General features: G+C 69.4%; 62 protein-coding genes and 1 tRNA gene (1 of these 63 running past the window's edge). 30 read left to right on the top strand and 33 right to left on the bottom strand.

All coding sequences use genetic code 11. From position 1 onward, the window contains the following. The 3 genes from BGO15_RS04845 to BGO15_RS04835 form a co-directional block, all read right to left on the bottom strand. On the bottom strand, window positions 1–199 hold the 5' portion of the coding sequence (locus BGO15_RS04845) for an MFS transporter (protein ID WP_082483141.1). 1,217 nt of this gene lie to the left of the window's left edge; only the first 199 of its 1,416 coding nucleotides appear in the window; its start codon is at window positions 197–199; the stop codon falls past the left edge of the window. Window positions 200–353: 154 nt separating this feature from the next. Next, window positions 354–1,289 carry a phosphotransferase family protein gene (locus tag BGO15_RS04840; RefSeq protein ID WP_156454727.1) on the bottom strand — a complete coding sequence of 312 codons (936 nt, stop codon included), beginning with the start codon at window positions 1,287–1,289 and terminating at the stop codon, window positions 354–356. A gap of 83 nt (window positions 1,290–1,372) precedes the next feature. After that, window positions 1,373–2,941, bottom strand: a complete 1,569-nt coding sequence (locus tag BGO15_RS04835; RefSeq protein ID WP_056519001.1) for a cation:proton antiporter — start codon at window positions 2,939–2,941, stop codon at window positions 1,373–1,375. A gap of 54 nt (window positions 2,942–2,995) precedes the next feature. Here BGO15_RS04835 and BGO15_RS04830 point away from each other — a divergent pair, with 54 nt between their 5' ends. The 3 genes from BGO15_RS04830 to BGO15_RS04820 all read left to right on the top strand — a co-directional run bounded on the left by BGO15_RS04830 (window position 2,996) and on the right by BGO15_RS04820 (window position 7,187). Then, the gene (locus BGO15_RS04830; RefSeq protein WP_056208174.1) at window positions 2,996–3,631 is read left to right on the top strand and encodes an NADPH-dependent F420 reductase; all 636 of its coding nucleotides are present in this window, start codon (window positions 2,996–2,998) and stop codon (window positions 3,629–3,631) included. A 52-nt stretch (window positions 3,632–3,683) separates the two neighbouring features. Further along, complete coding sequence (pgi, locus tag BGO15_RS04825; RefSeq protein WP_156454728.1) at window positions 3,684–5,366, top strand: glucose-6-phosphate isomerase; 1,683 nt, start codon at window positions 3,684–3,686, stop codon at window positions 5,364–5,366. A 252-nt stretch (window positions 5,367–5,618) separates the two neighbouring features. Then, window positions 5,619–7,187, top strand: a complete 1,569-nt coding sequence (locus tag BGO15_RS04820) for a DEAD/DEAH box helicase (RefSeq protein WP_082483139.1) — start codon at window positions 5,619–5,621, stop codon at window positions 7,185–7,187. A 76-nt stretch (window positions 7,188–7,263) separates the two neighbouring features. Here the strand turns inward: BGO15_RS04820 and BGO15_RS04815 are convergent, their stop codons facing one another. The 7 genes from BGO15_RS04815 to ald all read right to left on the bottom strand — a co-directional run bounded on the left by BGO15_RS04815 (window position 7,264) and on the right by ald (window position 12,958). After that, window positions 7,264–7,875, bottom strand: coding sequence for a signal peptidase I (locus tag BGO15_RS04815; RefSeq protein WP_056208121.1), 612 nt, complete (start codon window positions 7,873–7,875; stop codon window positions 7,264–7,266). Next, window positions 7,872–8,543 (bottom strand): hypothetical protein, encoded by a 672-nt coding sequence (locus BGO15_RS04810; protein ID WP_056208118.1) that lies wholly within the window; start codon window positions 8,541–8,543, stop codon window positions 7,872–7,874. Before BGO15_RS04810 ends, BGO15_RS04815 begins: the two co-directional genes overlap by 4 nt. Then, window positions 8,540–9,433 carry a hypothetical protein gene (locus tag BGO15_RS04805; RefSeq protein ID WP_056208114.1) on the bottom strand — a complete coding sequence of 298 codons (894 nt, stop codon included), beginning with the start codon at window positions 9,431–9,433 and terminating at the stop codon, window positions 8,540–8,542. Before BGO15_RS04805 ends, BGO15_RS04810 begins: the two co-directional genes overlap by 4 nt. Window positions 9,434–9,452: 19 nt before the next feature. Continuing rightward, window positions 9,453–10,010, bottom strand: a complete 558-nt coding sequence (locus BGO15_RS04800) for a hypothetical protein (RefSeq protein ID WP_056208111.1) — start codon at window positions 10,008–10,010, stop codon at window positions 9,453–9,455. Window positions 10,011–10,023: 13 nt separating this feature from the next. Beyond that, complete coding sequence (locus BGO15_RS04795) at window positions 10,024–10,584, bottom strand: alternate-type signal peptide domain-containing protein (protein WP_162237844.1); 561 nt, start codon at window positions 10,582–10,584, stop codon at window positions 10,024–10,026. Window positions 10,585–10,786: 202 nt separating this feature from the next. Continuing rightward, entirely contained in the window at window positions 10,787–11,827 is a 1,041-nt protein-coding gene (add, locus tag BGO15_RS04790; protein WP_056519005.1) for an adenosine deaminase, read from the bottom strand. A 45-nt stretch (window positions 11,828–11,872) separates the two neighbouring features. Continuing rightward, the gene (gene ald, locus BGO15_RS04785) at window positions 11,873–12,958 is read right to left on the bottom strand and encodes an alanine dehydrogenase (RefSeq protein WP_056519008.1); all 1,086 of its coding nucleotides are present in this window, start codon (window positions 12,956–12,958) and stop codon (window positions 11,873–11,875) included. Window positions 12,959–13,114: 156 nt separating this feature from the next. On the opposite strand from ald, the gene BGO15_RS04780 reads away from it, so the two are divergent. Continuing rightward, window positions 13,115–13,585, top strand: a complete 471-nt coding sequence (locus tag BGO15_RS04780) for an Lrp/AsnC family transcriptional regulator (protein WP_045247174.1) — start codon at window positions 13,115–13,117, stop codon at window positions 13,583–13,585. Window positions 13,586–13,607: 22 nt separating this feature from the next. Here the strand turns inward: BGO15_RS04780 and BGO15_RS04775 are convergent, their stop codons facing one another. Genes BGO15_RS04775 through dhaK form a run of 3 tightly spaced genes read right to left on the bottom strand, consistent with a single transcriptional unit; the run spans window position 13,608 to window position 15,962 of the window. Further along, window positions 13,608–14,336, bottom strand: coding sequence for an HPr family phosphocarrier protein (locus BGO15_RS04775; RefSeq protein WP_056519010.1), 729 nt, complete (start codon window positions 14,334–14,336; stop codon window positions 13,608–13,610). After that, entirely contained in the window at window positions 14,333–14,968 is a 636-nt protein-coding gene (gene dhaL / locus BGO15_RS04770) for a dihydroxyacetone kinase subunit DhaL (RefSeq protein ID WP_056208105.1), read from the bottom strand. Before dhaL ends, BGO15_RS04775 begins: the two co-directional genes overlap by 4 nt. Before the next feature lies 1 nt (window position 14,969). Beyond that, window positions 14,970–15,962, bottom strand: a complete 993-nt coding sequence (gene dhaK, locus BGO15_RS04765; protein WP_056208102.1) for a dihydroxyacetone kinase subunit DhaK — start codon at window positions 15,960–15,962, stop codon at window positions 14,970–14,972. A gap of 296 nt (window positions 15,963–16,258) precedes the next feature. Here dhaK and BGO15_RS04760 point away from each other — a divergent pair, with 296 nt between their 5' ends. From BGO15_RS04760 to BGO15_RS04750, 3 genes are all read left to right on the top strand, one after another. Further along, window positions 16,259–17,011, top strand: a complete 753-nt coding sequence (locus tag BGO15_RS04760) for an IclR family transcriptional regulator (protein ID WP_056519012.1) — start codon at window positions 16,259–16,261, stop codon at window positions 17,009–17,011. A gap of 367 nt (window positions 17,012–17,378) precedes the next feature. Then, window positions 17,379–19,196 carry an AMP-dependent synthetase/ligase gene (locus tag BGO15_RS04755; protein ID WP_056208099.1) on the top strand — a complete coding sequence of 606 codons (1,818 nt, stop codon included), beginning with the start codon at window positions 17,379–17,381 and terminating at the stop codon, window positions 19,194–19,196. Window positions 19,197–19,239: 43 nt separating this feature from the next. Next, a complete protein-coding gene (locus tag BGO15_RS04750; RefSeq protein ID WP_056208096.1) occupies window positions 19,240–20,136 on the top strand; it encodes a DUF1295 domain-containing protein in 897 nt (298 codons plus the stop codon). Between the two features lie 734 nt (window positions 20,137–20,870). Here BGO15_RS04750 and BGO15_RS04745 read toward each other — a convergent pair. Next, window positions 20,871–21,914: a nucleoside hydrolase gene (locus BGO15_RS04745; RefSeq protein WP_235557397.1), complete on the bottom strand. Its 1,044-nt coding sequence runs from the start codon at window positions 21,912–21,914 to the stop codon at window positions 20,871–20,873. 140 nt (window positions 21,915–22,054) lie between these two features. On the opposite strand from BGO15_RS04745, the gene BGO15_RS04740 reads away from it, so the two are divergent. After that, a complete protein-coding gene (locus BGO15_RS04740; protein ID WP_045247167.1) occupies window positions 22,055–22,513 on the top strand; it encodes a MarR family winged helix-turn-helix transcriptional regulator in 459 nt (152 codons plus the stop codon). A gap of 72 nt (window positions 22,514–22,585) precedes the next feature. On the opposite strand, the gene BGO15_RS04735 is transcribed toward BGO15_RS04740, so the two are convergent. After that, window positions 22,586–24,079, bottom strand: a complete 1,494-nt coding sequence (locus BGO15_RS04735) for an L-serine ammonia-lyase, iron-sulfur-dependent, subunit alpha (RefSeq protein ID WP_056519021.1) — start codon at window positions 24,077–24,079, stop codon at window positions 22,586–22,588. Window positions 24,080–24,176: 97 nt separating this feature from the next. Here BGO15_RS04735 and BGO15_RS04730 point away from each other — a divergent pair, with 97 nt between their 5' ends. After that, on the top strand, window positions 24,177–24,335 hold the full coding sequence (locus BGO15_RS04730; protein ID WP_171006184.1) for a hypothetical protein: 159 nt from the start codon (window positions 24,177–24,179) through the stop codon (window positions 24,333–24,335). A 40-nt stretch (window positions 24,336–24,375) separates the two neighbouring features. Next, window positions 24,376–25,536, top strand: a complete 1,161-nt coding sequence (locus BGO15_RS04725) for a geranylgeranyl reductase family protein (RefSeq protein WP_056519025.1) — start codon at window positions 24,376–24,378, stop codon at window positions 25,534–25,536. A gap of 32 nt (window positions 25,537–25,568) precedes the next feature. Here BGO15_RS04725 and BGO15_RS04720 read toward each other — a convergent pair whose 3' ends face one another. Beyond that, window positions 25,569–26,030 carry a winged helix-turn-helix transcriptional regulator gene (locus BGO15_RS04720; protein ID WP_235557398.1) on the bottom strand — a complete coding sequence of 154 codons (462 nt, stop codon included), beginning with the start codon at window positions 26,028–26,030 and terminating at the stop codon, window positions 25,569–25,571. Window positions 26,031–26,082: 52 nt separating this feature from the next. Between BGO15_RS04720 and BGO15_RS04715 the strand changes: the two genes are divergently transcribed. After that, complete coding sequence (locus tag BGO15_RS04715) at window positions 26,083–26,784, top strand: SDR family oxidoreductase (protein ID WP_056519027.1); 702 nt, start codon at window positions 26,083–26,085, stop codon at window positions 26,782–26,784. Window positions 26,785–26,787: 3 nt separating this feature from the next. Here BGO15_RS04715 and BGO15_RS04710 read toward each other — a convergent pair whose 3' ends face one another. Continuing rightward, complete coding sequence (locus BGO15_RS04710) at window positions 26,788–27,207, bottom strand: hypothetical protein (RefSeq protein WP_156454731.1); 420 nt, start codon at window positions 27,205–27,207, stop codon at window positions 26,788–26,790. Window positions 27,208–27,322: 115 nt separating this feature from the next. Here BGO15_RS04710 and nrdI point away from each other — a divergent pair, with 115 nt between their 5' ends. Continuing rightward, the gene (nrdI, locus tag BGO15_RS04705) at window positions 27,323–27,751 is read left to right on the top strand and encodes a class Ib ribonucleoside-diphosphate reductase assembly flavoprotein NrdI (protein WP_045247195.1); all 429 of its coding nucleotides are present in this window, start codon (window positions 27,323–27,325) and stop codon (window positions 27,749–27,751) included. Window positions 27,752–27,755: 4 nt separating this feature from the next. On the opposite strand, the gene BGO15_RS04700 is transcribed toward nrdI, so the two are convergent. The 3 genes from BGO15_RS04700 to BGO15_RS04690 all read right to left on the bottom strand — a co-directional run bounded on the left by BGO15_RS04700 (window position 27,756) and on the right by BGO15_RS04690 (window position 28,992). Next, window positions 27,756–28,292, bottom strand: a complete 537-nt coding sequence (locus BGO15_RS04700) for a TetR/AcrR family transcriptional regulator (protein WP_056208057.1) — start codon at window positions 28,290–28,292, stop codon at window positions 27,756–27,758. Between the two features lie 17 nt (window positions 28,293–28,309). Continuing rightward, on the bottom strand, window positions 28,310–28,744 hold the full coding sequence (locus tag BGO15_RS04695) for a tautomerase family protein (RefSeq protein WP_056208053.1): 435 nt from the start codon (window positions 28,742–28,744) through the stop codon (window positions 28,310–28,312). Between the two features lie 71 nt (window positions 28,745–28,815). Then, on the bottom strand, window positions 28,816–28,992 hold the full coding sequence (locus BGO15_RS04690; RefSeq protein WP_048809182.1) for a hypothetical protein: 177 nt from the start codon (window positions 28,990–28,992) through the stop codon (window positions 28,816–28,818). 80 nt (window positions 28,993–29,072) lie between these two features. Here BGO15_RS04690 and BGO15_RS04685 point away from each other — a divergent pair, with 80 nt between their 5' ends. Next, the gene (locus BGO15_RS04685; RefSeq protein ID WP_200930884.1) at window positions 29,073–29,213 is read left to right on the top strand and encodes a hypothetical protein; all 141 of its coding nucleotides are present in this window, start codon (window positions 29,073–29,075) and stop codon (window positions 29,211–29,213) included. Between the two features lie 63 nt (window positions 29,214–29,276). On the opposite strand, the gene BGO15_RS04680 is transcribed toward BGO15_RS04685, so the two are convergent. The 3 genes from BGO15_RS04680 to BGO15_RS04670 form a co-directional block, all read right to left on the bottom strand. Then, window positions 29,277–29,349: transfer RNA gene (locus BGO15_RS04680), tRNA-Arg, on the bottom strand. A 98-nt stretch (window positions 29,350–29,447) separates the two neighbouring features. After that, a complete protein-coding gene (locus BGO15_RS04675; protein WP_048809181.1) occupies window positions 29,448–30,134 on the bottom strand; it encodes a hypothetical protein in 687 nt (228 codons plus the stop codon). Between the two features lie 62 nt (window positions 30,135–30,196). Further along, window positions 30,197–30,637 carry a YdeI/OmpD-associated family protein gene (locus BGO15_RS04670; protein ID WP_327037318.1) on the bottom strand — a complete coding sequence of 147 codons (441 nt, stop codon included), beginning with the start codon at window positions 30,635–30,637 and terminating at the stop codon, window positions 30,197–30,199. 139 nt (window positions 30,638–30,776) lie between these two features. On the opposite strand from BGO15_RS04670, the gene BGO15_RS04665 reads away from it, so the two are divergent. Further along, window positions 30,777–30,974, top strand: a complete 198-nt coding sequence (locus tag BGO15_RS04665) for a hypothetical protein (RefSeq protein ID WP_045247156.1) — start codon at window positions 30,777–30,779, stop codon at window positions 30,972–30,974. Window positions 30,975–31,064: 90 nt separating this feature from the next. On the opposite strand, the gene BGO15_RS04660 is transcribed toward BGO15_RS04665, so the two are convergent. Further along, on the bottom strand, window positions 31,065–32,228 hold the full coding sequence (locus tag BGO15_RS04660; protein ID WP_056208049.1) for a cystathionine gamma-synthase: 1,164 nt from the start codon (window positions 32,226–32,228) through the stop codon (window positions 31,065–31,067). Then, window positions 32,225–33,196 carry a pyridoxal-phosphate dependent enzyme gene (locus BGO15_RS04655; RefSeq protein WP_235557399.1) on the bottom strand — a complete coding sequence of 324 codons (972 nt, stop codon included), beginning with the start codon at window positions 33,194–33,196 and terminating at the stop codon, window positions 32,225–32,227. Before BGO15_RS04655 ends, BGO15_RS04660 begins: the two co-directional genes overlap by 4 nt. Before the next feature lie 281 nt (window positions 33,197–33,477). Here BGO15_RS04655 and BGO15_RS04650 point away from each other — a divergent pair, with 281 nt between their 5' ends. The 3 genes from BGO15_RS04650 to BGO15_RS04640 all read left to right on the top strand — a co-directional run bounded on the left by BGO15_RS04650 (window position 33,478) and on the right by BGO15_RS04640 (window position 37,137). Continuing rightward, on the top strand, window positions 33,478–34,527 hold the full coding sequence (locus BGO15_RS04650; RefSeq protein WP_056208044.1) for an iron ABC transporter substrate-binding protein: 1,050 nt from the start codon (window positions 33,478–33,480) through the stop codon (window positions 34,525–34,527). Between the two features lie 109 nt (window positions 34,528–34,636). Beyond that, window positions 34,637–36,097 carry an ABC transporter permease gene (locus BGO15_RS04645; RefSeq protein WP_082483142.1) on the top strand — a complete coding sequence of 487 codons (1,461 nt, stop codon included), beginning with the start codon at window positions 34,637–34,639 and terminating at the stop codon, window positions 36,095–36,097. Beyond that, entirely contained in the window at window positions 36,094–37,137 is a 1,044-nt protein-coding gene (locus BGO15_RS04640; protein ID WP_056208039.1) for an ABC transporter ATP-binding protein, read from the top strand. Before BGO15_RS04645 ends, BGO15_RS04640 begins: the two co-directional genes overlap by 4 nt. A 42-nt stretch (window positions 37,138–37,179) precedes the next feature. Here the strand turns inward: BGO15_RS04640 and BGO15_RS04635 are convergent, their stop codons facing one another. Further along, the gene (locus tag BGO15_RS04635) at window positions 37,180–37,965 is read right to left on the bottom strand and encodes a COG4705 family protein (protein WP_045247150.1); all 786 of its coding nucleotides are present in this window, start codon (window positions 37,963–37,965) and stop codon (window positions 37,180–37,182) included. After that, window positions 37,962–38,558: a DedA family protein gene (locus BGO15_RS04630; protein ID WP_045247149.1), complete on the bottom strand. Its 597-nt coding sequence runs from the start codon at window positions 38,556–38,558 to the stop codon at window positions 37,962–37,964. Before BGO15_RS04630 ends, BGO15_RS04635 begins: the two co-directional genes overlap by 4 nt. A gap of 77 nt (window positions 38,559–38,635) precedes the next feature. On the opposite strand from BGO15_RS04630, the gene BGO15_RS04625 reads away from it, so the two are divergent. Further along, window positions 38,636–39,385, top strand: a complete 750-nt coding sequence (locus tag BGO15_RS04625) for an ABC transporter permease (RefSeq protein ID WP_235557401.1) — start codon at window positions 38,636–38,638, stop codon at window positions 39,383–39,385. A gap of 81 nt (window positions 39,386–39,466) precedes the next feature. Here BGO15_RS04625 and BGO15_RS04620 read toward each other — a convergent pair whose 3' ends face one another. Together BGO15_RS04620 and BGO15_RS04615 are read right to left on the bottom strand one after the other, a co-directional pair. Then, complete coding sequence (locus BGO15_RS04620) at window positions 39,467–39,907, bottom strand: Hsp20/alpha crystallin family protein (RefSeq protein WP_045247147.1); 441 nt, start codon at window positions 39,905–39,907, stop codon at window positions 39,467–39,469. 347 nt (window positions 39,908–40,254) lie between these two features. Further along, a complete protein-coding gene (locus tag BGO15_RS04615; protein ID WP_056208030.1) occupies window positions 40,255–40,860 on the bottom strand; it encodes a DUF1269 domain-containing protein in 606 nt (201 codons plus the stop codon). A 152-nt stretch (window positions 40,861–41,012) separates the two neighbouring features. On the opposite strand from BGO15_RS04615, the gene BGO15_RS04610 reads away from it, so the two are divergent. Further along, the gene (locus tag BGO15_RS04610; protein WP_056519031.1) at window positions 41,013–42,293 is read left to right on the top strand and encodes a PucR family transcriptional regulator; all 1,281 of its coding nucleotides are present in this window, start codon (window positions 41,013–41,015) and stop codon (window positions 42,291–42,293) included. Between the two features lie 549 nt (window positions 42,294–42,842). Further along, window positions 42,843–43,598 carry a DUF5131 family protein gene (locus BGO15_RS04605; protein ID WP_056519451.1) on the top strand — a complete coding sequence of 252 codons (756 nt, stop codon included), beginning with the start codon at window positions 42,843–42,845 and terminating at the stop codon, window positions 43,596–43,598. On the opposite strand, the gene tcmP is transcribed toward BGO15_RS04605, so the two are convergent. Beyond that, window positions 43,552–44,778 (bottom strand): three-Cys-motif partner protein TcmP, encoded by a 1,227-nt coding sequence (gene tcmP, locus BGO15_RS04600; RefSeq protein WP_273189460.1) that lies wholly within the window; start codon window positions 44,776–44,778, stop codon window positions 43,552–43,554. The two genes, BGO15_RS04605 and tcmP, sit on opposite strands and share 47 nt — an antisense overlap. 266 nt (window positions 44,779–45,044) lie before the next feature. Between tcmP and BGO15_RS04595 the strand changes: the two genes are divergently transcribed. Then, a complete protein-coding gene (locus BGO15_RS04595) occupies window positions 45,045–46,931 on the top strand; it encodes a DUF7380 domain-containing protein (protein ID WP_056519237.1) in 1,887 nt (628 codons plus the stop codon). 41 nt (window positions 46,932–46,972) lie between these two features. After that, complete coding sequence (locus BGO15_RS04590; protein ID WP_156454767.1) at window positions 46,973–47,662, top strand: hypothetical protein; 690 nt, start codon at window positions 46,973–46,975, stop codon at window positions 47,660–47,662. Between the two features lie 50 nt (window positions 47,663–47,712). On the opposite strand, the gene BGO15_RS04585 is transcribed toward BGO15_RS04590, so the two are convergent. Further along, entirely contained in the window at window positions 47,713–48,201 is a 489-nt protein-coding gene (locus BGO15_RS04585) for a hypothetical protein (RefSeq protein WP_156454768.1), read from the bottom strand. Window positions 48,202–48,227: 26 nt separating this feature from the next. Further along, entirely contained in the window at window positions 48,228–49,232 is a 1,005-nt protein-coding gene (locus BGO15_RS04580; protein ID WP_156454769.1) for a hypothetical protein, read from the bottom strand. Between the two features lie 1,034 nt (window positions 49,233–50,266). Between BGO15_RS04580 and BGO15_RS04575 the strand changes: the two genes are divergently transcribed. After that, window positions 50,267–51,061: a hypothetical protein gene (locus BGO15_RS04575; RefSeq protein ID WP_156454770.1), complete on the top strand. Its 795-nt coding sequence runs from the start codon at window positions 50,267–50,269 to the stop codon at window positions 51,059–51,061. Window positions 51,062–51,267: 206 nt separating this feature from the next. Here BGO15_RS04575 and BGO15_RS04570 read toward each other — a convergent pair whose 3' ends face one another. Next, window positions 51,268–51,498, bottom strand: a complete 231-nt coding sequence (locus BGO15_RS04570; protein ID WP_268768733.1) for a helix-turn-helix domain-containing protein — start codon at window positions 51,496–51,498, stop codon at window positions 51,268–51,270. Window positions 51,499–51,593: 95 nt separating this feature from the next. Between BGO15_RS04570 and BGO15_RS04565 the strand changes: the two genes are divergently transcribed. From BGO15_RS04565 to BGO15_RS04535, 7 genes are all read left to right on the top strand, one after another. Beyond that, window positions 51,594–51,827: a helix-turn-helix domain-containing protein gene (locus BGO15_RS04565; protein WP_056206606.1), complete on the top strand. Its 234-nt coding sequence runs from the start codon at window positions 51,594–51,596 to the stop codon at window positions 51,825–51,827. Beyond that, window positions 51,827–52,072 (top strand): hypothetical protein, encoded by a 246-nt coding sequence (locus tag BGO15_RS04560; RefSeq protein ID WP_056519241.1) that lies wholly within the window; start codon window positions 51,827–51,829, stop codon window positions 52,070–52,072. The genes BGO15_RS04565 and BGO15_RS04560 overlap by 1 nt, the downstream gene beginning before the upstream one ends. A 63-nt stretch (window positions 52,073–52,135) precedes the next feature. After that, window positions 52,136–52,495 (top strand): hypothetical protein, encoded by a 360-nt coding sequence (locus BGO15_RS04555; protein ID WP_156454772.1) that lies wholly within the window; start codon window positions 52,136–52,138, stop codon window positions 52,493–52,495. Further along, window positions 52,495–52,647 carry a hypothetical protein gene (locus BGO15_RS04550; protein WP_156454773.1) on the top strand — a complete coding sequence of 51 codons (153 nt, stop codon included), beginning with the start codon at window positions 52,495–52,497 and terminating at the stop codon, window positions 52,645–52,647. Before BGO15_RS04555 ends, BGO15_RS04550 begins: the two co-directional genes overlap by 1 nt. Continuing rightward, window positions 52,644–53,225, top strand: a complete 582-nt coding sequence (locus BGO15_RS04545) for a hypothetical protein (RefSeq protein ID WP_056519249.1) — start codon at window positions 52,644–52,646, stop codon at window positions 53,223–53,225. Before BGO15_RS04550 ends, BGO15_RS04545 begins: the two co-directional genes overlap by 4 nt. 97 nt (window positions 53,226–53,322) lie before the next feature. Further along, window positions 53,323–53,475 carry a hypothetical protein gene (locus BGO15_RS04540; protein WP_156454774.1) on the top strand — a complete coding sequence of 51 codons (153 nt, stop codon included), beginning with the start codon at window positions 53,323–53,325 and terminating at the stop codon, window positions 53,473–53,475. Beyond that, on the top strand, window positions 53,472–53,934 hold a 463-nt coding region (locus BGO15_RS04535; RefSeq protein ID WP_286747402.1), incomplete at its 3' end, for a DUF7666 domain-containing protein. The genes BGO15_RS04540 and BGO15_RS04535, both read left to right, overlap by 4 nt.

Raw genomic sequence — 53,934 nt, 5'->3', positions numbered from 1 at the left:
GGGCGACGAGCAGCATGTAGCTGCCGCCGATGATCGACGTCGCCAGCACGTTGCGGGTCTCGAGGTAGGCCCAGAACGTGAGCGCATACCAGAGGTAGCTGCTCGTGACGTTCGCGACGAGGGTGTTGAGCACGACCTGGTGAAAGCTGCGCAGCGCGCGACGAGCGTCGGGGCCGACAGGCGCGAGAGCGGTGCCCATGCGTTTCTCCGATCGTCGGGGGGATGCCTCGGGGAGACGTGCTGCGGCCCATCATGCCGCGCGCCTGCGACATCCGATACCCGGACGGGCCCTCCGCCCCGCGGGTGCCCGCCTCGACGCCGCCTGCACCGCCGTCGGGCGACGCGGACCGACATCAACCGCGCGCGACCTCGTCGACCACGCGTGCTCCCCGCTCGAGGAGGGGCGACGCCCAGGTCTCGAAGAGGGTTGCGCCGCCGAACCAGTCCCGCCCGTCGCGTCGCCCCGTCTCCCAGGTGCGCAGCAGGCTGAGGGCGAGGTAACCGCGCATACGGAGTGCCTCGTGGGCTCGGGCCGCCTGACGGGATCGATATGCGCGCAGGAACGACGTCGCGAGCGCGTCGTCGTTCGCGTACAGCGGCCACCAGATCGCCACGGCGATGTCCTCGTCGGGGTCGCCCGCGCGCCCGCCGCCGAGGTCGAGCACGCCCGTGAATCGGAGTCCGTCGGGTGCGCGGTCGGCGAGCAGATTGCCGAGGCCGAGGTCGCCGTGCACGTACGTCGGCACGATGTCGCCGATCGCGGCGGCGGCGGGCTCGACCGCCGCGTCGACGAAGGCGCGGTCGTCGGGTGCCAGGGAGGCGGCGAGGGCGTGCTGCCGCACGCGCGCGAGGAACGCCTCGGCGGCCGTCCGGTCGTCCGGTCGAAGGTCGTCGACGGCCGCATCCCATTCGCCTGCCGCGCTGAATCTGATGTCGTGGAGCTCCGCGACGGCACGACCGAACGCCGCGCCGACCCGATCGCCTCTCCCGGCACGACCGGGCCGGAGCGCCGCTCCGGGGAGCCTCGGCATCACGGCCGCGCCGAGGGTCTCGTCGACGACGAAGGGCCACGGCGAGGCGAGCGTGCGGGCACGCTCGTGCACGACCCGGGCGAAGTAGCGCTCACGGCGCAGGTCGTGCACGGCACCGACCCGCACCACGTGCTCGCCGCGGTCGGTGCGCACGAGCACGACCGCGTTCTGCGACCCGCCGAGCGGAACGACCCCGGTCACCACGCCGAGGTCGTGGTCGCGCGCGAGGCGGGCGACCAGATCGGCGGAGAGCGGCACGCGACCGACGGTAGTCGACGGCATCCGCAGACGACAGGGGTCTCGATGACCCGCCACCGACGCCGCCCCGCGCGCGCCGAGGACTAGGGCTCGGCCTCCTGTGCCCGCAGCGACGTCTCCTCCGCGTCGATGGCGCGCAGCGCCGCGAGCACCGCGACCTCCTGGAACCGGCGCTCGCGGCGCGCGACGAGAACCGCTTCGCGCTGCGCCTGGATCATCGCGCGGCGCAGACGATGCATGGACTGCAGCTGGGGCCACGCGGCATCCGCCCCGGCATCGAGCGTCTCGCCGAGGAACGCCGCGTCGGCGCGCAGCAGCTCGACCACGCGCGGCTCGTCGTCGGGGGTGACGGTCTCGTCCAGGCGACGCAGCCCCGCCTGCCGCGCCTCTGCCATCAGCAGCTTCACCTCGGTGTGCTCCTGCAGGTCGTTGCGCGCCGGCAGGTGCAGCGCCCGCACGATGCGGGGCAGCGCGAGACCCCCGATCAGGCTCGCGACGACCACGACGAACGCGAGGAACTGCAGGTACTCCCGCATCGGCGTCTGCTCGGGCAGCAGGAACACGGCGGCGAGCGTCACGACGCCGCGCACGCTGGCGGATGCCACGGCGATCCCGTTGCGCACGTCCCAACTGCGGTCGCGCAGCACCCGCGGACCGAACCGGTAGACGAACGTCGTGATCATCACCCACACGAAGCGGGAGAGGATGAGGGCCGCGAGGATCGCGGCCACGATGCCGACCGTCGGCCACAGGCCCGGTCCGGTGCGCACGGCGCCCTCGAGGATCCCGGCCAGGTTCAGGCCGATGAACAGGAACACCGCGTTCTCCAGCAGGAACTGGATGGTGCGCCACACGAGCTGCGCGGCGACGCGGGACTCGGCGCGGATGACCCCGGGCGAGCGGAAGCCCACGTACAGCCCGGTGATCACCACCGCGATCACCCCGGAGCCATGCAGCTCGTCCGCGATGAGGAACACCGCGAACGGCACCGCGAGCATGAGGGTGGTGTCGAGCACGGGCGAGCGCAGCGGCCGGCGCACCACGGTGAGCAGCGCGCCCGCGCCGACCCCGACCGCCACCCCTACGCCGACGGCGAGCACGAAGTCGAGCGCCACCGTGCCCGGGTTGACGACGCTCACGATCGCCGCGATCGCCGCGTTCAGCGCGACGAGCGCGGTCGCGTCGTTGAGCAGGCTCTCGCCCTCCAGGATCGTCACCACCCGTCGCGGCAGGCCCACTTTGCCCGCGATCGCCGTGACCGCGACCGCGTCGGTCGGGGCGACGACAGCGGCGAACGCGAAGGCGGCGGCGAGGCCCACGGCGGGCAGCACCGCCCACGTCGAGACTCCGACGACCACGACCGTGAAGGCGACGAGGCCGACCGAGAGCAGCAGGATGCTGTCGTTGCGGGCGCGGATGTCGATGAGCGAGGTCTTCAGCGCGGCCGCGAACAGCAGCGGCGGGAGGATGCCGAAGAGGATCAGATCGGGTTCGACGCTCACCCGCGGCACCCACGGCACGAACGACGCGATGCCGCCGACGACCACGAGCGCCACCGGTGCGGAGAAGCCGATGCGACCGACCAGGCCGGTGACGATGACCGTGACGAGCACGAACGCCACCACCCAGGCGATGGTGGCGACCGGATCCATGCGCCCAGTATGTCGCGCGGGAATACCGGCGCGGCGCGGAGCGCTGTGGCGAGCATGACGACAGTCGGAATCATCGGAGCAGGACACATCGGATCGACCCTCGCCCGCGGCCTCGTGGACCGCGGCTACGACGTGGTGATCGCCAACTCGCGCGGGCCCGAGACCCTCGCCGACCTCGTGGCCGACCTCGGCCCGACCGCCCGCGCCGCGACAGCCGAAGAGGCCGCGGCCGCCGGCGACTGGGCCATCGTGACGGTGCCGCTCAAGGCCCTCGACCAGGTGCCGGTCGCCCCGCTCGCGGGCAAGATCGTGGTCGACACGAACAACTACTACTTCGAACGCGACGGCCACATCGCCGCCCTCGACGAGAACCTCACCACCACGTCGCAGATGCTGCAGGAGCACCTTCCCACCTCGACCGTGGTGAAGGGCTTCAACCACATCATGTCGACGCAGATCCTCACCGACGGCACCCCGGCCGGAACCCCCGACCGGCGCGCCCTCGCGACCGCGAGCGACTCCGACGAGGCCGTCGCCTTCATCACGGCCCTCTACGACGAGTTCGGCTTCGACACCGTCAGCGCCGGCCCTCTCGCCGAGAGCTGGCGCGTCGAGCGCGACCGTCCGGCGTACGTCGTTCGGCAGAACGCCGACGAGCTCGTCGCGAACCTCGCGGCGGCCGAGCGCTGAGAACCGACCGACGGATGCCGCGGCCCGCGGCATCCGTCATCGGTAGAGTCTCATCGTGACCGCCCCCATCGACGCGACCACCACGCCCGCCTGGGCTGAGCTGGCCGCCGCACACTCCTCGTTCCACCCCGATCTGCGCGGCTGGTTCGCCGCGGACGCCGACCGCGCGGAGCGCCTCAGCTTCCCGCTGGCCGACCTGCATGTCGACCTGTCGAAGAACCTCATCACCGACGAGATCCTCGCCTCGCTCGTGCGCCTGGCCGAGCAGACCGGGGTCGCCGCGCGCTACGCCGAGATGCTGTCGGGCGCGCACATCAACACCACCGAGGACCGGGCGGTGCTGCACACGGCGCTGCGTCGCCCGGCGGGCGCGAGCCCCGCGCTGGTCGTCGACGGACAGCACATCGACACCGACGTGCACGAGGTGCTCGGCCGTATCCGCGCGTTCGCCGAGCGGGTGCGCTCGGGAGAGTTCGCGGGCGTCACCGGCAAGCGGGTCGCGACGGTCGTGAACATCGGCATCGGCGGATCCGACCTGGGTCCCGTCATGGTGTTCGAGGCCCTCAAGCCCTACGCCGACGCCGGCATCGAGGCCCGGTTCGTGTCGAACATCGACCCGACCGACATCGCCCAGAAGACCGCCGATCTCGACCCCGAGACCACGCTGTTCATCGTCGCGTCGAAGACCTTCACGACGCTGGAGACCCTGACCAACGCGCGTCTCGCGCGCGACTGGCTGTGGGCGAAGCTCGCCGAGCAGGGGGCGATCGGCAACGACGAGGCATCCCGCACGAACGCGGTCGCACACCACTTCATCGCGGTCTCGACGGCGCTCGACAAGGTGGCGGCCTTCGGCATCGACACCGACAACGCGTTCGGATTCTGGGACTGGGTGGGCGGCCGCTACTCGGTCGACTCGGCCATCGGCACGTCGCTCGCCATCTCGCTCGGCCCCGACGTGTTCGACGAGTTCCTCGCCGGCTTCCACGCGGTCGACACGCACGTCGCGACGACCCCGCTCGCCCAGAACGTGCCGGTGCTGCTCGGCCTGTTGAACGTCTGGTACGTCAACTTCCTGGGCGCCCAGTCCCACGCGGTGCTGCCCTATTCGCAGCTGCTGCACCGCTTCCCGGCGTACCTGCAGCAGCTCACGATGGAGTCCAACGGCAAGTCGGTGCGCTGGGACGGCACGCCCGTCACGACCGACACCGGCGAGGTGTTCTGGGGCGAGCCCGGCACGAACGGGCAGCACGCGTTCTACCAGCTCATCCACCAGGGCACCCGGGTGATCCCTGCGGACTTCATCGCGTTCGCGAACCCGGCCTTCCCGCTCGTCGACGGCGACCGCGACGTGCACGGGCTGTTCCTCGCGAACTTCCTCGCCCAGACCAAGGCGCTCGCGTTCGGGAAGACGGCCGCCGAGGTCGAGGCGGAGGGCACGACGGGCCCGCTGGTGGCCGCCCGCACGTTCTCGGGCAACCGCCCGACGACCTCGATCTTCGCCCCGGCGCTCACCCCGTCGGTGCTCGGCCAGCTGATCGCGCTCTACGAGCACATCACGTTCACGCAGGGCACGATCTGGGGCATCAACTCCTTCGACCAGTGGGGCGTCGAGCTCGGCAAGCAGCTCGCCCTGCAGATCGCGCCCGCGATCGAGGGCGACGAGGCGGCCTTCGCCGCGCAGGATGCCTCGACCCGGAGCCTGCTCGCGTACTACCGCGCGCACCGCTCCTGACGACCACGACGACGGGCGCCGACCGGGATCCCCCGGGTCGGCGCCCGTCGTCGTTCGCGCTCCCGCCCGGCAGACACCCACCGCACCCGTGATAACGTCGATGACGGCGCTTCGGCGCCTGCGTCGCTGACACGCTCCCCGACTTCCCCGTCGCGGTTCTTCTCGAGCGGCGACCCGAGGTGCGATCACGCACCCGCGCCCTCCCCGCGTGCACATGTCTTCGTGAGCGCGCCCTCATCCCGAAAGTCCCCCATGTCTTCGTTCCTGTCTCTCGGCGTGCCCGCGCCGCTCGTCTCCGTGCTCGAGGCCACCGGCCGCACCGAGCCCTTCCCCATCCAGCGCGACACGCTGCCCGACTCCCTCGCGGGTCGCGACGTGCTCGGCCGCGGCCGCACCGGCAGTGGCAAGACGCTCGCGTTCTCGCTGCCCCTCGTCGCCCGCCTCAGCGGGGCGAAGGCCGCAGCCCGCCGCCCCGGCCGTCCGCGCGGTCTCGTGCTCTGCCCCACCCGCGAGCTCGCCACCCAGATCGCGGCGACCATCACCCCGCTCGCGGAGGCGGCGGGTCTGCGCGTCACCACGATCTTCGGTGGCGTCAGCCAGCGCCCGCAGGAGCAGGCCATGCGTGCCGGCGTCGACATCGTCGTCGCCTGCCCGGGCCGACTCGAAGACCTCATGAAGCAGGGTGTCGTGACCCTCGACACCGTCGAGATCACTGTGCTCGACGAGGCCGACCACATGGCCGACCTCGGCTTCCTGCCGGGCGTCACCCGCATCCTCAAGGCGACGCCCGCCGGTGGACAGCGCCTGCTGTTCAGCGCCACCCTCGACCGCGGTGTCGACGGCCTCGTGCGCTCGTTCCTGCGCGACGAGGTGCGTCACTCGGTCGACGAGTCCAGCGTGCCCGCCGCCGCCATGACCCACCGCGTGCTGCTCGTCGCCGACGACCACAAGGCGAGCCTCGTCGAGACCCTCGCGTCCGGCGTGGGGCGCCGCATCCTCTTCACCCGCACCAAGCACCAGGCCAAGAAGCTTGCGCGCCAGCTGACAGCCAGGGGCATCCCGGCGGTCGACCTGCACGGCAACCTCGGCCAGGGCGCCCGCGAGCGCAACCTCGCAGCCTTCGGCGCCGACCCCGCAGCCGGAGGTGTTCGCGTGCTCGTCGCGACCGACGTCGCCGCCCGCGGCGTGCACGTCGATGAGGTCGAGCTGGTCGTGCACGTCGACCCGCCGCTCGAGCACAAGGCCTACCTGCACCGCTCGGGCCGCACCGCGCGCGCCGGCGCCGAGGGCACCGTTGTCACCGTCGTGCTCGCGTCGCAGAAGCGCGACGTGGCCGACATGCTGCGCAAGGCCGCCATCACCGCACCGTTCGAGAACGTGGATGCCGACACCCCCGCTGTGCGCGACCTCGTCGGCGAGATGGCTGCGCGCGTGGCACCGAGCGCCGCTCCGGCCGCCGCCGCGCAGAAGCCGAAGACCCAGCCGCAGAAGGCGAAGCCCCAGGGTGGGTCGCAGCCGGCCGCCGGTCAGGGCGGATCGCGCGGTCGCCGGTCGTCGGGCGGCACGTCCGGCGCCGGTCGCGCGTATGCCGCGACGCCGCGTTCCGGCGAGGGACGCCCGGCGCGCGGCGGCCAGGGGCAGGCACAGGGGCAGCGTTCCACGCAGGGACAGCGTGCGCAGGGCCACGGTGGGACCGGACAGGCCCGCCACGGCGGCGCGAACGGCGCCGCACATCCGCACGGCGGCCGGCCCGCGGCATCCGAGGGCACGGCCGCACGCCCTGCGGGCGCCCGCCGGCACCGTCGCGCCAGCCGCCCCTGACGCGACGCCGCACCGAGGTCTCGCGGCCCCGGGTCTGTCGCTCCGACCGACCGACCCGGGGCCGCGGCATCCCGTCTCAGTGCACTCGACGGGTGCCGCGATCGGCGGCGGCGCGGGCACGACGCCGATCACGATGGGCGGAGATCAGCGTCACGACGCCGTAGAGGAGGAGCGCGCCGACCACGATCGGGATCACCCACATGCGCCAGTCACCGACCAGGATGTTGTTGATCCATCCGATGTAGGGCACGGCGTACCAGAGCTTGCCCACGACCTGCGCGGCGAGCACCGGCTTCGCGTCGTCGACATTGTTCGCGTCGCCGCGGGTGAGGAACAGGGGGGCGCCGTCGCCCGACGCACCGATTCCCACGATGCGGTGGGTGACGACCGCGGGCTTGCCCGATTCGAGCTGATACGTGACGACGTCACCGGTACGCAGCGTCGACGGATCGACGGGCCGAACGACGACGAGGGTGCCGGGGGGATACAGCGGCACCATCGACCCGGTGAGCACCGTGTAGGCGCGTGATCCCGTCACGGCCGGCACGGCGATGACGACGATCGCGATCAACGCGACGATCACCAGCGGAGCCCAGGACAGTCCCGCCGCGATCATCCGCACCACGGAGACCCGCTCTCCGGATCGGTGGCGCACCGCGCGGCGGGTGGCGGGGAGGGTGTCGGTCATCTGTGGTGCTCCCTGCGTCTCACCGAGAGCACGGCGCCCGCGCCCAGTGCGCCGAGACCGGCGAGCAGCACGGTGCGCAGCGTGTCGCCGTCGAACCAGCCCGTGCGCGGCAGTGCCGACACCGACGGCGCGGGTGCGGACGCGACGGGGCAGGTCGAGGCCGGCGGTGCCGTCATCGCGTCGCTCGCGGTCGAGACGACCTCGAACGACACCGCCGTGTTCTGCGCGGTGCTCAATCCCGGTGAGACGGCGAGCGAGAGCGTCACCGGGATCACCTCGCCCGGTGCGAGTCGCGCCGACGCCAGTGCGAGACATCCGGTGACCTCACCGAGCTGCTGCGGGGCGTCCCCTCCTCCCGCGATGCTCGTCGCGAGCAGCAGGTCGCGCGAGCTCGAGGACACATCGGTGGCGAAGAGGGCGACGGATGCCGCGGTGCTCCGGTCGTTGCGCACCGAGAACGTGGCGTCGAAGGCGGATCCCGGCACAGGACGCCAGGACGCGGGCACGATGTCGAGCGGGCCGGATGTCCACGTGGAGCCGTCGGCGCTGAAGGAGAGCCCCGGTTCGCCTGCCGCCGTGGCGGCCCGCGCGACGGCAGGCGCGGCCGCCGGCGCGAGCGGGAGCGCTGCCGCGGTGAGCACGGCGAGCAGCGCGACGGAGCCGGTCATGTGCACTGCACCCCCAGGCCGAGCCCGAGCACCGACACATAGGTCAGATGAGCGATGCCGACGTACACCGTGGTACTCCCAGCGGTGTAGCTCACGGTGACGTAGTGGTCGCCCGCGCTTCCGCCGAGGAGGGCGTTGGTGATCGTGCGGGTGGCGGTTCCGGCGGGCACACCCGTCGCTGTCGAGGTGGCACCGGTGTCGAGCGTGAAGGTGTACGTACCCGAGACCGGCGCGGTGTATGTGACGGTGGCGGACTGTGCGGCGACGTTGAGGATGCCCGGGTTGGTCAGGCACGACATCCACCCCGTGCTCGTCGCGGTCAGCGGGGCCGACTGCGACGTGCTCCAGTTCTGCTGCGCGGGGGTGAGGGTCAGGGTGGCGGCGGCTGCGGGGCTCGGCGGGGCGGCCCCGCTGGCGGTGCTCGCGACGACACCGGCGACCACGATCTTCAGGCAGGCGTAGGTGGTGGCGCCCGGCGCCGGAAGGTTCGTCGAGAGGGTCGCGGATGCCGCGGCGAGCAGGTTCTGCGCGGCGACGCCGCTGTAGGTGGCATCCGTCGCGCAGGTCGAGGCGCTCGCGGCCGAGGTGATCTGCACGGTGGCGGTGGCCCCGCTGCCGAGGGAGTTCGTTCCGGGCGCCGTGGCGACGGCGACGCTCGCCCACGGCGTGGTGCCCGAGTTGGCCATGGTCACCGCGGCGTACTGGGAGCCGGTGCGCCCGAAGAACGACACCGCGGTCGCGCCGGGAGCGGTGACCGCGAAGGTGCGACTCGATGCCGCGACCGTCGTCTGCGCGCTGACGGACCAGTAGGCGAACGCGGCCGCCGGTGCGAGCACCGCGAACGCACAGGCCGCCGCGAGGGCGGCGATGGCGGCGGTTCTGCGGGTCATGGCGGTGCTCGATGTCCGGTCACGGCGATGTCTGGGAGCCGGTGAGGGTGAGGGTGGGCGACGCGCTGGCGGCGAAGGTTCCATTGGCGGCCGTCACCGGAAGCGACTGCCAGACGCAGAGGGTGGCACTCGCCCCTGACGCCAGCGTCGGCGCCGTCGTCGGTGAGGTGAGACCGCCGGCGAGACTCCACGTCCACAGCCCCGACGCCGGTGGGGTCGCCGCGCAGGTCGCGCTGGTCTGCGTGGCGAAACTCACCACGACGTTGCCGCCGAGATTCGACGACGACGCCCCGGCGAGGGCGACGGCGGCTCCGAGGCGCAGCCCGACGGCGCCGCCGTTGGTGACGGTCCTCACCGCGATGAGGTCGGCCGGGCCGCCCGGATACACCCCGGCAGGGGTCACGGGCGTTCCGGCGGTGATCGCGAGCGAGGGCGTTCCGGTCGTGACCGTGGCGGGGCTGACGCTCGTCGCGGACGAGAACGATCCGTAGGTGCCGGGCGCGACGACCACGGCGAGCACGACAGCCCCGAGGACCAGGGATGCCGCACTCACCGCGGTCGTGGTGCTCCCGCGCATGACCGTCGGCTGGTTACGGAGCGACCTGGGTGAGGGTCAGGCCGATCTGCGACAGCGAGATCGTCGAGTTCACGCCGACCTGATCGCCGGTCGATCCGAACGGCCAGGAGATCGTGGTCGTCACGCTGAGCGAGGTCGTGCCGTTCGGAATCGCGTACGACCCGGCCGACGGGGTGATCGTCGTGCCCGATTGGTCCTTGACCGTGTACGTCGGCGTCGCGCCGAGAAGGGTCTGCAGGCCCGAGCTCGACGACGTGAGGGCACCGCCCGTCAGTGCTGCCGAGACCTTCAGGTTCGTGCCGACCGCCGTCACCGGGAAGGTGGCCGCGTACTGCAGCGTGTCACCCGGAACGGCGAGGTAGCTCGCCGTGTCGACGCTCGTGAAACTGGACCCGAGGTACTTCTCCACCGACCAACCCGACGACGATGCCGTGCCGATCGTCAGCTGACCGGTCGTGACCTGCGCCGGCGTGACCGTCGCCTGCGAGCTCCAGTACGCGAGCGATCCTCCGCCTCCGAAGAGCAGGACGACACCCGACGCGATCGCCAACGTGCCTTTTGTTGCCTTGTTCATGTTGTCTCCCCAATGAGATCGCCAGGGAGACTCCACCGTCCCCCTGTGCCGCACCCCGAGCGATTCCCCCTCGCTCTCCCCAGGTGCGTGGCGGCACTCTACGCCGCCGCCTCCGGGGTCACGCCAGGCCATTGCCTCACGTCCTCGTGCGCCGTATGCTCTATCGTCCTCGTCGGCGCCGACGACGAGCGGATGCCGCGGCTCAGCCCGCGAGCGCCGCGTCGAGCGTGAGGAACTGTGCGCGGAACTCCGCCCGCAGACGTGCCTTCTGGGCGTCGTCGCACCACGCGGCATCCACCCCGTTCAGGGCGATGCGCTTGGCGGTCTCGGCCGAGACACCCATCTCGAGCAGGCCCTCGGTGTACTCGCGTCCGAGGTCGGTGCGGAAGAACATGGCGTCGTCGGTGGAGACGGTCACGGTCAGGCCCGCCTCGATCATGCCGCGGATGCGGTGCGAGGGGTCGAGGTGCCAGCCGGTGCAGATGGTGGTGGAGATCGGGGTGGTCGTGAAGGCGACCCCGCGCGCGAGGGCGAGCTCGACGAGCGCCGGGTCGTCCATGATGCGGTAGCCGTGGTCGAGGCGGTCGCAGTCGAGCACCTCGAGCGCGTCGCGCACCGCCGACGGCAGCGCCCGATCGGTCTCGGCGACGTGGGCGGTGCGGTGCAGGCCGTGGGCGGCGGCGAGCGCGTAAGCGTCGGCGAAGCGCGCCGGGTCCTCGGTGTCCTCGGGGGTGAGGTCGTCCTGGCCGATGCCGACGACCTCGGGGCGCGGGTGCGCGAGCACCTGCCGCACCATCTCGACGGCGCTCTCGGGCGACTCGCGGCGGTTGATCGCGGCGATCACCCGGAAGCCGACGCCGTAGTCGGTCTCGGCGCGACGCAGTCCGTCGATGATCGGGTCGATCACGTCGGGGTAGGCGAGGCCGCGCGACGCGAAGTACTGCGGGTTGACGAAGTACTCGCGGTAGCGCAGATTGCCGTCGGCGACCGCCGAACGCACTCCCTCGTAGGCGACGCGGGCGAAGTCGTCGGGCGCGCGCAGCACGTCGTGCGCGGCCCGGAACGCCACCAGGAAGTCGCGCAGGTCGTCGAAGTCGAACAGCGTCGCGGGGTCGGTCGAGCGCAACGCGACGCCGTACCGGTCGGCGAGCTCGATGAACAGCGGCGCGTTCATCGTCGACGCGAAGTGGCAGTGCAGCTCGGTCTTGGGCAGCAGCCGCAGATAGTCCGGATACCCGATCACGAGCGCGAGCGTACGTGGCCCGTGTGTCGGGCGGATGTCGCTCGATTACAGGCCGAGGGCTGCCTTCACCCCCGCGTTGACGACCTCGCCGCCGACGACGTTGAGACCCTTCGCGAGGGCCGGGTCGGCAGCGGATGCCGCGTCCCATCCCTTGTCGGCGATCGCGATGACGTAGGGCAGCGTGGCGTTCGCAAGAGCGCGGGTCGAGGTGTGCGGCACGGCGCCCGGCATGTTGGCGACGCAGTAGTACACGGAGTCGTGCACGGGGAACGTCGGGTCGTCGTGGGTCGTCGGACGGGAGCCTTCGAAGCATCCGCCCTGGTCGATGGCGATGTCCACGAGCACGGAGCCGGGCTTCATGGCGGCGACCATGTCGTCGGTGACGAGCTTCGGGGCGGCGGCCCCGGGGATGAGCACCGAGCCGATCACGAGATCGGCATCGCGCAGCTGCTCGGCGATCTCGTACCGGGTCGACGCGCGCGTCTGCACCTGGGTACCGAAGCGGGCCTCGATGCGGCGCAGGGCCGGCAGGGAGATGTCGATGACGGTGACCTGGGCACCGAGGCCGAGGGCGTTGGCAGCCGCGTGCTCGCCGGCGACACCGCCGCCGATCACGACGACCTTCGCCCGCGGGGTGCCCGGCACGCCGCCCATGAGCTGGCCGCGGCCTCCGGAGGCGCGCATGAGGGCGTGGGCGCCGACGACGATCGAGAGGCGCCCAGCGACCTCGCTCATCGGGGCGAGGAGAGGGAGCGCACGGTCGGGGGTCTGCACGGTCTCGTAGGCGACGGCGGTCGTGCCGGCCGCGATGAGCGCCTCGGTGAGGGGACGGTCGGCGGCGAGGTGCAGGTAGGTGAAGAGGGTGAGGTCGGGGCGCAGCAGCGGGTACTCCGCGGCGATCGGCTCCTTGACCTTCACGAGCAGGTCTGCACCCGACCAGGTCTCCTCGGCGGTGGCGGCGATGACCGCGCCGGCGGCGCGGTACTCGTCATCGGAGAACCCGCTGCCGATGCCGGCTCCGGACTGCACGACGACCTCGTGGCCGCGGTGATGCAGAGCGTCGACGCCGGCGGGCGTGAGCCCCACCCGGTTCTCGTTGTTCTTGATCTCGGTCGGCACGGCGACGCGCATGTCGGGCTCCTCGGTTCCTCCGGCGGGTTGAGGGAAATATGGCAGACGGTTCGCTCTCTTGTGTTACATGCAGAATCTTCTGCGTCAGATTCGTCATATCGCCGTAGAGTTCTCTGGAAAACCCGCTCTTGTCCCCCAACTGTCGAAGGATCTTCGATGCCCGATGAGCTCGACCCGATCGATGAGCAGATCATCGAGACCCTCAGTCGCGACGCGCGGGCGACCAACGCGGCCCTCGCCGATCAGCTGGGCGTTGCCCCGTCGACCGCCCACGCCCGCACCCGCTCCCTCGTCGAACGAGGGGTACTGACGGGCTTCCACGCCGCCGTCGACCAGACCGCGCTCGGGCGCGGCCTCCAAGCGATCATCGGCGTGACCCTGCGGCCCGGGCAGCGTCAGGAGAACATCCGCGGGTTCGCCCAGGAGATCAGCCGGCACCCCGACGTCATCCAGCTCTTCTTCCTCGGCGGGGTCGACGACTTCCTCGTGCACATCGCCGTCGACACATCGTCGTCGGTACGACGCTTCGTCGTCGATCAACTCTCGGCACGACCGAGCGTCGCCTCGACCCGCACGAGCCTGATCTTCGAGTACCACCGCAACGCCGTCGCCGCCGACTTCTCCTGATCCCGGCGACGCAGCCGACGCGTCAGGCCGCTTCGCCGAACCCGTCGGCGGCGAGGTCGTGCACGGCGGTGACCGCGGCGACCGCATCTGCCCCGTCCCCCGCGATGCGCAGCACATCGCCCTTCCCCGCGGCGAGCGACAGCAGTCCGATGAGGCTCGACGCAGACACCGGCCCTTTGCCCGAGGTCGCGTTGGTCACGGTGACCGCGGCGTCGAACCGGCCGACGGTCTTCACGACGGATGCCGCGGGCCGGGAGTGCAGCCCCACCTCGTTCACGAGGGTCACCTCGGCGACGGCCACCGCGGGGGCGACCTCGACGGGCGCCGCGGCGGGTGCGGCATCCGCCCCCGTCTCGGAGACGTCGTCCTGCCGCTTCGCATCGAGCGCTCGGCGCGCTTCGGACGTCACCTCGTCGAGGGTGCCGCCGGTCACGGCCCGGACGATCCCGGCGGTCAACCCCTCGACGAAGGGCCCGTCGCTGATGCGCACGGGCACGGCGCTCTCCCGGAGATCCAGGGCGAGCGAGGAGCTCAGCACGGCCGAGCCCAGGTCGGTGACGATGAGCACCCCGTCGGTGTCGGCCAGCTCGTCGATCGCCTGCGCGATCGCGGCGGCGTCCGTGCCGAAGCCGCCCGCGGCGCCGGCCGCGACCCGCACCGGCGGCGCCTCGTCATGCACCATCTGCAGGGCGAGGTCGACCGCCGCGTCGGCGAGCGGGGCGGAGTGCGAGACGACGACGAACCCGATCACGCGGCCAGCACTCCCGCCAGGGTCTCGAGCAGGATGACCGACGACGACGCCCCCGGATCGAGATGCCCGGCACTGCGCTCCCCGAGGTACGAGGCACGACCCTTGCGCGCCACGAGCGGTTCGGTCGAGTCGCGTCCGGCCTCTCCGGCGCGGGCAGCGGATGCCGCGGCATCCGCTGCACTTTCACCCGCCGCCGCGGCGGCGAAGGCCGCGACAGCGGGGGTGAGCGCGTCGATCATGGTCTTGTCGCCGATCTCGGCGTGACCGCGCGAGACGATGCCGGCGACGCCGGCGGCGAGCGCTTCGGCGAACTGCGCGGCGGTGACCTCGGAGTCGGCGGGCAGCGCCTTGGCCGCCTCGAGGAAGAGGGTGCCGTAGAGCGAGCCACTCGCCCCACCGACGGTCGAGATGAGGGTCATCCCGACCGACTTCAGCAGGGCGGGAGCCGTGTCGGGCACGCCGGCGTCGAGCTTCGTGACCACGGCGGTGAAGCCGCGGGCCATGTTCGTGCCGTGGTCGGCGTCGCCGATGGCCGAGTCGAGCTCGGTGAGCCAGGCGGCCTTCTCGTGCAGGGCGGCAGAGGCGGCGCGCAGCCACGCCTCGAGCTGGGCGACGGTGATGACGTCTGCCATCTCAGCGCCCCCAGCGCAGGGCGGAGGTCACGACCGGGGCATCCCAGAGGCGCAGGATCTCGTCGTCGGCCTTCACCAGCGTGAGCGAGGCGCCGGCCATGTCGAGGCTCGTGACATAGTCGCCGACGAGCGTGCGCGCGACGGTGACGCGCTTCGCCTCGAGGGCCTTCGCGACCTCGCCGTAGGTGAGGTAGAGCTCGATGAGCGGCGTGCCGCCGAGGCCGGTGAGCAGGGCGATCACGGGCGATCCGGTGAAGTCGAGGTCGTCGGTGATGGCGGTGACGATCGTCTCGGCGATGTCGTGAGCGGATGCCAGCGGCACCCGCTTGCGGCCCGGCTCGCCGTGGATGCCGACACCGACCTCCATCTCGTCCTCGGGCAGCTCGAAGCTCGGCTTGCCGTTGGCCGGCACGGTGCAGCTCGTGAGCGCGACGCCCATCGAGCGCCCGTTCGCGGCGACCTTCTCGGCGATGCGCTTGACCTCTGCGAGGGGCAGGCCTTCGGCCGCGGCGGCGCCGGCGACCTTCTCGACGACGAGGGTCGTGCCCACGCCGCGGCGACCCGCGGTCCAGGTGGAGTCCTCGACGGCGACGTCGTCGGCCACGACGACCGACTCGACGATCACGCCCTCCTCACGGGCGAGGTCGGCGGCCATGTCGAAGTTGAGCACGTCGCCGGTGTAGTTCTTCACGATGAACAGCACGCCCGAACCGGAGTCGACCTTCGTCGCGGCGGCGAGCATCTGGTCGGGGGTGGGCGAGGTGAACACCTCGCCCGCGCACGCGGCGTCGAGCATGCCGTCGCCGACGAAGCCGCTGTGCAGGGGCTCGTGACCCGAGCCTCCGCCGGAGACGAGGGTGACGCGACCGGCGCGCGGTGCGGTGCCGAACACGACGCGGTTCTCGAAGTCGACGTCGAGTTCGGGGTGGGCTGCGGCGACCCCGTGCAGCGCGTCGGCGAGGACGTTGGCCGGGTCGTTGATGAGCTTCTTCATGCGCGGATCTCCTGCTCGTTTCAGGCCTCGGTCGTCGAGGCGTTGTCGATGCGCGCGACGGATCGGGATCGCCCGCCGGCGTCACAGCAGGGGGTGTCCGCGACGCGCATGCGCCGCGTGGTGATGTCGTCCATGACTCACGCTCCCCTGTGAACGATGTGTGGATCGACGGTGCAATTTTCGACATTGTCGAAACCACTTCGCTAATATCGAAGCATTGTCGCGTCGGACGCCGGTGTCAAGAGGCATCCCGACCGTGCGTCCCCTGAGGATGCTGAATGCGGAAGGAGAGCCCCATGATCCAGTCGATCGACCGTGCCGCGCGCATCCTCGGGCTCCTGCAGGGCGCGCGGCGACTGGGCGTCAGCGACCTCGGCGCCGCGCTCGGACTCCCCCCGTCCACCGTGCACGGGCTCGTGAAGTCGTTGCAGGCCCACGGGCTCGTCGCGCAGGAACCCGACGGCAACCGCTACATGCTCGGGCCTGCGCTGCTCAAGCTCTCGAGCGTCTACCTCGACACCCTCGATGTGCGCTCGCGCTCCATCCGGTGGATGCACGCTCTGTCGCAGCGCACCGGCTTCGCCACCCGGCTCGGGGTGCCGCTGCTCGGCGACGTGCTCGTCATCCATCACGACCGGCGCCCGGACGGCTCCGAGCAGATGCCCGAGACCGGCATCACGCTGCCCGTGCACGCGTCGGCGATCGGCAAGGTGCTGGCGGCCTACGACGACGACGTGCGCGGTGAACTGCTTGCACGCGAGCTCGCCGACCTCACCGACCACACAGTGACGGATGCCGCATCCCTCACGTCGGCGCTCGACGACATCCGAGCGGCGGCGCTCGCGTGGGAGATCGAGGAGGCCGTCGTCGGAGAGTGCTCGGTGGCGGTGCCGGTCGTCGACGACACCGGACGGGTGATCGCCGCCGTGGCGCTCGTCGTGCCCGCCGACGCGCAGCCGGTGCCCGATGCGGCCCTGCGCGAGCTGCGCGACGCCGCGCGCGGCATCTCCCGCGAGCTCGGCGCGGCGACCTGGCCGCCGCGGGCCTGAGCGCCTCCCACCCCGCCCGACCCCGGCTCCCGAGCCCCCTGGCCCCGCGCACAGTCGGAACTTCTCGCCGACACGGGGCGCCGCGGCATCCCGAACCGGCGCGGCGCCGAGAAGTTCCGACGCAGTGCGGGCATCGCGCCGTTCGCGGATTGCACCGCCCGAGCCCGCGCCAGCCCCTGCCGCAGCCGCAGTCCCTGCCGCAGCCGCAGCCCCAGCCGCAGCCCCTGCCCGACCCCAGAGCACATTCCGGCCCGAAGGGCAATCCACTTCGTCGACGGCTCCGAAACGCCAGTATGGGGTCACTTCTCCCTGCCCGCCTGCGGCCACGGAGTGACCCAGTGCCACGACGTTCCGACCGGAGGACACCATGCGGGAGCGCTCCACCGAACCCCTCGTCGACATCGACGGTTACCGCAACATCACCGACCTGCTGACCCGGCGCGCGGCGACGGCGCCCGATCACGCGGCGTTCGATGTGCCGACCGGTGATGCGGAGCATCCGTGGCGACACGTCTCGACGGCCGACTATCTGCACCAGGTGCAGTCGCTCGCGAAGGGCCTGATCGCCGTCGGCGTCGGCGCCGGCGAGACCGTCGCGATCATGGCGCCCACCCGCTACGAGTGGGCCGTCGCCGATCTCGCCGGGTGGTTCGCGGGCGCCGTGATCGTGCCGGTCTACGACACCTCGTCCCCCGACCAGGTCTCGGCGATCACCACCGATGCGCAGGTGCGGCTGGGCATCGCGGGCGGAGAGCGACAGCGCGGCATCCTCACCGACGCGTTCGCCGCGACGGGTCTCGGCGACCTCGGCGTCTGGACGATGGATGCCTCGCCCGCCGACCTCGACGCGCTCACCGCGCGCGGCGTCGCGATCGGCGATGACGTTCTCGAGGCGCGGCGCCGTCACGCCGACCTCGACTCCCCCGCGACGATCGTCTACACGTCGGGCACGAGCGGCGAACCGAAGGGCGCGATCCTCACGCACCGCAACTTCGTCGGCCAGGTCGCCAACATCGCCGCGGCGTACAGCGCCGTGGTGCACGACGGCGGCAACACGGTCATCTTCCTGCCACTCGCCCATGTGCTCGCCCGCGGCCTGCAGCTCATCTGCCTGTCGGGCGGGATGCGCATCGCGCACGTCGCCGACACGACCCAGGTCGTCGAGAGCCTCGGGGTGCTGCGCCCGACCTTCCTCGTGGTCGTCCCGCGGGTGCTCGAGAAGATCCGCGCGGCGGCCGGAGCGAAAGCGGATGCCGCTCACCTCGCCGCGGTCTGGCGCGGCGCCGTCGCGACCGCCGAGCAGTGGGGGGAGGCCGCCGAGTCGGGCGCGACGCCCGCGTTCGGGCTGCGGCTGCGCCGCCGGCTCTTCGACCGCCTCTTCTACGGGCGGCTGCGCGCGCTCATGGGCGGCCGGCTCGACTACATCCTCTCCGGCGGCGCCCCGCTCGCCGCCGACCTGTCGCTGTTCTTCCGCGGCCTCGGCGTGCCGGTGATCGAGGGCTACGGGCTGACCGAGACATCCGCGCCCCTGACCGGCAACCTGCCGGGGAACATCCGCTCGGGCACCGTGGGCTACCCGCTGCCCGGCTCGACCGTGCGCATCAGCGAGCGCGGCGAGATCCTCGCGCGGGGCGTCGGGGTGTTCGCGGGCTACCGCGACCCGCGGCACAACGCCGACGCGTTCGAGGACGGCTTCCTGCGCACCGGCGACCTCGGCCGGCTCGACGACGACGGCCGCCTCGTGCTCGAGGGCCGCCTCAAGGACGTCATCATCACCAGCACCGGCAAGACCGTCGTGCCGCAGGCGTGGGAGAACGCGGTCGAGGCACATCCCCTCGTCGCCCACGCGGTGACCGTCGGCGAGGGGCGTTCGTACCTGTCGGCCCTGCTCGTGCTCGACCCCGTCGAGACCCGCGCCTGGGCGCAGGAGAACGGTGTCTCGGTCGACGACACCGCGGGCGACGGGCTCTCCGTGATCGACGATCCCGCCCTCGTCGCGGCGCTGACTGCCGTGGTGGATGCCGCGAACTCCCGCGTCTCCCACAGTGAGAGCGTGCGGCGCTTCGCGCTCGTGCTCGCCGACCTCGACGACACGACCCTCGTCACCCCGACCCTGAAGATCAAGCGCACCGCGCTGCTCGACCGCGGCGCCGCCGTGATCGACGACCTCTACGCCCGCGCGTGAGCCGCGGCATCCCCTCGTTCCTTCGACCCGATCGGAGCACCCCATGTCCGTGACCCGCAAAGCCCTCCTCACGATCATCGTCGTGCTGGTGATCGGCGCGCTCGTCGCCGTCGCCGGAAGCCAGGGCGGGGCGACCGTCGGCGGGTTCCCGCTGTACGCGCTCGCCGTGATCGCCGCATTCGCGATCCAGGTGATCGTGTACATCCCATCGCAGCTCGCGCACACCGAGCACTTCTTCGACCTGACCGGGAGCCTCACGTTCGTCGTCGTCTCCGCGGGCCTCGTGGTGCTGCATCCGACCATCGACGCGCGCGGCTGGGTGCTCGCGGCGATGGTGACGGTGTGGGCGCTGCGGCTCGGCACGTTCCTGTTCATGCGCGTGCGGCGCACGGGGGGCGACGACCGGTTCGACACGATCAAGCAGAACCCGGTGCGGTTCCTGCAGGTGTGGGTGATCCAGGGCGCGTGGGTGAGCCTGACGGCATCGGCGGCGTGGATCGCCCTGTCGTCCGACCAGCCGGCGCCGCTGGGGTGGATCGCCTACGTCGGCATCGCGGTGTGGCTCGTCGGCCTCGTGATCGAGATCGTCGCGGATGCCCAGAAGAACGCCTTCAAGGCGGATGCCGCGAACCGCGGTCGCTTCATCAGCACGGGCCTGTGGTCTCGGTCGCGGCATCCGAACTACTTCGGCGAGATCGTGCTGTGGGTGGGCGTGTTCCTCGTCGCCGCCCCGGCGCTGTCGGGCTGGCAGTGGGTCGCCGTGCTCTCGCCCCTGTTCGTCACCCTGCTGCTCACCCGGGTCAGCGGCATCCCCCTGCTCGAGGCGAAGGCGGAGCGGAAGTGGGGCGACGATCCCGCCTACCGGGCGTACAAGGCCCGCACTCCCGTGCTGCTCCCGCGCCTCACCGCGCCGACGACGCGGGTCGCCGCGGCGGAGTGAGGGTCGCGGCGGCCGGGTGGTGACGGCGGCCGGGTGGTGACGGCGGCCGGGTGGGGCGGCCGGCGAGTGCCGGGGGCGGGTAAGGGTCACCGAGGCGGGTGAGGGGAACGGCCCGGGTCGGCCGGCGATCGACCCGCGGACTCGGCCGGGCACCACGTCGGAAGTCTTCCCTGACGCGCCGGCGACGGATGCCGCGGCGCGGCGTGCCGCCGAGAAGTTCCGACGTTGCGGGGCCGGGCGAGGCGCGTCGCGTCACCCCGATGTCATGCACGACTGGTGCGAAACCTATGAATCACAGAAAGGTAACGAGAAGGGCTTCCCTTCCGTTACCTCGCCGTTATAGAGTGCTCGCACGGTAGTTGTTTTGCTGTGGCAGCTACCGGCATGTGATTGCAGGACACTCTTGGTGCAAAAGGGACAAGGGCCGGTCGGGATCCCCGACCGGCCCTACTTTTTCGCCCGGATGCCCCCACCCGTCGCGCCCGCCAGGGATTGCTGATCGCGGCATCCGACCGCGCTATGTCTTTCCACAGAACAGCCGGAATCGGACGCACTCCGTTACCGCGTCGTTATACCGTGAGGACAGGTCGCCGTTGTGCTGTGGCGGCGGCCACATGTGATTGCAACACTCCTGGTGCAAGGGACACTGGGCCGGTCGAACCCCCATCGACCGGCCCTTTCCTTTTGCCCGGAAAGGGCCGGGGCCGCGCGTCTCGCGCCGGCCAGCTGACCGCTCAGCGCGACGCGAGGATCGCCGTCAGTGCGCGGAAGAACGCCTTTCCATGCACCCGCTCGATCGCCGTGGCATTCGGGGCATCCGATCGCCAGTCGAAGACGGTCGCCCCGCGGGTGAGCTCGCCACGCAGCTCGACGCCCACGCGGTAGGGGCGCTCGACCTCGACGAGCGAGGGGTCGAGCGCGACGAGCACCGAGAGTGAGTCCGGATGCGTCGACCCGCCGATGCCCGCCGCCGAATCGAAGGCGAACGTCGCCTTGTTGGCCTGCACGAAGAACGCCGACAGGCGGGTGCCGAGGGCCTCGATCTCTGCGATTCGGCCGGCGTCGAACACCGTGTCGCGGATGGCCGTCGGGTCCCACGGCACGAACCGCAGGCTCGGGAATCCGGCTCCGACGACGATCGCCGCCGCCTCCGGATCGACGTAGATGTTGTACTCGGCGGCCGGCGTGATGTTGCCACGGCCGTTGATCGAGCCGCCCATGACGACGATCTCGCGCACGCGGGAGGCGAACTCCTCGTCGCGACGCACAGCGAGCGCGATGTTGGTGAGCGGTCCGATCGCGACGATGACGAGCTCGCCCGCGTACGCCCGGGAGAGTCGTAGCAGCGCGTCGACGGCGTGCTCCGAATCGACCTCGGTCGTGCCGGTGCGCCGCTGACCTCCGACGCCGTCTTCGCCGTGCACGTCGGTTGCGCTCACCCAGTCGGCCACGAGTGGGCGGGCGGCGCCGACGTGTACCGGCACGTCGCCGTCGCGCCCGGCGAGCTCGAGCGTGAGCAGTGCGTTCTCGGTCTGCTGCGCGAACCCGACGTTGCCTGCCACGATCGTGACCGCCTTCAGGTCGGCACGCTCATGCAGCGCCGCGGCCAGCAGCGCGAAGCAGTCATCGGCCGCCGTGTCGGTGTCGACGACGAGCGGGATGCGCCCGGACCTCGGGCGCGGCCCACCAGACCGACGGGCGGACGGCTGCGCCGGGGCGCCGGGACGCGCGGGGAGCGAGCCGGAGATGAGAGCTTGGAACAGCGGCGAATCACTCACCGACGTGACCTCCTGCCGGGTGGGTTGCGGGCGTCCACGGCATGGGGGCGGAGCGGCGGCTGCGGCATCCGACCCACTCGATCAAGCCTAGATCGCCTCCCGGTGCGCCACCGACCACCTGGGGACCGTACGCTATGCCCATGACCGATCGCCGTCTCGCCATCGACGCCTGGGAGAGCCTCTTCCGCGCGCAGCACGAGATCTTCGGCGAGATCTCCGGCGACTTCGTCGACGCCCCGCTCGAGCAGGACGAATACGACGTCCTGCTGACGGTCGTGCGGGCCCCCGAGATGACCGCGCGGCTGCGCGACGTCACCCGCAACCTGCTCATCAGCCAGCCGAGCGTGTCGCGCCTGGTCGATCGCATGGTCACCCGCGGGCTCGTCACCAAGTGCCCGGACCCCGAGGACGGCCGCGGCTCGCTCGTGCGCGCGACGGCGCAGGGGGCGCGGGCGTTCCGCAGCCTCGGTGCGCAGCACGCGCGCACCATCGTCGACCGCATGTCGACCCTCGACGACGCCGAGCTGCAGGCGCTGCTCGCCCTCACGACGAAGCTGCGCGAGCCGGCCTGCCCGACCGAGCTCGGCGAGACCGCCTGACCGGCGGCCGCCTCCGTCTGCACGACGCGCGTCCGTCCGACCGGAGCCGCACCCGCCCGACCCGAGCCTGCGTCAGCACTCGATGACGTTGACGGCGAGTCCGCCCTCGCTCGTCTCCTTGTACTTCGTCGACATGTCGATGCCGGTCTGCCGCATCGTCTCGACCACCTGGTCGAGGGACACGAAATGCGAGCCGTCGCCGCGCAAAGCGAGGCGGGCGGCGGTGACGGCGGTGGATGCCGCGATCGCATTGCGTTCGATGCACGGGATCTGCACGAGACCCCCGACCGGGTCGCACGTGAGGCCCAGATGGTGCTCCATGGCGATCTCGGCGGCGTTCTCGATCTGCCGGTTGGTGCCGCCCATCACGGCGGTGAGCCCGCCCGCTGCCATGGCGCACGCCGAGCCGACCTCGGCCTGGCAGCCACCCTCGGCTCCCGAGATCGAGGCGTTGGCCTTGAAGAGCGACCCGAGTGCTGTGGCGGTGAGCAGAAAACGACGGATGCCGCGGCGACGGTTCGCCTCGGCGACCACCGCGTCGTCAGCCGCCTCGGGAAGAGCGTGCGCGGCCTCGCCGGTGAAGCCGAGCAGCGCACTGCCGACCAGCTCGCCGTACGGCGTGACGGCGTTCCCCTGCCCGAGCCCGGAATCGGCGAGGAAGCGCCACCAGTACATCGCGACGGCGGGGACGATGCCCGCGGCGCCGTTGGTCGGTGCCGTGACGACGCGCCCGCCGGCGGCGTTCTCCTCGTTGACGGCGAGCGCGAAGGCGCCCAGCCACTCCCCCGGCAGCTCCCGGTGGCCGTCGGCCTCGGCGGCCTCGAGTTGCGATCTGATCGCGTCGGCGCGCCGGGCGACCCGCAGCATCCCGGGCAGCGTGCCGGTCGCGTGAAGACCCGCGTCGACGCACGCCGACATGGCGTCCCAGATGCGGTCGAGCCCCGCCGCCACCTCGGCCTCGCCGCGCAGCGCCTCCTCGTTGCGGCGGGCGAGTTCGGCGATCGTGAGGCCGTGCTCGTCGCAGAGCGCGAGCAGGGTCGCCGCGTCGCCGTAGGAGAACGGGAGCGCCGCCGGGGAGACCGCGGCATCCTCGCCCTCGCGTCGGATGAAACCGCCTCCCACCGAGTAATACGTGTCTGCGGCGATCGTGACACCGGCATCGCCGGAGGCGACGAGCGTCATCGCGTTCGGGTGCCCGGGGAGCCGTGTGCGCGGCGCGAAGGCGATGTCGGATGCCGCGAACGGCACGGGGTGGTGCCCGGCGAGCCGCAGCGGCTCACCCTCGGGGTACCGGCTCCACGCGTCGCGCACATCGGCGGGATCGACCGTCTCGGGGGCGAACCCGCGCAGCCCCGCGATGACAGCGTCGGGCGTGCCGTGACCGATGCCCGTCGCGCCGAGCGACCCGTAGAGCGTCACCGTCACTCGGCGCACCGCGGCGAGCTGGCCCGTGGCATCCAGCCGCAGCACGAAGTCGCGGGCGGCCCGCATCGGACCGACGGTGTGGGAGCTCGAGGGACCGATCCCGATCGAGAACAGCTCGAACGCCGAGACATAGGCACCCATGCGTTCGACCCTACGCCGGGGGTGCGGATTCTACTCCTCGACCCGCCTCCGGCGAGGGCCCTGGCACGAGCTCACGGCTGCGACGCAGACTGTCGGCATGGTTGGTATCGCCGTTCTCATTCTCCTCATCGGCCTCGTGCTGCTGCTCCTCGGTGTGTTCGTGAAGGCGGTCGGCTTCCTGCTGTGGCTCGGCGTGGTGCTGATCGTCATCGCGATCATCGCCGCACTCATCCGCTTCATCCGACGGCAGGTCTGATCCGCATCGCGCACCGAATCGGGTGCGCGAGAATGCCGGAGTGACCGCGGCATCCGATGACATCGTCTGGGACGTCATCGTCGTCGGTGCCGGCCCCGCAGGCTCGTCGGCTGCCCGATGCGCGGCGGCCGGCGGCGCGAGCACCCTGCTCGTCGATCGGGCGACGTTCCCGCGCTACAAGACCTGCGGCGGCGGTCTGCTCGGGGTGAGTCGGCGTTTCCTGCCGCCCGAGGGAGTGGCCGCGATCGAGGCCGAGGTGGGCCGAGTCGTCTTCACGCACGACGGCGCGCGCCCGGTCGAGATCCGCCGCGACGAGCCGTTCCTCACGATGGCGCGGCGCGAGCGTCTCGACGCGGCGCTCGTCACCGCCGCGCAGCGCGCGGGGGCCGTGTTCCGCGAGGGCGTCGCCGTGCAGCGGGTGGGGGCGGCATCCGATGATCTCGTGGCGGTCGAGACGAGCGCGGGCGTGCTGCGGGCGCGGGTCGTGATCGGCGCGGACGGCGTCGGCGGACGGATCGCCCGCCACGTCGGAGTGACCCCCGCGCGCGTCGACCTCGGACTCGAGGACGAGCGGGAGCGCGGCCGGGCGCCGCGCGACACGGTGCGCATCGATTGGGGTCCGGGCGCGGGCAGCTACGGCTGGCTCTTCCCGAAGGGCGAGGTCGATGAGGTGGGTGTGATCGAGGCGCGCGGGCGACCCGAGCAGACACGCGCCTACCTGGCCGCGTGGCTGCGCGAGACCGAGACGACGGATGCCGCGCCCCGCCACTCGAGCGGGCATCTCACGCAGTGGCGCACGGCGTCCTCGCCGTTGCGCCGCGGGGGCGTGCTCGTCGCCGGTGATGCGGCGGGCCTGCTCGAACCGTGGACGCGGGAGGGCATCTCCTTCGCGCTGCGGTCGGGTACCTGGGCGGGCGAGGCGGCGGCGCGAGCGGCGGCGGGCGACCCGGCCGCATTGGACGGGTACGTCGCGCGGGTCGAACAGGAGCTGCAGCCCGAGATCCGCACCGGCGCGCAGTTGCTCGCGGTCTTCGAGCGGCATCCGCGTCTCGTGCACGCCGCCCTCGGCCGGTCGCGGCGAGCCCGGCGCGCATTCGTCGAGTTCTGCGCGGGTGAGACGCCGCTCTCCGCGTATGCGACGCGCTGGTGGTTCCGTCTGGCGGTGGGCCTCCTCGGGCGGGGCGGATCGGCGACGGTCTGACGCGAACCGGGACCCGCTGCGCTGCCGCGGGATCAGGTGACGAGCGCCCCCGGCCCCGGGACGACCGCGACCTGCTCGCGATCGACCGCACGCCCGTGTGCATCGACGAAGGCGATGCGGACGTCACCTCCATCGCGGGCGTCGACGTAGCGCGTGGCGGGTCCCCACGGCGACGCGACATGGACGTCTCCCCACTGGCTGAGCGCGCCGAGCACCGGCAGCAGGGCGGCGCCGGCGGCGGTGAGTGTGTACTCGTCGCGCTGCCGCGCGCCCTCGTCGCGGTACGCGCGGCGCTCGATCACTCCGAGATCGACGAGCTTCGACAGCCGATCGGAGAGCACATCGGGTGCCACCTCGAGCCGCGAACGGATGTCGGCGAACCGGGTCACACCGAGGGCGATGTCGCGCACGACGAGCAGCGCCCACTTCTCGCCGAGCACGACGAGGGTGCGGGCGATCGAGCAGCGTTCGTTGACGGGAGAGGGCGGCTTCACGCGTCCATCCTATCTGAGTTGGTATTTCCAATCTAGGTGGTACGCTCTCGACATGACCTCACTCGTGGATGCCACCCTGCTCATCACCGGCGCGAACGGCGGGCTCGGCTCGCACTTCGCCCGCATCGCCCTCGAACGCGGCGCGCGCCGTGTCTACGCGACCGCACGATCGCCGCGCGAGGCGACCGACTCCCGGATCGTTCCGCTCGCCCTCGACGTGACCTCCTCGGCGTCGGTCCGCGCCGCCGCACAGGCCGCGGCCGACACCACCATCGTCGTGAAAAACGCCGGCATCGCGGGCGGGAACTCGCTGCTGTCGACCGACCTCGACGAGGTGCGGCGGGTCTTCGACACGAACGTGTTCGGCGCGCTGAGCGTGGCACAGGCCTTCGCCCCCGTGCTCGCCCGCAACGGTGGTGGCGCGCTCATCGACGTGCACTCGGCGCTGAGCTGGTTGGCCCGCGCCGGCGCCTACTCGGCGAGCAAGGCCGCGCTCTGGTCGATCACCAACTCGCTGCGCCTCGAGCTGCAGGCGCAGGGCACGCAGGTGCTCGGCGCCCACCTCGGTTACGCCGACACCCCGATGACCGAGGGCCTCGATGTCGCGAAGGCCGACCCGGCCGACATAGTGGCGGCGATCTACGACGCCCTCGAGTCGGGTGAGCACGAGGTGCTGGCCGACGCGGTGAGCGTCACCGTGAAGGCGGCCGTCTCTCAGCCGCTTCCGGTGCTGTACCCCGAGCTCGCGCGCTGACGATCAGCCCGGGAGCGTCACGGCGACCGGCTCGAAGCTGAACGGGCCGGGGCACGACCCGAACACGGGCGCCTCGGCCTTGTGGCCGATCGTGAAGGTCTGATCGATGAGCACCGAGCCGGCGTCGGTGACGCGCACCGTGATGAGCGACGTGTCGCCCGCGGGAGGGGTGGCGTACGGCGCCTGCTGGGGCACCTCGACCCGCGTGCGTTCGACGATCGTGAGGGCCGAAGGCGCGCATCCGGCGCCGAAGCAGGCCGCCAGGCTCGCCGACGCCGGCAGCGCGGGGGTGAACTCGAGCACCGCCGGACCGCTGTAGACGTAGCCGATCGCGGGGCAGGCAGTCGGGCCGACGGCACACCCCGGGGTGAGCACGGCGACAGCGAGCGCCACAGCACCCGCACCCGCCCACCTGCCTCTCATGCCGCCGAGGCTAGCGGGGCCGAGTGACCCGGGGCTGAACCGATGCCCGATCGAGATGAACATTCTCACGGTGCGCGTGGGCGCGGAGCCGCGGCATCCGGAGCACACTGACGGCATGCACCAGACGCCGGTGTACTACTACTCGTCCACCTCGAACCTCACCCGCCGGTTCGCCGAGCACCTGACGGAGAACGACGGCAGGCCCGTGCGCGACCTCGCCGACGCCGAGGTGCGACAGAGCGAAGCGGATGCCCCGTGGGTGCTGCTCACGCCCTCATACAAAGCCGGCAACGACGATCAGGTGACGCTGCCCGCGGCGGTGCGGGCGTTCCTTCGGTCCGCCGTCACCCGGCGGAATCTCGTCGGCATCATCGGCTCGGGCAATCGCAACTTCGGTCGGTACTACCAGGCGGCTGCGCGTGAACTCGCGGAGCTGTCCGGGCGCCCCATCCTGTTCGAGTTCGAGCTCTCGGGTACCCCCGAAGACGTGACTCGATGCGCGGAGATCCTCGGGGAGCTCGACCGGGCGCTCGCCACCGGGTGACCCCTCAATCGCGCACGAGGGTTGCGGCGTCGGAGGTCAGGCGGGCGGCGACCGCATCGAAGGGCGCGAGCGAGCGCTGAGCCCGAGCGATCGCCACGGCGCCCTCGATCGCAGCGAGCAGTGTCGTCGCGAACGAGGCGGCGGCTGCGGCATCCACCCCTGTTGCGGCGAGCCGGGCGGCGAGGGCGTCGATCCATCCGCCGAAGAGGGTGCCGGCCGTGTCGCGCAGCGGCCCGTCGGTTGACGCAGTCACGGCGAGCAGGGAGCATCCGACAGCGAAGTCTGTCGCGACGAGCGTGTGCCGCCAGACGGCGATGAAGGATGCCACGACCTCGACGGGGGTGTCGCCGGTGAACCCGCCGACGAGCGCGATGACCCGGTCGGCCTGCCGGCGCACCGCCAGCTCGACCAGCTCGTCCTTGCCGCCCGGGAAGTGGTGATAGATCGACCCGCGGGGTGCACCCGAGGCGGCGATGACGTCGCTGAACGAGGTGGCCTGATAGCCGCGCTCAGCCAGCAGCCGCGCCGCGGTGTCGGCCATCTGCTCCCGCGCGCCGCTCAGGACTCGCCCCGCAGCGACGCGATCTCGGCGCGCGCGGCGCCGACGATTTCGGCGTTCGTGTGCGCGTGACCCCACAGGCCCCAGCCACCCTCGGGGGCCTCGGTGAGCAGCACCCAGGTGCGCTCGCGCCAGCTCGGGTCGCCCGCGGCGTCCGCCACGAGATCGGTGAGCGCGCTCACGACGGCGAGCTGCTTGTCGCGGTCGAGTGCACCGGCGTTGGTCAGCACCTGCACGCGCACGTGATCGCTCGATCCGTCGACATCGGACAGTGCCGCGGCGGGAAGCTCATGAACGAACGCGGCGGTGTTCGCCCGGAACATCGGGATGTCGGGCACCTGCTCGACGTCCTTCACGGCGGCGGCGGCACGCTGGGCGAGGGAATGCACGTCGGCGATGAGTCCGGCCGGAGCGTAGATGTCGATCATGGGCATGGGGAGCCTCCGAGGTCGCGAAGTATGATGCTCGTCATACTATGACGGCCGTCATATGACCCGCAACCGCGTCACTGCGTGAAGAGGTTGCGCAGCAGGGTCAGGTAGACGATCGCGAACACCGCGACGATGCCGACGTTGACGGCGAGGCGCCACCAGAGGTGGTCACGCAAGAACGCCACGTCGAGCCCGACGATGAGCCCACCCATCACGAGCAGGTAAATGACGACGAACACGGTGTGCTTCATGGTGGCCTCCGGATCGGATGTCTCGGCACCATCCTGCCCCCACTCGCGCCCGCCCGCTCCGCCCTCCCTAGGCTGGGCTCATGACGTCGGATGCTCCGGATCCGCGCGCGTGCCCGACGTGCGGCGATCCCCTGCGGTTCGAGATCCTCGACGACGAACGCTTCCTCGTCGCATGGTCGTGCGTGAACTGCGGACTGATCCGCACGACCGAGCCGGTCTGAGACCCCGCAGACGCGAAACGGCCCGCCGAAGCGGGCCGTTTCACTTACTGTCTCAACACAGTGTGCGCCCGAAGGGACTCGAACCCCTAACCTTCTGATCCGTAGTCAGATGCTCTATCCATTGAGCTACGGGCGCATGTTCTCGCGGCCATTTCGGCGCGCGGGCACCAGGAGAGCATACCCCAGGACGTGCTCCCGGAACGAATCGTGGATGCCGCGGCCCGCGGCATCCCCTCACTCGTCGAGTTCGCTCAGGTCGATGCCCGATGCCTTCGGCGCGGCACCCGAGACGATCTCACCGCCGGGAAGCGCCTCAGGCTCCCCGTCGACGAGCCGCTTGCGGTGAGCGGCGAGCTTCGGCAGGTCGACGAGCTTGAGGCTCATCATGCGCGCCTTGCGCATCTTCTCGTAGTCGGGCTCGAGGTCGGGGCGCGCCGCCTCGATGCGCAGCCGCCGGTCGATGTTGCGCGAGACCTCGCTCCATGCCGCCTCGCGCGCCGCCTCGACGAGCTCGCGCAGCGTCGCCTCGTCGGCGGCACGCTGCTGCAGCTCCTCGGCGATGCGCAGCGACTGCTTACGTCGACGCCGAAGATTCTTGACGTCGCGGCTGCGGTAGTCGTGGGTGCCGTCCGAGAGGCTGAACCGGCGGCTGGCGCGCTTGCGCTCCCGCTCCGCCCGCTTGCCGTCGGCCTCCGCCTCCCGCGCCAGCGCCAGCAGCGCCTCCTGCGCGTCGGGAAGGAACAGCTCGACATCGAAGTCGGCGTCCGACGAGATGAGCGCGACCAGCATGCGGTTCTTCAACGTCAGTCGCGTGGCGGCCGCGGCGATGTAGAGACCTTCGGCGACGACATCCTTCGTCTTGGCGACGCGTGCGGCATCGTTCGGGCTCTCGCCCTCCCGGCTCTTCCAGATCCGCGCCACAACCACTCCTGTGTCGAGGGTAGTGCCCGCAGGCCTGTGAGGTCGATGACGGATGCCGCCCCTCACCCCGCGAGCTTGGTGATCACCGCCTCGACACGTCGCGCGCGGGTGTCGGCGGCCTTCGCGGACTCGACGCTCACGACGTGCGCCTTGCGGTGGCTGGGAGCGAGCGCGGCGAACGCGGCGGCGAGCCCGGCGGATGCGAGCGCGGCGGCGAGGTCGGCCGGAACCTCGACGTCGCGAGGCGCGGTATCGAGGGCGGGCTCGACGGTGACCGCGTCGCCCCCACCGATGCCGGTCGCCGCTCGCTTGTCGGAGCTGAACGGCACGAGGAACAGCCCCTGCATCACCCCGACCGTCGAGCGGTACTCGTAGCCGTTGACGCTCACCACGACGGCGGGACGCTTGCCACCTCCGAGCGCCTCGAGCACCGCGGGCGGCACCTCGATGCCGGTGTTGTTGCCGAACTGCGACATGGTCGTCTCGAACCGCTGCGTCATCATGCGCACAGCGTAGGCCCGCCCGGCGACGTCGGGTAAGGGAGTAGCGACCTCGCTGCAGCAGCGCAACCCCCGGCATCCGTCGACGCCGGCCGCGTACCGTCACCGGTGTCCGTACACACTTCACGAAAGGGGTATCGACATGGGACTCATCGATGACGCCAAGGACGTCGCGGAGACCGCCGGCCGCAAGGTCAAGGAGGGCTTCGAGGACGCCAAGGACCGCATCGGCGACAAGGTCGACGAGGTCAAGGCCGACGCGAACGTCAAGAAGGCCGAAGCCGAGAAGGAGCGGGTCGAGAAGCGCAACGAGCTCAAGGAGCAGTTGCGCGGCGAGTGACCGCTCCGCTGAGCCCGTCGCTCAGCGTCGCGCGGCAGGAATGTGTCGAGGCCCCCGGGATGATCTCCCGGGGGCCTCGATGCGTGGGGCTCAGAGGGCGGCGAGCGCCTGCTCGAGGTCGGCCACGAGGTCGTCGACCGACTCGATGCCCACCGACAGCCGCACGACGGACTCCGGCACGGCGAGCTCGGTGCCGCGCACCGAGGCGTGGGTCATCTCGTCGGGGTAGTTGACCAGCGACTCGACGCCGCCGAGCGACTCGGCGAGTGTGAAGAGGCGCGTCGACTCGGCGAAACGGCGGGCGGATGCCCCGTCGCCGAGGTCGAGCGTGACGATGCCGCCGAACGCCGACATCTGTCGCGCGGCGAGCTCGTGTCCCGGGTGCGAGGGAAGGCCGGGGTAGTAGACCCGGGCGACCCTGTCGTGCCCCTCGAGCACCTCGGCGATCTGCTGCGCGTTCTCGCTGTGCCGCTGCATGCGCACCGCGAGCGTCTTGATGCCGCGGGTCGTGAGCCACGCGTCGAGCGGCCCCGACACGGCACCGGTGGCGAACTGCAGGAAGCGCGCCTTCTCGGCGAGCGCGTCGTCGGCGATGACGAGTGCACCGCCGATCACGTCAGAGTGCCCGCCGAGGTACTTGGTCGTCGAGTGCACGACGACATCGGCGCCGAGCGCGAGCGGCTGCTGCAAGGCGGGCGAGGCGAAGGTGTTGTCGACGACGACGACCGCGCCGGCCGCGTGGCCGAGGCGCGCGAGCCCGGCGATGTCGGTGACGCGCAGCAGCGGGTTCGATGGGGTCTCGACCCAGACGATCTTCGCCGGACGCTCGGCGAGTGCCGCCTCGACCTGGGCGAGGTCGCTCATGTCGACGACCCGCAGGCCCACCCCCCAGGGCCCGAGGATGCGGGCGATCAGCCGGTAGGTGCCGCCGTAGACGTCGTTGCCGAGAAGCACCTCGTCGCCGGGCTGCAGTGCCGCGCGCAGCAGGGCGTCCTCGGCGGCGAGGCCCGACGCGAACGAGAGACCGTGCACGCCGCCTTCGATCGCCGCGATCTGACGCTCGAGGGCGGTGCGGGTGGGATTGCCGCTGCGGCCGTACTCATAGCCGCCGCGCAGCCCGCCGATGCCGTCCTGCGCGTACGTCGACGAGAAATGCACGGGCGGGATGACCGCGCCCGTCGTCGGGTCGAACTCCTGCCCGGCGTGCACCGCCAGGCTGTCGAAGCCGCGGGCGGACGAGGCGTGGTCGGTCATGCGTTCACTCCAGTGATCGGGGTCGGGGTCGGGACGTCGTAGCCGTGGGCGCGCATCCAGTCGTCGTCGTACAGCTTCGAGAGGTAGCCGCGGCCGTGGTCGGGCAGGAGCACGACGACCACGGCATGCTCGTCGAGGTCGCGCGCGACGCGCAGCGCACCGACCACCGCCATGCCGCTGGAGCCGCCGACGAGCAGACCCTCCTCGCGGGCGAGGCGCCGCGCCATCGCGAACGACTCCGCGTCGGACACGCGTTCGTAGGCGTCGACGACGGTCGGGTCGAAGGCCTCCGGCCACATGTCCTCGCCGACGCCCTCGACGTCGTAGCCGTGCACGGGGCCGCCGGAGTAGATCGAGCCGACCGGGTCGACGCCGATGATGCGCACTGCGGAGCCCGCGGCATCCCGAAGGAAACGGCCCGTCCCCGTGATGGTGCCCCCGGTGCCGACGCCCGCCACGAAGTGGGTCAGGCGTCCGTCGGTGTCACGCCAGATCTCGGGACCGGTCGAGCGGTAGTGGCTCGCCGGACCGTTCGGGTTCGCGTACTGATTCGGCTTGAAGGCACCCGGGATCTCACGAGCGAGGCGGTCGGACACCGAGTAGTAGGAGGTGGGGTCATCGGGTTCGACGTTCGTCGGCGTGACGACGACGTCGGCGCCGTACGCCCGCAGCACCGCCCGCTTGTCCTCGGCGACCTTGTCGGGCACGACGAACACGCACCGATAGCCACGCTGCTGGGCGACGAGCGCGAGTCCGACGCCGGTGTTGCCCGAGGTCGGCTCGACGATCGTGCCGCCCGGGCGGAGCAGTCCGCCCCGCTCGGCGGCGTCGATGATGGATGCCGCGATGCGGTCCTTGCTCGAGCCGCCCGGGTTGAAGTACTCGACCTTGGCGAGCACGGTGGCACGGATGCCGGCGGTGACGGCGTTCAGACGGACGAGAGGCGTGTTGCCGACGAGGTCGGTCACGCTCGAGGCGTAGCGCACGAGAGATTCCTGGGGGTGGTGTCACGCGGGGGCGTGACGGCTGACGGGGGTCGATGAAGACGACGCGAAGGCGTCGATCAGCGACAACACAGACAGGTCAGCACGCGGCCACCCTACCCCGACCCACCCGGGAGCGCGCAACCCGTGACCGCCCCATCCCGATTCTCACGGCCGTCCGAATGGCGCTGTGCGCGCCGGGGACGTACTATTCACGAGGCCCAAGTCAGGTAAGCCTTACCTCCCATCGACCGAAGGTTCCCGTCATGCCCCGCCGTACCGCACGCCGTCTCGCCGCGGCATCCGCCGTTCTCGCCGTCGCCGTCAGCCTCGCCGCGTGCTCGTCCTCGTCGTCGCCCAGCGCGAGCGCATCCGGCGACATCTCCGGCCAGACCATCACGGTCTACAACGCACAACACGAAGAACTCACCCAGGCATGGGCCGACGCGTTCACGAAGCAGACCGGTGTGAAGGTCGTCCTTCGCAACGGGGACGACTCCGAGCTCGGCAACCAGATCGTGCAAGAGGGCGCCGCATCGCCCGCCGACGTCTTCCTCACGGAGAACTCGCCGGCGATGTCGCTCGTCGAGAAGGCCGGGCTCTTCGCCCCGATCGATGCCTCGACCCTCGACAACGTTCCGGCCGCCTACCGCCCCGCCAGCGGCGACTGGACCGGCATCGCCGCCCGCTCGACGGTGATGGTCTACAACCCGTCGCTCATCTCCGCCGACCAGCTGCCGACGTCGATCATGGACCTCGAGAAGCCGGAGTGGAAGGGCAAGTGGGCGGCATCCCCCACCGGGGCCGATTTCCAGGCGATCGTGTCCGCGATCCTGCAGCAGAAGGGCGTCGATGCGACGACCGCCTGGCTCGACGCGATGAAGCAGAACTCCGTCGCCTACAAGGGCAACTCGACCGTCATGAAGGCCGTCAACTCCGGCCAGGTGCCGCTCGGCATCATCTACCACTACTACTGGTTCATCGATCAGTCGAAGACGAAGGAGAACAGCAACAACACGAAGCTGGCCTACTTCACGAACCAGGACCCGGGCGCCTTCGTCAGCATCTCGGGCGGTGGCGTGCTGAAGTCCAGCACCCACCAGCAGGCGGCACAGGCGTTCATCGCGTTCATCACCTCCGCCGCGGGCCAGCAGGTGCTGCGCGACGGCACCAGCTTCGAGTACGCGATCGGCAGCGGCGTCGCCTCCAACCCGGCGCTGCCGGCGCTCGACACGCTGCAGCCGCCGGCGATCGACCCCTCAACCCTCAACAGCTCGCAGGTCTCCGACCTCATGACCGCGGCGGGGCTGATCTGATCTGACCGCTCTCGCTGCGAGCGCCCCGATCGGCGGCGCGACCCTCCGGCGCCGGGCTCGTCGAGCCCCGGCGCCGCTGGTCGTGCTCACGCTCGTGGTCGCCGCGCTCATGCTCGTGCCCGTCGGCTTCGTCGCCTGGGTCGCGATCGATGAGGGCTGGGCGCAGCTGGCGCCGCTCATCTTCCGGCCGCGGGTCGGCGAGCTGCTGCTGAACACGATCGGCCTGGTCGTGGTGGGGGTTCCGCTGTGCGTGGCCGTCGGGGTGCTCGCCGCATGGGTCGTCGAGCGCACCGCCCTCCCGGGGAGGCGCGTCTGGGCCATCGCGCTCGCTGCTCCGCTCGCGATGCCCGCTTTCGTCAGCAGCTACGGATGGGTGTCGGCGGTGCCCTCCCTCGGCGGACTGTCGGGAGGGCTCCTCGTCGCGGTCGGCGCGTACTATCCCCTCGTCTACCTCCCCGCCCTCGCCGCCCTACGGCGGCTCGACCCGGCGCTCGAGGAGTCCGCCCGCGCGCTCGGGCACGGCCCCGTGCGCACCTTCCTGCGCGTGGCCCTCCCCCAGCTGCGCATCGCGATCCTCGGCGGCGGACTGGTCGTCGGGCTGCACCTGCTCGCCGAGTACGGCGCCTTCGCACTGCTGCGGTTCGACACCTTCACCACCGCGATCGTCAGCCAGTTCCAGTCGACGTTCGCGGGTCCTGCCGCCAACGCACTCGGCGTGGTGCTCGCGCTGCTGTGCCTCGTGCTGCTCGTCGGCGAGGCGTCGGCACGCGGCTCCGCGCGCTACGCACGCATCGGCCGCGGTGCGCCGCGCCCCGCCGTGCCGCACCGACTCGGGTGGCGCGCGGTGCCCGTGGCCCTGGCACTGACCCTCGTGCTCGCACTCGCTGTCGGTGTGCCGGGCGTGAGCCTCGTGCGCTGGGCCCTGCGCCCGGAGGCCTGGGCGGCCGGCGACCTGCTCTCCACCCTCGGGCAGACCCTGATGCTCTCGGCGGGCGGCGCGATCGCGGCGACCATCATCGCCCTGCCCGGCGCGTGGCTCGCGGTGCGGTACCCGGGCCGCATGTCCCGCGTGATCGAAGGCGCGATGTACCTCGCGAGCAGCCTGCCGACGATCATCGTCGCCCTCGCGCTCGTGACGGTCACCCTGCGGGTGCTTCCGGCCGTCTACCAGACGCCGGTCACGGTGATCTCGGCCTACGTCATCGTGTTCCTGCCGCGGGCGCTGGTGAGCTTGCGCACCGGCCTCGCCCAGGTGCCGCGCGGGCTCGAAGAGGCCGCGCGCTCTCTCGGGCGCAGCTCGCTCGGCGCGAAGCTGACGGTCACCGCGCCGCTCATGCTCTCGTCGTTCGGCGCGGCTCTCGCACTCACCGGCCTCGGCTGCGCGAACGAGCTCACGGCGACCCTGCTGCTCGCCCCGGCCGGCACCAGCACGCTCGCGACCCAGTTCTGGTCGGCGACGATCAACGCCGACTTCGCATCGGCCGCACCATATGCGATCCTGCTGATCGCCCTGTCGGTGCCGAGCGTCGCACTGCTCCTCGCCGACGCCCGCCGGAAGAAGACCGCATGACCTCCCTCGACCTCGCCCAGGTGTCGGTGACCCTGGGCGGACACCCCGTGCTGCACGACGTCTCGCTGCGGCTCGCGGACGGAGAGCGTCTCGCCGTCGTCGGCCCCTCGGGCAGTGGCAAGACGACGCTCCTTCGGGCGATCGCCGGCTTCGAGCGCATCACCCGCGGCGAGATCCGACTCGGCGATGATCTGGTCGCCTCCGCCGAGCGTCAGGTCGCGTCGCACCGCCGCCGGGTCGGCTACGTCGCGCAGGACGGCGCCCTCTTCCCCCACCTGACCGCGCGAGCAAACATCGCCTTCGGCCTCGGCGGGGTCGCGCGTGGCGCCCGGGGTGACGCGGTCGCCGCGGCATCCGCTCTCGCCGGCATCGAGCCCGACCTGCTCGAGCGCTATCCGCACGAGATCTCCGGCGGCCAGCAGCAGCGTGTCTCGCTCGCCCGCGCACTCGCGCCCCACCCGCGCGTGCTGCTGCTCGACGAGCCCTTCAGCGCCCTCGACACGGCGCTGCGCGCCCAGGTGCGCACGCAGGTCGTCGATGCCCTCGACCGCGCCGGCGTGACGACGGTGCTCGTCACCCATGATCCCGCCGAAGCGCTCGCCTTCGGCGACGCGATCGCGGTGCTCGACGGCGGACGCCTCCAGCAGGCGGGAAGCTGCGCCGAGGTCTACGCGGCGCCGGCCACGCCGCAGGTCGCGCGCCTGCTCGGCGACACCGTGCTGCTGCCCGCGACACGCGAGGCGGGGTCGGCCCGATGCCCGCTCGGCCTCGTGCCGGTGCGTACGGACGCGGCAGGCGCAGCATCCGCTCTCGTCGTCATGGTGCGTCCCGAGCAGCTTCGACTGACGACGGATGCCACGGCCCCCGCCATGCGCGTGCTCGACGTCGTCGAGACCGGTGGCACCGCCCTCGTCACGGTCGTGTGCGACGACGGCACCGAGGCGCGGGTGCCGCTGCGCGTGTTCGGCGTCGACCTTCCCGCCGTGGGCGACACCGTCGGCGTCGTGGTGGACGGCGCGGGCGTGCTCTACGCGGCCTGAGCGCTCAGCGGCCGGATCGATGCCGCGCGGCTGCCGCGCCGGTCACAGACCGAGGTCGGATGCGGCGACCGGGGCCGTGCCCGCCACGCTGCGCCGCTGACGGATGATCGCGACGACGATCACCATGACCAACGCGAATCCGAGCGACACCCAGCCGCTGCCGACGCCTACCCCTCCCTCGTCGACGGGCTTGCCGAGCCAGTCGGCGACCGAGGCGCCGAGCGGACGGGTGAGCACGTAGGCGAACCAGAACGCGAACACGGCGCCGAAGCGCAGGAAGCGGTAGCCGAGTGCCGGAACGAGGATGAGCACCGCGAACACGAGGATCGACGGAGCGTAGCCGAGTCCCAGGGTCACCGCGGCGAAGTCGCCGACCGCCGTGCCGAGGGCGAAGGTGCCGATGACGGCCGCCCAGTAGAACGCCTCGCGCCGGGTCGTGGTGATCGCGTGCACCGACAGGGTGCGCTCCACCCGCCACCAGACGAGGAAGACGGCCGCGAGGAACACCGCGTAGAGCGTCGCCGACACCGCATACGGAAGGCCCACGACGACGTGAGCGACATCGGCGGCCATCGTGCCGAAGACGCCCACCATCGCGACGGCGAACCAGTAGACCTCGGGCACGTAGCGCCGGCGCGTGAACTGCAGCGCCAGTGCCGCGCAGAACAGCACGAACGCGATCAGCACGGCGACCACCGGCGGCAGCACCCGGATCGAGAAGTCCGACAGCGCCTCGCCCAGCGCCGTCGACGCGGCTTTGGCCACCCAGAACGACGGCGTCGGATCGGGCACGCGCGAGGGCGCGGCATCCGAAGTCGTCGCGCTCATGCGCGCTTGGCCTTCGAGCGCTTCACGAGCGCCCCGATGACGACCGGCGCGACGGTCACGAGCACGATCGCGATGCTGATCCACTCGATGTTGTTGGCGACCCACGGAACCCCGCCGAGCAGGGCGCCGGCGAGCCCGAGAATGCCCGCCCAGATCACGGCGCCGATCGCGTTCCACATCGAGAAGCGGGCACGCGGCATGTCGGAGACGCCCGCCGCGGGCGAGATGTAGGTGCGCACGATCGGCACGAAACGGGCCAGGATGATCGCGCCCACCCCGTAGCGCTCGAAGAAGCCGTGAGCTTCGGCGAGGTACTCAGGCTTGAACAGCCGCGCCCCGGGACGGAAGAGGCGCCGCCCGTAGCGACGACCGATCCAGAACGACAGCTCGGCGCCGACGATCGCGGCGACCGCGGCGATCGCCGCGATCAGCACCCAGGAGGTGTTCAGCGGCACCGCGAGGATCGCCGCGGCGAACAGGAGGCTGTCGCCGGGCAGGAAGGGGAAGAACAGACCGTTCTCGATGAAGACGATGACGGCGACGAGCACGAGGGCGAGGGGACCGAGGCTTCCGAGACTGTCGATGATGTTCACGCGCCCATCCTGGCGGTGCGATTCAAAGAATGCGCCGAGATTCGGGCGTCAGGATGCCGCGGGGCTACGCTCGCGCTGTGAATCCGCCGACCGACCTGCTCCCCTCGCTCGTCGGTGTCGGGGTGCTCGCGGCCGTCACGACGGTCGTGCTCGCCGCCTTCCGCGTGCCGGGCCTGTGGTCGCCGCTGCTGGCGATCGTGCGCGGCGCGGTGCAGCTCGCGGTGATCAGCGTGCTGCTGACCGGACTCATCACCGACGCGAGGCTGATCGCACTGACCCTCGTCGCGATGTTCGTGATCGCGGCGTCGGTGGCGACCGGACGCATCGGATGGTCGCGGCGCCACGCGGCGATGATGACGACATCCATCGTGTCGGGGGTCGTGTTCGCGACGACGATCGTGTTCGCGACCGGTGCGCTCGAGCTGACCGCACGCTACGCGCTGGCGATCGGCGCGATCGTCATCGGCAACGCCATGAGCATCGCGACCCTCACCGGCCGCATGTTCACCCGCGGAATCGTCGACCACTGGGACGAGGTGGAGGGGTGGCTCGCCCTCGGCGCGCGGCCCCGGCAGTCGACCCTGGCGCTGGCGCGGCAGGCCGTGCGCGATGCCCTCATCCCCTCGATCGACCAGACCAAGACGACCGGTCTCGTCGTGCTGCCGGGCGCCTTCGTCGGCGCGATCTTCGGGGGGATCTCGCCGCTGGAGGCGGGCCGGTTCCAGATCGTCGTGCTCGCGGCCATCATGGCGGCCGGGGCGGTCACATCCGTGCTCGTCGCGCTCTGGATGGGACCGGTGCGGGTGAAACCCGCCGACCTGCGCTAGCTGCGGGAATGCGCGAACGCCCCCGGCCCGTACTCGGGCCAGGGGCGCTCCGTCTGTGCGCGGGTCGGCGCGGTCGATGGGTCAGGCGGCGGGAGTCGCGCCCTCGGTCACGGTGACCGCCTCGGCGGCGCCGGCCACGGCCACCTTGCGCGGCTTCGCCTTCTCGCTGACGGGCAGGGTCACACTCAACACGCCGTCGCGGTAGCTCGCCGAGATGGTCTCCGTGTCGATGCCACGCCCGAGCTGCAGCTGGCGCAGGTAGGCGCCGGCTTCCCGCTCGCGGGTGATCCAGCTGACGCCCTCGCCGCTGGGCAGGGTGCGCTCGGCGCGGATGGTGAGCAGCTGTCCGTCGACGTCGACGTCGATCGAACCCGGGTCGACGCCCGGGAGGTCGGCGGTGAGCACGTAGTGGTCGCCGTCGCGGTAGACGTCCATCGGCATCTGGCGCGGACCACGGCGGGTCTGGTCGAGAGTCGTGGTCGCGAAGCGCTCCAGGTCGCGGAGCAGGTCGTAGGTCGCCATGGGTTCTCCTGTGTGAGCGGGGCGGATGCAGCATCCACCCGGGTCTGCGAAAGTTGAGTCTGATTGGCTCAACTAGTGCGAGATTAGCACTCGGGCAGTGAGAGTGCCAGCGAAGGCGGCGGAGTTCACCGACGGCGAAATGGGGAGATCCCGGGGAGGGACCGCTCTATCGCGGTCCGGAGCCCACGACTGCGCATTGTGCACAGTCCCCCGGAGCAGGCCGGCTCGCCGAAGGATGCCACGCCCATCGGCGGACCGAAGACCCTACTTCCGCCCGGCCCGCCCGCCGAACGCGCGGCGAAGGGCTGCCGGCGCTCCTGCACCGGCAGCCCTCTTCGCATGGCGGATCAACTGGCGCCGAGCTTCTCCTTCAGCGCCGCGGTGCGCTCCGCCGCATCGGCCTTGCGCTCGGCCTTGCGCTGCTCACGCGCGTGACGCCGCGCCTCCTTCTCGGCTTCACGGTAGGCCTCCTCGGCGGCCTCCATCTCGTCGAGCACCTCCTCGCGCGGGCGCCGGATGACGACGCCGTCGAGCTTCGCCATCTCACCGTCGACGACCTCACGGGCGTACTCGGTGACCTCGGCGACGAGGGCGGTGCCGCCGATCGGGATGGCACTGCTGATCTGCTCGAGCGCGCCCGCCGAGCGGTCGACGCGCCGCAGATCGAAGGCGCCGCCCACGAGCAGCCCGCCCGTCCAGCCGAGCAGCATGCCGATGGGTCCGCCGATCACGCCGATCAGGAGTCCCACGAGGCTGCCGCCCCAGGTGCCCACGGCGCCGTTGTTGTCGACGCCGTCGGGCATCGAGATGCGCCCGTCGGCGTCGCGGGTGACGACGGCCGCGGCGGCGACGTCGACGCGGCCTTCCATGCCTGCGCCCTTCAGCTCGCTGAGCGCCTGGAAGGCGTTCGAGCGGTCGTCGAAGGTGACGGCGATGATGTTCGATTCGGGCATGACGGTGACCTCCTGATCACGGGGGATGTTCGCGGGCGGTTGTCCCGCATGACCACCACGATCGCGGTGTTCGCGTCGCCGCTCATCGGTCGCTTCGACCACTCTTCACAGCACTCTCTGTGCAGAGTGCACGGTGCGCCTAGGCTGACCGCATGTCCTCCCCGGGTCGGCTGCGCGAGTTCGTGTGCACGCTCGACGGCGCCCCCACGACGGCCGCCTCACTGCCCGACGACGAGCTGGAACGCCTGCATGCCGCACTCGGCGAGGGGCCGGTGCGCTGGGTGGTCGCGACCGTGGACCACACGCTCGGTGTACTGAGAGCGCGGCCCGATGCGGACGCACTCGCACCGTGGCCCCACATGCGCGCCCTCGCCGAGCACGTGCTCGCCGAGGCGATCGAGCGGTGCCTCGCATCGGAACCGACCACCCCCGACGAGCGCCTGGCAGAGCGCGCGTTCGCCGACGACATCGTCGCCCGCGACATTCCGCTGGGGCGAGTCGTCGACACGATGCGCATGATGCAGCATGCGTGGCTCGACGCCCTCGTCTCTCGGGCGGTCGAACTCGGAGGGGCGGCCGAGGTCCCCGCACTCACCCGCGTCGTGACCCAGACCGTCGACGGGTGGGTGGGTGCGTTCATCTCGGCAATCGATGCGGAGCGGCGCCGTGCGTTCCAGTCGGAACACGCACGCCGGCGGGCGATGGTGCGCTCCCTCGTCGCCGGAGAAGCGGTCGACGACCAGGTGGCCTCATCCGTGCTGGGGGTTCCGGTCGAGAGCTGGCATCTGGCGAGCACGATCGGCGCGCCGCCCGGAGCGACGATGACCCCGCGCGCGGTGGACGCGGTCGCCGATGCCGTGCAGCGCGCGGTCGGCACCACGCGCTCGGTGCGGCACGCGACAGGGTCTGGCGAGGTCTGGCTCTGGGTCACGACAGACGGCCCGGTGCGCGTGGAATCCCTCGATGCCCTGCGATTCGACGACACACTGCTCGTCGGCATCGGCGAAGCCCATCCGGGTCGCGCGGGTTTCCGGAGAAGCCATCTCGAGTCACTCGCGGCGCTCGCGGTGAGTCGGGGCGAGCATCGGCGCCGCGGCGCGCTCTACCGCGACGTCGCCCTGCGGGCGCTCCTGCTGCAGGACCCGGAACGGGCGATGTGGTTCGCCGAGACAGTGCTGCAAGACCTGTCGGCAGACACGGACGAGATGGCCGAGCTGCGCGAGACCGTACGAGTGTTCTTCGACACACGCATGCGCATCGCACCCGCCGCCGACCGCCTGTTCATCCATCGGAACACGCTGGTCAGCAGGCTCGAGAAGGCCGAGCGGCTGATGGGTCATCGTCTCATCGAGCGCACCACGGCCACCCAGGCCGCGCTCGAGGTGCGCGCCTCCGAGGCGTTCATCGCGGCCCGCGCGCAGGCCGACTCCTGACGCACTCGAGAACTCACGGACAACGCGAAAACCCCCGGACATCCGGGGGTTTCTGACGGACCCGACGCGGTGGCTTTCGAACCCTTCATGGGAGATTAAGCGCCTCCTCGAATGGATGGCTTCGCGTGAACAGCCCCTCAATTAGCCAACGGTGCCGCGTGTTCGCTGCGCTACGAGACCGGGCGACCGAGTTCTGCGCGACTCGCAATTTGCGCTAGGTCGCGCGCCCAGTGCCACGCAGGACTGTCGTTGCGAACCAAGTATTGGAACCGAGAGTCCGTTTGGGGCAGTCGCGAGATCAGCTCGACCTCAAGCAAGGCGTCGCGTGCGTTCTGAAGACTGCTCATCGTTACGCCGAGTGCCTTGGATACCTGCGTCAACGTGAAGATTCCATCTGCAAGGTCAGCGATCTCAAGCATGAGTTCCAACCGATGACTCTGCCCGAAGGCGGCACGTGACACGCGCCGCAGTGCTTCCCGGGATGGCTCCGTGTCCATACACTACGAATATCACGTAACGCAGATCTCGTAACGGAAAGGTCGTACCGACATGCCAAGGAAGACAGGCATCGAGTGGACCGAGGTCACCTGGAACCCGACCACGGGGTGCGACCGCGTATCGCCGGGCTGCGACCACTGTTACGCCCTCACGCTCGCGAAGCGGTTGAAGGCCATGGGCGCGGAGAAGTACCAGAACGACGGGAACCCTCTGACATCGGGACCCGGGTTCGGGATCACCCTGCATGAGTCAGCCCTAGTTCAGCCATACACCTGGGGTGGGCGCCGAGTCGTATTCGTCAACTCGATGAGCGACTTGTTCCACGCGCGCGTACCGCTCGACTTCGTTCACCGTGTCTTCGATGTCATCAGAGACACACCGCAGCACACCTACCAAGTGCTCACGAAGCGATCGTCCCGGCTACCCCGAGTCGCCGACAAGCTGGACTGGCCGTCAAACCTGTGGATGGGGGTCAGCGTCGAGAACGAAGACCATCTGTACCGGGTCGACCATCTGCGATCAGTACCTGCTGCCGTTCGGTTCTTGTCGTGCGAACCGCTCATCGGACCACTCAAGAATCTGGACCTCAATGGGATCGACTGGGTGATTACCGGCGGAGAGTCCGGCCCTGGGGCTCGACCGCTCGATCCAGATTGGGTCCGCGAGATTCGCGACAACTGCGAGCGGTCTCATGTGCCGTTCTTCCACAAGCAGTGGGGCGGCCGCACTCCGAAGGCGGGCGGCCGAACCCTCGACGGGGTTATCTGGAGCGAGATGCCTCTGCCGTCGGACCGGCAAACGGCCTGATGGTCTGATCGCGCGTCTTTGGCTTCGTCACGCGCGGCAGAACCACACGCTCCGCCGATAGTTGGTCCCATGCACGGTGCAGATGCTTCTCGCGTGCAAGCGTGATCGTTGAGCCGTAAATTTCAGCAATGCTCGTAGCGACAACGAGAGACCCGCGCTCTTGCAGCAGAGCGACGATGTTTCTCTTGATCTCGCGCACCCATTCCTCCTCCAGGCGCGCCTCCGTATCACGATGATCCGCCTCGGACCACGACCCAGCCATGTCCGCCGGAATCAAGCTGCCAGAGTACCTATCGAGATCCTCGCTCAGCGCCAGTCGTCGATTGAATTCCCGCCACTTCTGGTTGGCCGAAGACGCAACGTCGATAAAGATATAGGGCGCTTTGGGGTATCTCGTGAACAGTGTCAGAAAGAAGAGCGGCTGGGCGGATGTGCGTCGCCGAATTGGCACATGCACTGCCCGCAAACCTGTCCGATCAAAAACGGTTTGCTGGTAGATCCGCGAAACTTCCTGAGCTGCCGCCGTCGCACTTGCCGTGTCGTTTGAGCGACGGGCCGCAATGAAAGCGTCTCGCCACCAGTCACCACCGAGGAATTCGTCTGCGCGGCGGAGCGTCTTCACGTCATGCGGCTGCGTCCTGGGGGACATGAGGATGCCTCCGATCCGAGATACCGCTTCAACATTGAAGTTCAAAAGAACTTCTGTTGTCGCCCCTCGCGGCCTTCCGGTGACCGTTTCGATCAACAGATCGCGGGGCAGGGAGACACCGAAAGGATCGAGAAACAAAAGCACTGGATCAGAGCCCGCGGCTCGAATGGCCTCAGGGAGGAAATCCGCCGCGTCACCGTTGAACACTACGTGCTCACCGCCATCACCGACCACGGTGCGAAGCTGATCTGCGTACGTGGGTTTGCGCTCGATGAAGACCCCACGTAGACACACCCTGGCCGACAAGCGATTTGCGAGGTCACATACGATCTGGGGTGACCCTGCGGCCGCGGGCTCGTCACCGATCGCGGCATAGATGCCAGGTCCGGCGTACGCGTCTATAGCCCATACGGTCCCTGACCCCGTCGAACCCGTCATCGTCGCAAACACTGACAGATAGCCCTCAAGGACCGCGTGTTTGAGAACCGCAGCGGGTTTGCGTCCTTGAAAGAAGTCCTCGTTAGCTGTCACTCCGCCCCCAACCGGCGTTCCTCACGCCGCGAGCGCCCCCTGCATTACAGACGTACCAGCTGCGAGAGTGATGAGGCGTTGATCGTAGCGTCAGTGCTCGCCCACGAGAGTAGAGACGCGCTGGCGGCGCACCGTCGACTTGCGGTCCGAGCGTGACCTCGCTGGCCAGCATCGCGCAGCAGAGCTTGACGATGAGGACGGACGCGGAATCACTGGGCAATAGAACATAAATACGACTATGTGAATCCAAGAGGGATGATGGCAGGATGCAGAGAAGCGCGAAGGACGATCAGTCGAACGACAACGAAGCGGCTCGGCCCGACTGGGACCTATTGTTCAAGTCGCCAGCACTGCTTGAATCTTTCGAGGCCGAACGCAACGGCGTCACTCTGCTTACATTCCCCCTGCGCGAGGCAGCAGAATCCGAAGGAGATACGCAAGCCAACGAGGCCTTGGAGGCACTGAGCGCCATCGCCTCGCTCTACGTCGTTCCAGATGACTGGAACCGTGGCTACGGCCCGATGTATCAATCCGGAGAGGGCCGGACGTTCGTGCCCAGTGACCTGACCGATAAGAGCGTATCCGTGCTCGAGGACGTCGTAGAACATGTGCCTCACGACCTCCTTCGCGCTCGCGTCCACGACGTCCTGGCCATCCGCGTCAGTGGTCGTGCCCGTATGGATCACATCCACGCCCACCTCACTGACTTGCTCCGCGTTGGTATCGCTGCGGAGCGGTGGTTTGGTGAACGCGACATGTGGCACCGCGCGATAGAGACGGCGAAGCGCTTCGGTAAGTCCACAAGCACCGAGCTTGCAAGTTTCGAGAACGAACTCCTACGCAACCTCCTCGATGAGCCGATTGAGGACTACTTTCAAGCACAATTGGCGGACGCTCTTGCGAAGCACGGCCTCGGCCGTTCACGAGCAAACGACATCGCTCGCCGCCTCCACGACATCGGAGATTCGTTTGCCGATGACGCAGACAAGGCACGGATTTACTACGAGGCCGCCGGGGACTGGTTCGGTGCCGACGGCGACATGGACGCCCGCGGAGCGGCATACGCGACGGTCATTCGGTCCTACATCGCGGAGGCAGAAGCGCTCGCAAGCGAGAAGGACGGGAACTTGGCCCGTGCCGGCTATCTGCTGGAGCGCGCGCTTCGCGACCTTCGGAAGATCCCTCGCGCCGATCGCGACAAGCTTGGGCTCGGTGACACAGCTTCTATGTTGCCCCGCCGGATTCGTGAGGTAGGCGTGGCCGGACTGGGCAGTATGCACCGGTACGAGTCCGACCCGGTGGACCTGAGCGAGGCTGCACAGGCAGCGAGCAAGCAGGTCGCGGGACACAAGCCCGACAAGGCGCTGCTCATGTTTGCGCTGATCGAAGACTTCGCGTCGTTCGAGAAAGATCGAGCCGACGCAGAAGAACGCCTGAAGCGACATCCCTTCGCAGCCCTGTTCTCGCTGACAACCTACTCAGCAGACGGCCGGGTCGTGAAGCGGTCGGACGGCTCAGGTGGCGCCCCGGTGTTCGGGGTTGACCCAGCGGTCTGGCGGCAAATGGTTCAGGCGCATGTCCTCCGTATCCAGCTGGTTGCAGCAGGGCGGCTCTGGCCTGCCTTCGAGACGCTGACGAACGAACATCACCTGTCCGTCGGCGACTTCATCGCCATCACGGCTGGATCTTCGACCGTGCCACTCGATCACGTCAGACAGTTCGCGCGTGGGCTGTATTACGGCTACACCGGAGACTTCTCAACCGCCGCTCAACTCCTCACGCTTCAGATCGAGCACTTCGTTCGTCACCACCTGCAGAACGCAGGCGTACCCACGACGGCGCGAACCGAGGAAGGCATCGAGAACGAGAAGGGACTGTCAAGCTTGCTTGAGAGCGACAACGTTCACGAGATTTTTGGCGCCGATCTTGCCTACGAACTTCGAGTCCTTTACTTCGATGCCACCGGCCCCAACCTCCGCAACGAAGTCGCCCACGGTTTGCTCACCGACGGGACCGCCGAAGGAGCGGAATCGCTCTACACGTGGTGGCTCGCGCTCCGGATCGTCTTCCTGCAGTTCTGGAACCGAAGCCACGTGCCCGCAGCCAACACGGCACCAGAAGACGTCAGCCCCTCAGATAAAGACGAAGAATAGACCCTGTCCGATGACCTTCGGTCGTCAGTAGGGTCCTATACGTGGATTCCCAGCTCGGAGATGTAGCACCAACGATCGATGATTTTCATCGCATCCACCGCACGCTCGCCGAGATCAAGCGGCGCATGCTCCGAGTGATGGACACGTTCGCGGAAGGACTGCGGCGAGACACGATCGAGCAGGTGGCGCTAGACCTTCGAATGACTCTCGAGTCCATTGTACTTTTGAGCTTCGTCACGCACAGGCCTCTGTCGGAGCAAGTCGAGTCGGCTTTAGCGCGGGCATCAATCTCGGATGCGCGGAAACGCGTGCGCGACCTCAATCCCTCCTATTGGCCCCATCCAGTTGAGGTCGTCGGCACGGATTACGTCGACGTTGAACACGGCTACCTGAGGGAGAAAGATTGGGGACGGGCTTTCGGTGACGTAAGCACAGTGCTCCACGCCCCAAACCCGTTCGCGTACTCTGACCGACGTGAGTTCGTGGAGCCACTCACCGAACTAGCCAAAAAGCTTCTTACCCTCACAGATCTTTTCATCATCGATCTCGCGGACACCGGTCTCGGCATCCTCTGTGTGATCGGATACGACTATGTGAACCGCCCTCCCGATGTTCGGGTCATGCTCAGTCAAGAAAAGTGGCCTCGGGAAGTTGAAACTGCGATCCGAATGTCCCACCAACAAGCAAGTGCGGGGCCTGCCTATCAAGCGTCAGCGGAGGCGACCCCGTGACTATGTAGGCTCGGCGTCTTCGCTGTGCTGACGTGCGTCAAAAGGCGTCGCTAGCGCGTTGCCATTGCAAAGAGTGCCGACACGACGAGCGCGACAAAGATCCCGAACTCCAGCACGGCGAGTCGACGCGAGAGCGTGGATTTGCCCCGCTCAGCCCGCAGGAATGCGTCAACTGCCAGCACTATTGCAATTGCCTCAGAGAATATCTGACCTGCGAGATCCCTCGAGATTTGGAAGCCAAGCGCGGCTGCGAGTGGACCTACTGTTGCAAACCAGAGAGCCAACGTCGTCGCTCTGGAAGGGGCGGGGATGGTCTGCGACCTTGCGACTGCCCGCCTATTCGCGGCACCAACAAGCCCCCGCAGAGTGATCCCGGCCACCCCGAGAGCGATGGTTACAGGATAGGGAAGGATGCCGATGCTCGACAGGGCAATCGCCGCGACTATGGAGCCGCCAACGTAGAGCACTTGTCCCCTCGTCGAAACGGCGATTGTCGGGTCCAGGATGGGCTCGGTAGCTTCCATTTCAAATACGGGCATGAGTGACTCCCTTCATTCTCCGGCTACTAGCATCGGACAACGATCCACATGGAGTTCACCATGAACACGTTGAGTCCAGTTATCGCGATGATCGGAATATTCTGCTGGATGCAATTTCCGCCTGACGCGGCGCTCTGAATGCGAGGGAAGATCAGACTGCCGACGAATCCCATCGCACTCGCGCAGACCGCCTTTCCTGCCACGGTGGGTACGTACCCGCATATCAATGCCGCTGCGGTGGTGCTAGATGTACCCAGGCCCGCACTTGCAAGCGAGGTCGCCAGTCGCTTGGTCTCCGTCTTCGTGAACTTCTGGCACGTCGCTGGGTACCAGCCCCAGATGAAGCACAGCGAAATTGAAGGATCTGCGGTCACCGGGAAGGCTTGAACCGCCGAGAGGTCGACGAACTGAATCAGCTTGCTTCCGTCCACCTCGTAACGCGTTGGAACCTCGTTTCCGTTTGCATCACGAGCCCACGCCGACGCAATACTGCCGACCGTATATTCAGTGGTGTCAGTCGACTGCCCCGTGGGATCGAGTCGTGCCAGAGAAGAACGTAGCGATACTGAACCATCCGATTCCAGCTCGGGTGTCAGTCGAGGATCGATCTGAAAGGTGTACTGGCTGGGCGACGAAGCGTCCGGGATGACAACGCTCTGCTGCAGAACGCCATCGCCCACCGTGATCGACAGCGAGGGCCCTCCGTCGTGTCCCACGTATGACACACTGCCGTCACTCGCGATCACTCCGGAGGCGACATCAACCTCCTCCGGCGTGGACAACGTGATCGGATCGGGTAGTGACGTGTTTATCTGGATTGATGCCGCAGCATCGGACGGAACGACCACGCCTTCCGCCGGTGCGGCATACCCGTCGGCTGTCGACGTGATCGGAACCGAGTCGACTGCCGCGCCGGCCGCTTCAGCTGCGGTACTGGCTGATGCAGCGACCTGATCAGCGTCAGCCGTGTCGTCTGCCCGAGCTGCGGAAGGCGCCAAAGCACCTGTCACGAGCGCCAAGACGATCGCCAAGACGAGCATCGTCCATTGGTTAGCCCTCGCGAGTACGGAATGACGCATAACCCCCCCCCCCTTGCGCCGCTCCCCCCGGAGCGATCGAGATGACGCTATCCGCAATTCGAGACCTTTGATGTAGGTAGATCGGGGGACAAATTGGGGACGCCTGAACCCGTTTTCCCCGATACCAATGTTGAGGCGATGATCATCTCGGAAGGAGTCCGTGAGATGCCTGCCGTTGTGGGCGAGTACATTGATGCTGGCCAGCCTGCCAGGACGGCTGGGCGTCGCCAGCTCCAGCGGATACTCACGGACATGGCCAGCCTTGGCACTAGCGTCGACTACGTCATCACCGTTCGGTGCGAAGCCTGAAGGCGTGGCCGCTAATAGTGGAAGTTCAGTTTCCACTCCGTCAAATTGGTGTTTCCGCTATGCGTAACCAATGAGCGAGGGCGTTCTCGATCTGGGAGCCCGCGACCATCGCTTGTCTCCGAAATGACTACATACGAAGTCGCACAGATTCACTGAGGGTCACCGTTCTCCAGGAGTATGGCCCGTGCATCCTAAGGCGAGAGCATTACCAAGATGCGGTTGGGTACTTTCGCCCGGCAATTGCACAACACGTGTAGATAAAGGACCAACTTCGCGCGCCGAGACCCGATTCATGCGGTCGCACCGAACGCGAAGGAGCCGACCCCACTGTGGGAGCCAGCTCCTTCGCACTAGATCGCTAGACGCGCTTTCGATGCAGCCGACGAACGAGCAGCAGTGTTCCGATGCCACAAGGGGGCGTGAGGAACGATCGCGAGCACCCTCATTACGTCAAGGGCACCGTTTACTGCGGAGGATGCGGCAACCGTCTGGTCTACAGCGAGCACGTCAATCGGCACGGGAAGCTCTACCGGTATTACCGATGCCTCGGGCGGGTGGCGAAACTAGCTCCCTGCACCCGTCCCTAAGTTCGGGTCGAGAACGTCGATCGGGGTGTCGAGGACTTCTACCACCGCCTCCACTTCTCGGAGGAGCAGATTCTCGCCATTCGAGCAGCGGTGAAGTCTGAGGCAGCGAACAGCCAAGCCGACGCCGAATTCACCCTTGACGAGGCCCGTCGTCGCGTCCGGGCTGTCAAAGACGAACAAGCCGTCCTGATGAAGGCGCACTACGCCGGAGCTGTCCCCGTCGACGTGCTCAAGACAGAGATGGAACGAACGACACGGGAACTGGAAGCTGCCGGGAAACAGACGGCGACGGCTGCCCGAACCCTCAAACAGACCGATGAGCAACTCGAACGAGCCCTCAATGTCGCACGGTTGTGCCGCGAGCAGTATGCAACCGCTACTGACGCAGAACGACGCCTCGTGAACCAAGGTCTCTTCAAGAAGATGTTCATCGCAGAGGACGGCTCGGTCGAAGAGGCTGAAGTGCAAGACATCTTCGCGGGCATCCTGTCGAGGGATGAGACGGTGACGGTGGAAGAGCGGGACAAGGTAGTGGTGCCGGTCCCCCAGCAGACCGGCGAGACCGTGTCACCCGATGGACCTGACGGACGGTTGGTACCTGCCACGGAGTGGGGAACACGCCCAGAACGGCGCTGGAGCCCTTCTGCGGTGCTTCTGAGCGCTCAGATGACCAAGAGTGTGGGGCAAACGAAAACCCCGCGGAAACTATCGTTTTCGCGGGGTTCGCATAAGACACTTTTGGCGGAGACGGAGGGATTTGAACCCTCCCAAGACGGACACGGCGACGGATATGTGCCGAGATTCCGCGGGTTCTCAGCCCCAACAATGCCAACGGAATCGGACGAAAAGCGGCAATCGTTGACAGCGTCAACACTGCTGAGTTAGAGGCTCGCACGGCACCGCGTGATCTGCTCGAGCGCTGCGGTCTTGTAGTTGTCGAACACTGAGGCGTGACGTACGGAGCATGGATGACTTGCCGAATGTCAGGCGTACCACCTATGTTCGAACACATGTTCGATAAACGGGGGGTAACGGGGATGACGGCAGGGCAGGCTCTCGAGTTGGCGATCAAGCTGGGGGTCCCTCCGTCACTAATCCTTGACGTGCTTCATCGCGTCATCGAGAAGCCCACCCGCCGAGACGCCTAGGGCATCCGCGATCTTGAAGAGCACAGACAGCGGCGCGTCACGCTCTCCCTTGAGGTAGCGGCGAAGAGTGACGGCCGGGATTCCCGCGGCGGCGGCGAGGGCGACGTCAGACATTCGAGCTCTCGCCTGCGCGGCACGAAGCTCAGCGGCTGCCGCCTCCACATATTTGTCCATGTGGCTCACATTATCGCCATATTGGATCATTTGAAAATCCGAATAGGGCACGAAGCCAACTTGACGTGATCCATTTGGGCAACTAGATTTGCTGCATGGATCACTCACCAGCTCAGGAGCTCGCGGACAAGGTCGCCGCCAGCATCCTTCGATCCGGTCGCAAGAAGGCGGCAGTTGCCTCCGCAGCCGGCATCCCTCAGACGACCTTCAACCGCAAGATCAACGGCCACACCGAGTTCACGTTCGGCGAACTTCTCCGCATCGCTCAGGCGATCGACGTGCCCCCGTCGACGTTCACGCCGCAGGCATTCCTCTCCGCGGTCGCGTGATGAGCGAGGCCCTGCTGACCCTCCAAGAGGTCGCGGTGGCGCTGGGCGTGCCGTACGAGATCGTCCGCGAGAACGTCTACGCGGGCCGCTGGCCGCACTCGAAGTTCAGCCCGAGGATCCGCCGGATGTCCGCCGACGACGTCGAACGCGTGCGCGCGATGACGCATCACGAGCCGAGCGACCCGACCCGGTCGGAATCGCACGCTCGCACGAAGCGCATCCGCGATCTGATGCGCGCGGTCTGACCCCAGAAAGCAGAAACCCGCCGGCTGGTACCCGGCGGGCCTCACAAGAGAGGAGCCATACAGGTGGCTCAGGAACAGATTCTAGGCCGTGAGGCCTTCGATGTCGTGGACATCGCGGAGGGCTTGCGGGATCTCGCGAGCGTGGTGGCGACGTTCCCGGACGGGAACCCGCTGATGCAGTACCCGGCTGTGCCCGTGCCGCTCGTCGTGCCGGTGGAGTCGGTGGACGCGGTGGCCGCGTGGGCGTTGAACCTCGGTGTTCCGGTCGAGTCGTGGACCGCCCCGACCGGGTTCGTGCACGTCTCTGCGGCTCGCGAGTTCGGTGCGGTCGAGTTCAAGGTCTTCTACATCGTCGAGCCGGTGCGGACTCTGATGCGCCCGTCGGGTGTGACAGAGGCGTTCGAGGCGGTGGAGGTCGCGTGATGGATGCCGCCAAGATGCCCGCACGCCGCACCGACAAGGCGCGGGCGCGCGCGGTCCTCGCGACCCGCGTGGACGCGGCCGCACAGAAGGTCGCCCCCTACATGCTCGGCCTGGCGCTCGCGGTGGCGATGCTCGCGGTGGTGACCCGGTGAGCGTCCCGCAGATCGTGATGGCCGGCGACAGCCCGCGTGCGCGCCTGTTCGACCCGGTCGAGTCCCACGAAGCCGCGGACGCGTCCACGACGTCCGTCGCCGCCTCCCAGGCCGCGGTGCTCGCTGTGCTCGAGTTCGGGATCGCCCTGACCGACAAGCAGATCGTCGTCGAGATCCGCCGCACCGGGCAACGGTTCTCGGACTCCCGTGTCCGCTCGGCCCGCAGCGAGCTCGAACGCGACGGACGCGTCCACAAGGCCGGAAGGGTGAAGCAAGACGGCGTCCACGCGAGCGTGTGGCGGATCGGTCCGGCCCTTCCCTACCAGGCGCGGGTGGAGGACATCCACGACCGACTCACCGCCGCAGGCCTGACCCGCACGGATCAGCAGATCTCCACCGCGATCACCAACGCGTGGGACTCGTACCGGGACCGGCACGACACGGAACCCGACCTCGACATCGAAGACGCCCGCCGCCCGAACACGTGGCCCGACCTCCTCTGGGAGATCTTCGACAGCCTCGAGGTCGACTTCGAGGAGAACCGCCTCTACGACCGGATGGGCGGTGACCCGCTGTGACCGATATCGCCCCGTTCATCGGGATCAGCGTGTTCGTCACCGTCCTCGTGGTGAGCGCCTGGGTCCTCGACCTTCGCCAGGACGAGAGGGACCACCGATGACCTCACTGATCCTCCTGCTGGCCGGGATGCTCCTTCTTCCATTCGCGATCGGCGACCGCCCCCTCAACGGCCTCGACCTGATCACTCTCCTCCTCTTCATCGCTGCGGGACTCGCCCGCGCGACCACCAGACGAAAGGCACAACGATGACCATCCCCGCCATCAAGGGGTTCAACCCCGACCTGACTTGCCGCGGATTCCAGTTCGCGGAAGGGAAGTCGTTCACGCACGACGGGCCGGTCCGCGTGTGCAGCTCCGGGTTCCACGCGGTGACGATGCCGCTGGATGTTCTCCGCTACTACCCGCCGAACAAGTCCGTCTACCACCAGGTCGAACTCGAAGACGTGCAGACCCACTCGGAGGACTCTAAGGTCGCGGGCAAGACGATCCGCATCGGTGCGCGGATCGAGTTGCCCGCGTTGATCAAGGCGCAGATCGAGTTCGTCTTCAAGAACTCGAAGAAGGTCGACGGCGCTTCGTCGACGGAGGCGCGCACTCAGGTCGGCACTGACATCGAGCACGGTGCGGCGACGGTGTCCGGGTACTCCGGTGCGGCGACGGCGTCCGGGGACTACGGTGCGGCGACGGCGTCCGGGCGCTACGGTGCGG

This window comes from Microbacterium sp. 71-23 (assembly GCF_001897265.1).
Taxonomy (GTDB): Bacteria; Actinomycetota; Actinomycetes; order Actinomycetales; family Microbacteriaceae; genus Microbacterium; species Microbacterium ginsengisoli.
Note: the sequence above shows the minus strand (reverse complement) of the source record. Positions and strands in the feature narration are given on the sequence as shown.

Excerpts from the sequence above, each read along its gene's own strand:
- BGO15_RS04835 (WP_056519001.1), bottom strand. The coding sequence starts at position 2,941 with ATGGATCCGGTCGCCACCATCGCCTGGGTGGTGGCGTTCGTGCTCGTC.
- BGO15_RS04830 (WP_056208174.1), top strand. The coding sequence starts at position 2,996 with ATGACGACAGTCGGAATCATCGGAGCAGGACACATCGGATCGACCCTC.
- BGO15_RS04820 (WP_082483139.1), top strand. The coding sequence starts at position 5,619 with ATGTCTTCGTTCCTGTCTCTCGGCGTGCCCGCGCCGCTCGTCTCCGTG.
- BGO15_RS04815 (WP_056208121.1), bottom strand. The coding sequence starts at position 7,875 with ATGACCGACACCCTCCCCGCCACCCGCCGCGCGGTGCGCCACCGATCC.
- BGO15_RS04810 (WP_056208118.1), bottom strand. The coding sequence starts at position 8,543 with ATGACCGGCTCCGTCGCGCTGCTCGCCGTGCTCACCGCGGCAGCGCTC.
- BGO15_RS04805 (WP_056208114.1), bottom strand. The coding sequence starts at position 9,433 with ATGACCCGCAGAACCGCCGCCATCGCCGCCCTCGCGGCGGCCTGTGCG.
- BGO15_RS04800 (WP_056208111.1), bottom strand. The coding sequence starts at position 10,010 with ATGCGCGGGAGCACCACGACCGCGGTGAGTGCGGCATCCCTGGTCCTC.
- BGO15_RS04795 (WP_162237844.1), bottom strand. The coding sequence starts at position 10,584 with ATGAACAAGGCAACAAAAGGCACGTTGGCGATCGCGTCGGGTGTCGTC.
- ald (WP_056519008.1), bottom strand. The coding sequence starts at position 12,958 with ATGCGCGTCGCCGTGCCGACCGAGATCAAGAACAACGAGAACCGGGTG.
- BGO15_RS04780 (WP_045247174.1), top strand. The coding sequence starts at position 13,115 with ATGCCCGATGAGCTCGACCCGATCGATGAGCAGATCATCGAGACCCTC.
- dhaL (WP_056208105.1), bottom strand. The coding sequence starts at position 14,968 with ATGGCAGACGTCATCACCGTCGCCCAGCTCGAGGCGTGGCTGCGCGCC.
- dhaK (WP_056208102.1), bottom strand. The coding sequence starts at position 15,962 with ATGAAGAAGCTCATCAACGACCCGGCCAACGTCCTCGCCGACGCGCTG.
- BGO15_RS04760 (WP_056519012.1), top strand. The coding sequence starts at position 16,259 with ATGATCCAGTCGATCGACCGTGCCGCGCGCATCCTCGGGCTCCTGCAG.
- BGO15_RS04755 (WP_056208099.1), top strand. The coding sequence starts at position 17,379 with ATGCGGGAGCGCTCCACCGAACCCCTCGTCGACATCGACGGTTACCGC.
- BGO15_RS04750 (WP_056208096.1), top strand. The coding sequence starts at position 19,240 with ATGTCCGTGACCCGCAAAGCCCTCCTCACGATCATCGTCGTGCTGGTG.
- BGO15_RS04740 (WP_045247167.1), top strand. The coding sequence starts at position 22,055 with ATGACCGATCGCCGTCTCGCCATCGACGCCTGGGAGAGCCTCTTCCGC.
- BGO15_RS04735 (WP_056519021.1), bottom strand. The coding sequence starts at position 24,079 with ATGGGTGCCTATGTCTCGGCGTTCGAGCTGTTCTCGATCGGGATCGGT.
- BGO15_RS04730 (WP_171006184.1), top strand. The coding sequence starts at position 24,177 with ATGGTTGGTATCGCCGTTCTCATTCTCCTCATCGGCCTCGTGCTGCTG.
- BGO15_RS04715 (WP_056519027.1), top strand. The coding sequence starts at position 26,083 with ATGACCTCACTCGTGGATGCCACCCTGCTCATCACCGGCGCGAACGGC.
- BGO15_RS04710 (WP_156454731.1), bottom strand. The coding sequence starts at position 27,207 with ATGAGAGGCAGGTGGGCGGGTGCGGGTGCTGTGGCGCTCGCTGTCGCC.
- nrdI (WP_045247195.1), top strand. The coding sequence starts at position 27,323 with ATGCACCAGACGCCGGTGTACTACTACTCGTCCACCTCGAACCTCACC.
- BGO15_RS04700 (WP_056208057.1), bottom strand. The coding sequence starts at position 28,292 with ATGGCCGACACCGCGGCGCGGCTGCTGGCTGAGCGCGGCTATCAGGCC.
- BGO15_RS04695 (WP_056208053.1), bottom strand. The coding sequence starts at position 28,744 with ATGCCCATGATCGACATCTACGCTCCGGCCGGACTCATCGCCGACGTG.
- BGO15_RS04690 (WP_048809182.1), bottom strand. The coding sequence starts at position 28,992 with ATGAAGCACACCGTGTTCGTCGTCATTTACCTGCTCGTGATGGGTGGG.
- BGO15_RS04685 (WP_200930884.1), top strand. The coding sequence starts at position 29,073 with ATGACGTCGGATGCTCCGGATCCGCGCGCGTGCCCGACGTGCGGCGAT.
- BGO15_RS04670 (WP_327037318.1), bottom strand. The coding sequence starts at position 30,637 with ATGATGACGCAGCGGTTCGAGACGACCATGTCGCAGTTCGGCAACAAC.
- BGO15_RS04665 (WP_045247156.1), top strand. The coding sequence starts at position 30,777 with ATGGGACTCATCGATGACGCCAAGGACGTCGCGGAGACCGCCGGCCGC.
- BGO15_RS04660 (WP_056208049.1), bottom strand. The coding sequence starts at position 32,228 with ATGACCGACCACGCCTCGTCCGCCCGCGGCTTCGACAGCCTGGCGGTG.
- BGO15_RS04650 (WP_056208044.1), top strand. The coding sequence starts at position 33,478 with ATGCCCCGCCGTACCGCACGCCGTCTCGCCGCGGCATCCGCCGTTCTC.
- BGO15_RS04645 (WP_082483142.1), top strand. The coding sequence starts at position 34,637 with ATGCTCGTGCCCGTCGGCTTCGTCGCCTGGGTCGCGATCGATGAGGGC.
- BGO15_RS04640 (WP_056208039.1), top strand. The coding sequence starts at position 36,094 with ATGACCTCCCTCGACCTCGCCCAGGTGTCGGTGACCCTGGGCGGACAC.
- BGO15_RS04635 (WP_045247150.1), bottom strand. The coding sequence starts at position 37,965 with ATGAGCGCGACGACTTCGGATGCCGCGCCCTCGCGCGTGCCCGATCCG.
- BGO15_RS04620 (WP_045247147.1), bottom strand. The coding sequence starts at position 39,907 with ATGGCGACCTACGACCTGCTCCGCGACCTGGAGCGCTTCGCGACCACG.
- BGO15_RS04615 (WP_056208030.1), bottom strand. The coding sequence starts at position 40,860 with ATGCCCGAATCGAACATCATCGCCGTCACCTTCGACGACCGCTCGAAC.
- BGO15_RS04610 (WP_056519031.1), top strand. The coding sequence starts at position 41,013 with ATGTCCTCCCCGGGTCGGCTGCGCGAGTTCGTGTGCACGCTCGACGGC.
- BGO15_RS04605 (WP_056519451.1), top strand. The coding sequence starts at position 42,843 with ATGCCAAGGAAGACAGGCATCGAGTGGACCGAGGTCACCTGGAACCCG.
- BGO15_RS04595 (WP_056519237.1), top strand. The coding sequence starts at position 45,045 with ATGCAGAGAAGCGCGAAGGACGATCAGTCGAACGACAACGAAGCGGCT.
- BGO15_RS04585 (WP_156454768.1), bottom strand. The coding sequence starts at position 48,201 with ATGCCCGTATTTGAAATGGAAGCTACCGAGCCCATCCTGGACCCGACA.
- BGO15_RS04570 (WP_268768733.1), bottom strand. The coding sequence starts at position 51,498 with ATGGACAAATATGTGGAGGCGGCAGCCGCTGAGCTTCGTGCCGCGCAG.
- BGO15_RS04565 (WP_056206606.1), top strand. The coding sequence starts at position 51,594 with ATGGATCACTCACCAGCTCAGGAGCTCGCGGACAAGGTCGCCGCCAGC.
- BGO15_RS04560 (WP_056519241.1), top strand. The coding sequence starts at position 51,827 with ATGAGCGAGGCCCTGCTGACCCTCCAAGAGGTCGCGGTGGCGCTGGGC.
- BGO15_RS04550 (WP_156454773.1), top strand. The coding sequence starts at position 52,495 with ATGGATGCCGCCAAGATGCCCGCACGCCGCACCGACAAGGCGCGGGCG.
- BGO15_RS04540 (WP_156454774.1), top strand. The coding sequence starts at position 53,323 with ATGACCTCACTGATCCTCCTGCTGGCCGGGATGCTCCTTCTTCCATTC.